A 57,671-nucleotide genomic window follows, 5' to 3' on the forward strand; every position below is an offset into this window, starting at 1 on the left:
ACACGACGAATATCGGGCAAAGTGGAACCTGCCAACTGACTATCCAATGGTGGCGCCGAACTATTCAGTCGCGCGCTCTTCCATGGCTAAGAGCATTGGACTTGGGCGCAAACCTGCGGCACACGCGTCGGCACCAGTGAAGAAAAGTCGGACATCCAAAGTCGGGGCTTAAGGTGGCCGGTTGAATTGCCTCCTCGATGTCGGGTTTGGGGGATTGCGGACTGACGGCTCTTTGAGACGGCTGACTGCACACTCGAGTGCCTGACTTTGCCGACGCTTCGCAGTGTGGCAAGCGTGTTGCGGGGGAGCTGGAGACCCTCATAGCCATTGCGGAGCCCCAATATTGTCGTCAGCGACAACCGGACGGCGTTCACGTCCAATGCCAACCTCGGGTGTGCCGACCGATTGGGGATCGACTGGCATTATAGTGCCCCAGAAAAACAACAGACCGGCAGCTTTTGGCGCTAGATAAGGGCAGCGGGTTGGTCCAAAATTTAGTGTGGGGCGTGTCGCTCCCCCCGGTTTCCTGTATACTTAACGCAACGTATGGAGGCAGAGGTGAGAGATCCAGTGTATTTCGTCGAGGCACATGGCGATAACGCTCAAGCCGTGCAGTTTGCGACAGAGCGAGGAAAAGCAGTTTTTATAGTGCCCAATCGCGACGATCACGATCCGTCGAAGACGGTCACAGTTCATTCTATGGCTGCGCTTGACGCTTACGAATTGGCCAAAGCCTTTCTACGCCATTGGGAAGGTCAGTAATATCAACTGGTGTCGCTCACGTTAGAATTTGACACTGGCCACGGCGAATAACACTGAAGCTCCAGAGCTGTTCAACCACCCCAATTTGGCACTGTCACGCCGTAATTTGACATTGCGCGGGGTTTTGACAATACAATTTGGCACTGGCAGGGGTTCGCATAATCCTTCCATGCTCGATTGTATCGGATTGCAGTCGGATAATACCCAAGAACAGAAGTCGCTCGAGTGTGCTTGGCGCCTTCCAAAAAGCGGACACTGTCAGATCACCAAACGTACTGCCATGTCGGGCTGCGCTCCCGACTCCCGCGCGCCTTCATTGCCGTTCTTGAGAACCAACTCATCCCGAGGGTGGGTGATCAGATAGGCCCTGAGTGTGACCGGATGTCGACAAGATAGTTCCGCGCCGCCGCCTTTAGGTGCGAACCCTAGGTATCAACATCCTGAAAAATCTGGCCATCGGCTTTGTCCGGATTTCCGCCAGTCGCCTGCGACAGGATAGGGGTCCATGAAGGCCCATCATAAGACGGTTGCTGCGCTTCCAAATCTTCAATTCTAGAGTTCAGCTGGGCGTATAGATCGTCGAAGGCCTCGTCATCAGGCATGCCGAAATAATCTTGCGCCCGACGCATATTTTCCTTGAACCCGTTGTATAGGTCTAGCTCGTCGTCGGAGGAATATCTGCTAAATTCGTCGAACACATTGGGGATATCGGCCAACCATTCGTTGCGAAAGGCATCTTTGTAGTCCTCGAACTCCTTGTCAGACAAAATCTGCTGAAGAACTTCGTCGGTAAGCAGCTTTGAATCCAACCACGATATCGAATGATCGATAATGTAGTCGGCGATTTCCTTCCTCACGGGCTCCGGCAAAAGCCCCATCGAGGCAAGCGCCGCCACGAGCAACTTTCCGCCGAACGAGAAATGCCTTCTGGGTTTTTCTGCGATACATGCGAGGATGTCAGGTCGAGCATCAAGCATAAGGCTCAGGAACGACTTTTCGCAGCGCGCACCCAGAAACGCCATGAACGTTTCATCCAGCGGGTATTGTGCAAGCCGGGCGACGAGTGGCGAATATAGGATTGGGGGGATGCGCAATTGCGTGTCACTTTTGGACTTGGGTCGGCACACCACCTCATCCAGCAACCTGTCGAGTTTGGCGCCGTGTGCATAGAGTTCAATCAGTTCTGGTGATCCCCCCACCAGCGATGCGAACGCGTCGGTAACGGTCGGGTGACGGAATATCCAGCGCTCGCCGTCCTCCTCCGAAACTAGCTTGGTGACGCTATCGTTCAGGTGCACCATAGCCTTGGCTATTTGGGCCGCATTGACGCCCATGAGGCGCGTGACCATGTCCAACGCGGACGACGCCGGAATGGGGGAAGGCACCCCGGTTTGGGAGTTCAGGAAAATCAGCGCGATCGCAGCACGGGAGTCGTCGTCAAGCTGCGCCAATATTTCTGTCAGGAACTCGACGGGATGCTCCACCAACTGCGTGAGACGCTGTTGGTTGATGGCCAGGTTCTTCGTGAAAATCGGATCACCTAGTCGACGAGCGGTCTCAGGCAGGAATGCTGGGTTTGCCGCGACATCGGATAGGAAGGGCTTCAGGCGGCGCCTCATGTCGCGAGGCTGGGCGCGGCGAACGTGGTTGTAAAGCATCTGGGCTCTCTCTGCGTTCGAAAGGGCCTCTACGTTGACGACGACCTGGCTTTCCTTGAGCAGCGAGAATGCACTCGTCTTCAGATGAGGCTTGGCTGCTTCCCAGATATAGTTGCGCGAAGTGAAGACGACGCGTGCGCCATTTTCGACTGCGGCACGCAGGGTCCCTAACTCGGCATTCCATCGGCTCATGCGTGAGGCGTCGAAATGGTTGGGGCCAAATGCATCGTCGACCCAAAGAAATTGCTTTTCACCGGGGTGCCACAAATTCAGTTGGTCCGGCGAATTGATCTTGAGCGCTCCGAGACATCCATCGTCGATTGCCGCCAGCGCCAGGATTGCTGCAATCGTCGACTTCCCTGACGCCGGATCGCCAAGCAGGATAACAAAACGGTGCTCGTGGAGAGCCGTTACAGCGGCTCGGTATGCGTCTGTTCCTACAAAGCAGCTGAGGTCTGATCCCATGGAGTCCAGGATAGCCTTCGCTTGCTTGTACCCATGGCCAGTGATGATGTGGGCCAGGTCACCAATCCCGTATACCCGGGGAACCAGCATTCGGAGCCTGGCGCTCTCGGTGAGTTGCTGGACGATCCAAGTTCCGCCGAAAGTTCGGCACTTTTTGACCCCGACTTTTTCGAACGCCTTTCGGATTTGCGCATCGACCTCTCCGGACACGCCGGCGTTCGTGAGGACGATGTAGTCATCGGCCAGACCTTGTGCGGCCAGTTTCTTGGCTTTCGGCAGCTCGTCTTTCAGATCGGAAAGCGTGAGATTGGCGCCTGGCTTGCTCAAGAATTTGCACTGAATTGTCGAACGTCCGCTTCCGTCCGTTGCATCCCAGCGTCCCAAGAAAGCTGCGTCCCGGCCTCCATCATTCGACCCCAGGAACGTTTGCACGGGACGCTTGAGAACCTCGGCTGTCACGGCAGCCGCCAAGTCCTGAAAGGCTTTCCAGCCAAGTTTGCTGAGGTCGTAGTCCAATGATATGCCCTCCGCCGGCATCGTGGCAAAAGAGCACGCGGCAGTCGAATCCGAGCCCAATTATTGGCTTGTACGAGATCTGATGGAATAGGCAAACTGCGGGCCAGCAATCTCTGCCTCTGCGATGGTGGCAAGAAACCCCCGCTCCGGCACCATTCGCGTGCCCTGCATCAACTTGCACGAGGTGATCCTGCCACCTATGAAGGTAAAGCTTTCAATCCGTGGGTGTTCCGTTGGCAAAAACGACTGCAATTAAGATCTTCCTCAGTCACGCAGCGGCAGACCTGAAATTGGTGGAGGCCTTCGAGACGCTGCTCACCAAGGCATTAAACATCACGTCGGAGAGCATCTTTTGTTCAAGCCTAGAGGGTCAAGGGGCGACAAAAGGGAAGAGTTTCGTTGACCAGATCAAGGACGAGGCGATCGCAGCAGACGCCGTGGTCGCTCTAATTACGCCGGCCTACATGGAAAGTGCCTTCTGTTTGGCCGAACTCGGTGCCGCCTGGGTGCTGAACACCAATCGGTTCCCAATCGTTGTGCCACCTAACACATTCGAGGTTATGCAAGCCACGCTGCTCGGCGTCGTTGGGGTGAAGCTCGACAACGACGTCGCGATGTCGCAGTTGTTTGAAGACATAACGATTGCGCTGAAACTCCCACCGGCGAGGGCCGGCGTGATCGCCCGCGCGATGCGCAGTTTCACTGGCGAGTGGCCCGCCTTGCAGGGCAGTATTGGGGTCGCCAAGCGCGTGGATGCCGCCATCCACAACCAGACTCTTGCCGAGCTGAAGTCCGCCCGTGATGCCTGGGAGGCATCCGAACAGGATCTCGAGCATGCTAAGGCTCAGATTAGCGCGTTGAAAAAGACGAAGGACCCAGCAGAAGTTGCCAAGGTCAGCAAAGCTTTTAGCGAAACTGACTGGGAAATGGACCTGGACGCGGCGATCGCGGAGGTGGCCGACGTCGCAGGCGAAGTGGGTGGCAACCGAGTACTACGCCTTATGATACTCGACATTCTCAATAAGCCTTCCGCGCCGGATCTCAATGACGACTACATCTCGAGGGCGGTTGAGATCGGTGTCTACGATACCGAGGACAAAGATTGGATCCGTTCATCGGACGAGATGAAGAGCCTGCAGAAGGGCATGCGAAAAGTTGATGCAGTTTTCGAGGAGCACGCTGAGGCTGCCGCTGAACTGAAAAGACGTGGCAAGCGGGCCAATCCGAACGATATCCGCTTCTGGGAGGAGCACGTCGGCCTGTGATTGCATGAGAGATAACCAAATTGCATGTCATCCGCAGGCGGTTGAAGCCTCACGAGCCAGCGCTCCGGTACTTCCTCGACCTTGACTTGCTATATGCGAACCGGCGGCGGTCGCATCTCCATTGCCCCACTAAATGCCTGTCCTCTGTGGATGGCCCCCGCATTGCAAGAGATAATTCGACGTTCTGGCGCGTTGGTCGGGTGCAGTCTTCTGTCCCGCCTGTTGATGCAGCCGTTGGAGGCTGCTGGCCCTGATGGGGTCGGCGAACACGGTCCCAATCTGCTTTGCAATAGTAGGCTCAGACTAGCCCTATGCGGGACGTGTTGGTCAGAGAGAGCTTTTGGCGCGGGCAGGGGCGCCACTAGTTGCGCCCAGCACCGCTCCTCCCAGGGATGTGGTCGCCCTTGCCTTCGATCTCGTCGACGCCCTGAGCTCTCTTGATGCCCTCCTGGTAGTCCGTCACACCGGCTCCGGTTTTGGCCGGGCGATCATTTCTTCGGTCCGGAGCGTTCTGGACGCGGACGCGAACCTTCTCACAACATGGCTCGCCTTCCGATCCCGAGTCGCCGTTCCGCCCAACAGGGGCCGGGGCCGCCATTGCCAAATTGGATACTCGCTAGGGCCAAATTGAATTGTGTAGGACAACTAGACCTGAAGACGACAGGAGCCCCGCAAAGGCATCAGACTTGTCGGAGCATTGGCGGACGCTCCGGCGAGGAAGACGCCGCCTTTCCTCTCTTTCTAGCTAGTCTATCGGTCATTTGAGAGTCGCGGCGCTCAAAATTCAGGCGGCGTCACGCCACAAGCTCAACGAACTCTTGCTGAAGAATGTCACGTTCCTCATAGCGGTTTCGCATTCCCACACCTTCAACACTTGCCATCCTGCCTCGTCGAGTGCGACCGGTTTTCTTCGTCCCGCTCGACGTTGCGTCCGATGTGAGCCCCAATAATGATCGATGGTTTTTGCCTGCCGCGCCCCGCGTTTGCAATTATGCCGTGCCAAAAACAACCATTGACGAAAACAGACGAACGCCGTCACGGCAACAGGAGATCGGGTGTGCCGGGTAGTTCCTTCTGGTATAGCCAGTATCTGGAGCCGAGGCCGGGTATGAGCCTGCAAAAGCCCTCTGGGAAACAGTGTCCCTCGAACGGGCCGTCCGCGTGACCGCGCTACACAATACGCTAGTTTCCCCCGCTGTCGATCTCGTCTTCATTTTCCGGCCCGGCCTCAACGGACGCGTCGCCACCTACGCCTGCAAACCGTCGCTCTGCCAACCACTGCATGCGCTTTGTCTGTGTCAACAGTACACGTCTCAGCCCAGCATGTTTCAACTCGCGTTCTGAAATTACCTGGGCCAGCTTGGAAACGATTAGGGCACGTCGCGCTAGCCTCGTATCGGGATGTTCGCGTAGAACCCGCACCTCGGCGGAGACAATTGATCCCCGGCGCGACTCTGGTTCCTGAATCTCCAGGTCGGAGGGCGGAGGATCTTTCTCATTAAGGATAGCTTTGAACCTACTCGCGTTCCTTAGGCGGGTGAAAACGGCCAGTTCTAAGGCGTTTAGGTACTCTTTAGCCAGCTTGGCTGACTCTTCATTGCCACCAATCCCCTCAAATTGAGGAAGCGGCCATACCTCAATTTCGGAGACTTCGAACGGGTCTAACACGGACATTGCCACGGCGTCTGTACGCTGGTTAGTAAGGTGTCGACGAACCCGTCCGCTCAACCGTTCCTTTGTCTGGCCGACATAGATGGGTTCGCCATCGTAGTCATAGAACGCATAGACCCCCCACTTGAACCCTCCGACGTTCCGGTCGATTTTGTTCAAGTCGGGATACTGAATCTCTCGGAAAAATTTTTCAATCCCCTTGCGCAGCTCGTCCGTTTCCATTGGCGGCTTGCGAATAGCATCACCAACATCTTCTATTTTTTTTGTGTTTTTTGCCACGGTCAGCCCCTCCGAATCGGAGTCATCCCCGACTCGATTTGGCTTACACCACCTCAAGTTACCGTGGTCTTACGCCACGTTACCACGATAGAGCCGAGCGCGCGACGACCACCACAGGCTTATTGAGCGTCCCCAGCGATGGGATTCCGCCTGGGGGGTAGTTCCTACTGCGTCCGTTTCGGATACCTGGTTGCGATATTGCTATCGATCAGCCGCTGGTTCTAACGCGAAGGGCACCCGGTGGGGCCCTTTTGCGCTTGGAACTGCTCATGCCGGCGTAGCCAGCGGCACGAGCTTCCATTTTCTTTCCCGCCGTGGTCTTAGTCGATCAACAATGAATGTGGGGGGCCAATCATGGCGGCTGTCGTAGACGCAACGCTGCTCTTTGACGAGCGGGTCAAGTGCTATTCCCTGATGACGTCGGTTAGCACAATAGACTACTTGAAGCTGGTGCAGGCTGCCTATGCCCAGCGTGGCGGCCTGCAGCACCAGCGTGATGCTCTGAAGACCACGACAGCCCGCCGCATCCGTGCCCGCATGGTGTCGGACGTACAGAAGGGTGCGATCCTGCCACCAGTGGTGATTGGCGTGGTCGTCGACGATAACACACTCAACAACATTCCGAAAATGAAGCCATCAGAGGTGGTGGACTTGATCAGCGGTGCCCTGGTTGGCACCATTTCGATCATCGACGGGATGCAGCGAACGACCGCGTTGCTAGCAGCATTGGACGGAGACAAGAAGGTCGCGGACTTTCCGATCCGTATCGAGTGCTGGATAGCCAAAAGCACCGACAGCCTAATCTACCGCATGCTGGTGCTCAACACGGGGCAAGTGCCTTGGAACCTGAGTCGGCAGCTCCAGGTGGTCTTCGCCCCGCTGATCGTAGAGATGAAGAACCGCGTCAAATTTGAACGCATCCTCGACCCCGAGAAATCGGAGCGGCGCGCGAAGGCCGGTGAATATTCCCCGGACAGCCTGGTGGAACTGTACATCGCGTTTGGTCTCCGAAAAACGGACGTGGACACACAAGAAACCTTGGCCGATGAATTCTCCCGGCTGGACGTGACCGACGCCATCGCAGAAGACCGCTACAACCAGTTCTTCTATCCGGTGCTCCAGACGATGGTGGACCTTGATCAAGCCTTCTCGCGCCTCGACAACCAGATCGACGACGCCAAGGAGGATGCTCCGGCCCCGAATAGTTTGAAGGTGCTGAAGAAAGGCCGCAGCGTCTTCGATAGCCGCCCGGCGCGCATCGGCTACATCGTGTCGGCAGCGATCGCCATCCTGGGTCGTGTCGGTATGGAGAAGGACCCGGCCACCAGCCAGAAGCTGTTGACCGACCTGCAAGCGCAGGTGAAAGCGCTCTCCGATCGTTTAGCCCAATTGGACGTGAATCAGCTTACCGAATTCCTCAAACTGGACGTCCTCTCCGAGCGTCTTTACGGCCAGAAGCGCTCAGCGGTGGGACGGTATGAGCGCGCGTTCTTCGATTCTGCATTCAAAGTGCTCATCGAGGAGGGCTTCGAGGTGCCGAGCCTGGAGCCTGCGTGGCGAGTTTAAGCCATGGCCAATCGGAACCGCAAGAAGATGAGCGCAGCGACGTTCAAGAAGCTGGTTGACCACGCGGCTGCCTATGGGACCGATATCGCCAACGCGGACAAGGTCCGCTGGATCAAGCGACTCCGCGATGAAGACGCCGAGCTTATGTCGAAGGCCGACGTGATCGATCGACGCAAGATCACTCGGCAGATGCGGGCGGTCCTGTTCGAGCATGAGGATCGGCGCTTCGTCGCGTTCTTCGGCTTCGCTTCCGTCGACGACATGCCCAATGGTCTGCCCGAGGGGCTAACCGAGATTGAACTCACCCCCGGCACCTTCGGCATCTCGGTCACCGAGACCGAGGTCATGCCCCGCGCCACGGCCGCCGAGATCCGGGAGTTGATCGAGTCGGAATTCGAGGGTGTGGAGAACTACGAAGGCCATGAACTGCAGGCGATCCGAGACCTCTTCCCCCGCATCCTCATCGTTGAGGCGAGCGTCGATTTCACCTATACCTCCGACATCGACCGCGTGCTCGGCGCGATGGTTGCTGCAACCTACATCGACGGCCCGATCGCACTGAGCGAAGCCACGCTCAACGCCGCGTCTGAACTGTTTTCGTCGGGGTCCGAATACATCCCCTATCAGAATGTACTGCAAGGCGTTCTTTCCATCTATTGGGGCGGTTTCTTCGTCGACCTGTACCGTTGCGTGGAACAGCTCTATGCGGTGCCGCGGCTGCTCGACCTGACCAAGGATTGGTCCAGCAGCCGCTCGATCGCCGAGCTCGCCGACCTACTCGATAAGAGACTGGCCTGGCGTCCGCGCGAGGAGGAAGCGCTGATCAGGGTGATTGGCGGTTGTCCGTTGGCTACTGCGAAGAAGCTCATTTCTGCATTTGGAGGGAAGCTGGAGGAGACGAGCATTCCTGCAGACATCGCCGCCCGCCACGTCTACAACATGAGAAATGGCCTGGTGCACTTTCGTGGGGACACCAAGATCGCCCAGCCCACCGACGACCAATGGGATCAGATCATCCTCGCCATGATCGGGCTGGTGTCGGAGACCTATGCGGCATTCGGCAAGCAATACCATGTCGCAACGGCGATAGCGGCGCCGGCAATGCCGGTCCCCGCTGCACCGGCAGCGGAGCCAGCGTGAAATCCGCCGCCCGGCAAGGTAGAATTCGACATTAGCAAGCAAGAGACGACAGATGGGCGCTGCGTCGATGTGGCGCAAGGCGAGTGGTGGGACAGCAGGGGGACGGACATTCTGCCGAAGTCCGTCGTCACGTGTTTCTTGAGCAGAACCCAGACCTCGGCATTGTTGTTATCGAGGGCGACACCCCGGACTCGGACGGCCCGGTCGCCTACCATTAGTCTAGGAACTCGCGCAGCTTGGCTGCCAGCGCTGGCCGATCGGCGACCTTCGTTTCACACTCCCAGATCGTAACCACCCGCCAGCCCGCGCGAACTAAGGCAACGATGTTGCCGGCATCGCGATGGACATTTCGGGCAATCTTCGCCTTCCAGTAATCGCCGTTGGCCTTCGGCTGCCTGGCGCCCCGCTTGCAGTTGTGGCCATGCCAGAAGCATCCGTTGACGAAGATCACCTTTCTCCGGCCGGCGAACACCAAATCCGGCTTGCCCGGCAGGTCCTTGCCATGCAGACGGTATCGGTAGCCCATGCCATGGATGAGCCGACGCACGACCATCTCGGGCGTCGTGTCCTTTGACTTGACCGCCCGCATGATGTCGCTGCGAAAGGGATCACTCTTCGGGAGCATCCTCGTCCGGCTCAGCGATACCGAGCAACCCGGCGTGATACTTTCTCAAGCGTTCGAAGTGGGCGTTCATCGCCCGGGCGACCTGTGTCGAATTCTTGACGGCGACGAAATGCCCAACGATCTGGGCGTAGTGGTCTGCCTGCCGCGGTAGACGTTGCGTGGGATCCTTCTTCGAGACGATCTCGGCATCGGACATAACCTGCACCCTCTGTAAGGGCGTGGGAACCGGGATACCATCGTCCAGGAAGGCGGGCTGTGTGCCGTTCATCAACTGCGACTTCGGGTTGAAATGGTGGAAAAGCCTGGCCTCGAGAAGCCCTATCTGCAGCCTATCGGGTTCGGGGTAGGTCCAAACGTAAGCAATCTCCCAGACGTCTATCTGCCGGTTGGCAATTATGTCGGAGCGAGCCGATGTAAGGTGACGAGCGACGCGCGACCGTATGCCCGCCTTGGACTGCCCAACATAGATTGGAACCCCGTCGAGGTCGCATAGGACGTAGACCCCAATTTGGGCGGTGAGGCCTCGGACGGCCCGTTTCCTGAAGTCGAAATCCGTAGCCACCCGGCACTACCCCCTACGTATCGGCGTCATCTCCGATTCGAGCTGGACTATACCTCCGCGCGTGACGGTAGTCTTCCGTCGGGTTTCGCCTCCCACTACCTCGATCTCGAAGTCCACAAAGTTGACCTCGTCATCCCTACCGCGAAAGCAGGTGTGGAACGCCTGCAACAGCGTCACGTCCTCTAGCTGCTGGGCGATCGCAATCGTCACCGCGCCGCCTGGTATGATGCCCGGGAACGAATATAAGCACGCAGGCGGTACGCGGAACGGGCCGACATCGGTCAGCCGTGGCTCCATCTCGCCCATGATCTTGGGACACGGCCGGCCGACCGTGCCGCAGACCATGTCCCAGATAATCACGCCGTCAACGCGCTGATCCCGAGAGATCATCTCCGCGCTGAGACGGGTGTGGATGCCGGACCACGCGTTGCGCCGGGGGTCGCCGGCGGCATTGGTCATCATGCTCCAGATGACGAACTCGTCGGCATCGAGGGGGCGTTGAAAGATCGTAGTATTCTGGCCGTCCATGGCCCCCGTCAGGCCTATTACGGCGTTCCTCCCACCCGGCATCTGCACCCAGTAGTCGTTGCGCTCGGAGGCCTCACTCAATTCCCAGCCCGAAATCAGCTTCTGATCCTCGAGGTGGTTGAGGATGTGTTGTACGAACTCGCGCTTCGGCCGAACGTCAGCGATGAATTGACCACGGATGCGTTCAATCGCGCCCCTGAACAGGCCGGAGTTGTAGAATTCCTTATCATCCAGTCCGTGGTCGCCCAGCTCATGGGCATGGGTTTTCAACACTTCAGCGAACTTCTCGATCTGGCCGCGCAGGCCAGCGTTCTGTTCGCACGGAATGACACTCATGCAGCGGCGGCGTCCTTGGCCCTCAGGCGCTGCAGCAAGGGTTCGATCAAATGCTGGGCTAAGTGCCTCACCACCGGCACGGCTACGCCGTCGCCGGTCAAGTGGTAGGCCTCGTTGTAGTTCTTGGGTAAGATGTAATGGTCGTCGAGCCCCATTAAACGGGCAGTCTCGCGGGACGAAATCAGGCGCGAGCGGACGCGATCGCCATCGACGACAACGATGACCTGGCGGGATGAACCACCGGCTGGCGTGCGGAGGCACCCGGCAAGATCGTCAAACCGGATCTCAGCGCGTTGATGCTTGACGCCCTCTTCCACGCGCGTGCGCCTATAGACCGCTCCGACCATACGACGGCCGGCGCGCTTTGCGGCATCTAGCTTGGCTTTATTGACGGACGACATCTGCCCCAGCAGCTTCGCTGTCTCGATCGAGGTATGCCACTGCACGCTCTCCGGCTTGTCTTCAACCAGGTCGGCGAACACGGTGGTGCGGTGGGGCGGCGTGGGCATATTCCACCAGAGCCACTTGGACTTGGCCGAGTCGTTTACTCGATCGTAGGCCGCTTGCAGGCCCCGCGTATGGAAGGGCTCGATTGGACCTGGCGAGACCATCGTGTCGTCGACTTCGACGTTGTCGCGCACGCCCACAATGAACAAGCGAGGGCGCGAATGGGGAACGAACAGCGCCGCGTCGATCACTAGCGCGCCGTAGCGATAGCCGTTATCGGCGAAGGTTTGGCAGATGGCTTCGAAGTCCATACCGCCATGGGACGTTAAAGTGCCGGTCACATTTTCAAGAGCCACGACGCGGGGCGCACGGTTCTCGCTGATCAGCAGCTTGACGATGTCCCAGAAGGGATAGAACGTTCCCGAGCGCTCACCGCGCAGTCCGGCACCGCCACCAGCCAGCGACAAATCCTGGCAAGGAAACGATGCCCATGCAAGGTCGGCGACACCGGGCAGCTCAGTAGTCTCGACCTTGCGGATGTCGCCAATCTTCAGAACGCCCGGCACCCCCCAATTGTCTTGATAGGTCAGACCCTTCTTGAAGTCGAAGTCGTTGGAGAACGCGCACTTCCATCCCCCGCCCAAGCCTGCTCGCGCCATCCCGCCACCGGCGAAAAACTCATAAAAGCTGGGCTTGTCCTTCATTGCGGTCCCCAAAATACGCTAGCTGCAACATCAGCGTGAACACGACAGTTTACCATTTGTTCTAATCCTAACATGTTTCGCTCGAGATTCTCTAGACAGGCGACTGAACTATGCTGTCGTCGAGGGGACCATTGTCCGGTGCTTGGTGAGAGTGCACCATATTCTAACCTCAGGCGTCGGGTGGCCTCACACACGGCGCAAGTCCTATGAGAACAATGGTTTGTCATGGCAGGTCTCAAGGCGCGCACGGGCTCGGCTTTCTCTTAATAGTGAATCATAGGGGCTTGAAAATCGGAAGCAATGCCGATTGCGAGGCATCGCATTTAAACCGAAATCTTTTCAGTGTTTCCAATCCAAACTTTTTTGATGATTTCCAGGGGCGAAATAGACAGCGGCGGCGAGGCTTTCACCTCGCCGCCGCCGATTTATCACTTGTCTTAGGGTGCGAGCCCCGGATGTCGACGCTGGATGGCTATGGCCCCAAGAATGGAAGAACTTCCGCGGTTAGTGGAAATTGTATGTCCCCCGTCACACACAGATCAAGTCGGCATACCTACGAGCACCCAGTCGTGGTTCCGCAATCTTCACAAACCATGCAGTGCCCGCTGACCTTCATGCGCATCGAGTTGCAGTTGCTGCACTGGTCCCCGGTGTAGCCCTTCATCTGGGCTTCGGCGCGGAGCTGGTGTTTGTCGGTCGAGGGCGGCGGGGAGGGGATGGGGTTGAGTTCGGCGGCGTTGAGGACCACGGCTGAGGGCTCGATCTTGAGGGCCGTGGCGCTGCGAAGAGCTGTGACGGTCGAGATTGACGAGCCGGCAGACGCTTCGGCGGTGGGGACCAGCATCAGCGACGCGTTCTGGGTGCGGCCGCGGGTCATGCCGCGGGAGACGAACTTGTCGGCGGGAACCGGCGCGGGAGCGGCCTGCGGCGCCGAGCGGGTGCCATGCTCTTCGGACACGCCGCCCGACAGCGAAGTCGGGGAGGCGGGGTTCACATGGGCCAGGTCGTCGCGGTCGAGATAGGACACGGCCAGCTCGCGGAACACATAGTCCATGATCGAGGTCGCGTTCTTGATCCGGTCATTGCCCATGACCATGCCGGCGGGCTCGAAACGGGTGAAGGTGAAGGCCTCCACATATTCGTCCAGCGGCACGCCATATTGCAGGCCCAGCGAGATGGCGATGGCAAAATTGTTCATCATGGCGCGGAAGGCAGCGCCTTCCTTGTGCATGTCGATGAAGATTTCGCCGAGACGGCCATCGTCATATTCGCCAGTGCGCAGATAGACCTTGTGGCCGCCGACGACGGCTTTCTGGGTATAGCCCTTGCGGCGATCCGGCATTTTTTCGCGGCTACGCACCTGCTCGATGATGCGCTCGACGATGCGTTCGGCCACCTGGGGCACGCGGGCGGCGGGGGACTGCATCAGCAGCTCTTCCATCGCGTCTTCCTCGTCCTCATCCTCGACGGCGAGCACGGAAGAATTGAGCGGCTGGCTGAGCTTGGAGCCGTCGCGATAGAGCGCATTGGCCTTGAGCGCCAGCTTCCAGCTGGTCATGTAGCTTTCCTTGGCGTCCTCGACCGTCGCATCATTGGGCATGTTGATGGTCTTGGAGATGGCGCCGGAGATGAACGGCTGGGCAGCCGCCATCATCAGGATGTGGCTGTCGACCGAGAGCGAACGCTTGCCGATCTTGCCGCAGGGGGTGGCGCAATCGAACACCGCCTGGTGCTCGGCCTTGAGGTGCGGAGCACCCTCGAGGGTCATGGCGCCGCAGACGTGGATATTGGCGAGCTCGATGTCCTTCTTGGAGAAGCCGAGGAACGGCAGCAGCTCGAACGAGAAGTCGTTCATCTGCTCCTGGGTGACGCCCAGGCTCTCGAGGAAGTCGACGCCCAGCGTCCACTGGTTGAAGATGAACTTGAGATCGAAGGCGCTTTCGGTCGCGGCGTTCAGTGCGGCGATCTTGTCGTCGGTAAAACCCTTGGTGCGCAGGGTGGCCGGATTGACGCCGGGCGCCTGGTTCAGATTGCCGTGGCCGACCGCATAGGCCTCCATCTCGGCGATCTGGGACTCGGAGTAACCGAGAGTGCGCAGGGCCGGCGGCACGGCGCGGTTGATGATCTTGAAGTAACCGCCACCGGCGAGCTTCTTGAACTTGACCAGTGCGAAATCGGGCTCGATGCCGGTGGTGTCGCAATCCATGACGAGGCCAATGGTGCCGGTCGGGGCGATCACCGAAACCTGGGCATTGCGGTAGCCGTGCTGTTCGCCGAGAGCGAGCGCATTGTCCCAAGCCAGCTTGGCGCGTTCGGACAGCGCCGCATCGGTCAGCGAGGCGTGATCGAGCGGCACGGGATTGATGGAGAGGCCTTCATAGCCACCGGCATTGCCGTGGGCGGCATTGCGATGATTGCGGATGACGCGCAGCATGTGCTTGGCGTTGCGCTTGTAGTCCTTGAACGGGCCCAGCTCCTTGGCCATTTCGGCCGACGTGGCGTAGCTCACGCCGGTCATGATGGCGGTGACGGCGCCGGCGATGGCGCGGCCTTCCACGGAGTCATAGGGGATGCCCGAGGTCATCAGCAGACCGCCGATATTGGCGTAGCCGATGCCCAGCGTGCGGTATTCGAACGAGCGTTCGGCGATCGACTTGGACGGGAACTGCGCCATCATCACCGAGATTTCGAGGACCACGGTCCAGAGACGCACGGTGTGCTCATAGGCGGCGGTGTCGAAGGTCGAATCCGCATTGCGGTAGGGCAGCAGATTGACCGAGGCCAGATTGCAGGCGGTATCGTCGAGGAACATGTATTCCGAGCAGGGGTTCGATGCATTGATCGGACCGGCTTCGGGGGAGGTGTGCCACTCGTTGATGGTGGTGTGATACTGAATCCCGGGATCGGCCGAGGCCCAGGCGGCGTAACCGATCTGTTCCCACAGGTCGCGGGCCTTCAGCGTCTTGGTGACCTTGCCATCCTTGCGGGCGGTCAGGTTCCAGTCGCCATCGGTTTCGACGGATTTGAGGAAATCATCGGTGACGCGGACGGAATTGTTGGAGTTCTGGCCGGAGACGGTCAGGTAGGCTTCGCTATCCCAATCGGTGTCGTAGATGGGGAAATCGAGGTCGGTATAGCCCTGCTTGGCGAACTGGATGACGCGGTAGATGTAATTCTCCGGCACCAGCGCCTTTTTGGCGGCGCGCACTTCGCGCTTGAGGGCAGGGTTCTTCTGCACGTCAAAGCAATCGTCCCCCGAACCTTCGCAGTTCACGGCGGCCTTCATGATCAGCTTGAGGTGCTTGGAGACGACCTTGGAGCCGGTGACGAGCGCGGCGACCTTCTGCTCTTCCTTGACCTTCCAGTTGATGTATTCCTCGATATCGGGGTGATCGATATCGATCACCACCATCTTGGCGGCGCGACGCGTGGTGCCGCCCGACTTGATGGCGCCGGCAGCGCGATCGCCGATCTTGAGGAAGCTCATCAGGCCCGACGAACGGCCGCCGCCCGAGAGCTTCTCGCCGCCGCCGCGCAGTTTGGAAAAGTTGGTGCCGGTGCCCGAACCGTATTTGAACAGGCGGGCTTCGCGGACCCACAGGTCCATGATGCCGTTGTCGTTGACCAGATCGTCGTTGACCGACTGGATGAAGCAGGCATGCGGCTGGGGATGCTCGTAGGAGCTCTTGGAGGCGACCAGCTTGTGGGTGAAGGGGTCGACATAGAAATGGCCCTGGCCGGGGCCGTCGATGCCATAGGCCCAGTGCAGGCCGGTATTGAACCATTGCGGGCTGTTGGGCGCCACGCGCTGGCTGGCGAGCATGAAGCAGAGTTCGTCGAAGAACGCCTTGGCGTCGTCCTCGCTATCGAAATAGCCGCCCTTCCAGCCCCAATAGGTCCAGGTTCCGGCCAGGCGATCAAACACCTGGCGCGAGTCCATCTCCGAACCATAACGTTCGGCTTCCGGCAGTTTGGCGAGCGCAGCTTCGTCGGGGACGGAGCGCCACAGCCAGGAGGGGACGGAATTCTCCTCCACCTTCTTGAGCGCCTTGGCGACGCCGGCTTTGCGGAAATACTTCTGGGCGATGATATCGGCCGCCACCTGGCTCCACTGAGCCGGCACGGCGATGTTTTCCAGCTTGAAGACCACCGAGCCATCGGGATTGCGGATTTCGCTCGTGGCGGAGCGGAAACCGAGGGCGCTGTAGCGGTCTTGATCAGCGGTCGTAAAGCGGCGTTCGATGCGCATTCGCAAATCTCTTGGGTCAGAATGTGTGGTGGCCGGGTGCGGTCGGGAGGACTCGGGTACTGGCGTTGGATTTACTCTGGGCTAGCTCGGCGGCCAGAGTCGAGGCCAACATTTTCACTTTTTTCCCACAGCCTTCACACCACTTGTTGTGCCAGGGCCCAACATAACCCCAAAATCTAGTATCTCATATGGGATTAGTGGGGATAAGCGACAAGTGTCATCAAAGGTTAATGGCGCCTTAATAAGGGCAATGCAGCTTAGTCGTGAGAGCCAGGAATCAGGCTAAACCCGCTTGCTGCAAGGCTCTTTCGGCGCTGCCGGGCAGGGGGCGAATGTGGCGAGTTCGTGTCAAGCGGACTTTTTTGTGAAAATGAGCGCCATCCGGCTCTTGTGTTTAGCAAACTCTGGCGAAGCGGCATCCGCTCATGCTAGAGCCTGTTCAGCCGACCCCTCCCGGACGTAAGCAGGCCCGCGACATGAAAGACTTCCTCCTCGAAATTTTCCGCTGGTGGCACGGGCAGACCGGGGGCACCCGGCTGTGGATATGGCGCCGCGGCGAGCTGGTCGGCACCGACGAGATGGGCAATAGCTACTATCAAGACCGCAAGGAAAACCGCCGCTACGTCACATATAATGGCGTTGCCGATGCGTCCAAGATCGCGGCCGAATGGCATGGCTGGATCCACTTCCGCACCGATGAAGTGCCGAGCGATGTCAAATATGTGCCGCGCGCTTGGGAAAAGCCGCACGAGCAGAACCTGACCGGAACGGCCGCCGCCTATCGTCCCGATGGCAGCATGCTGAGCAAGGGCGAACGCCCGCGCGTGACCGGCGACTACAAGGCCTGGTCGCCTGAATAAGGACAGTGGCGCCTTGCGCCTGACAGAGTTTCTTCCACCAAAGCTTCGCAAGACGCTGGTGCCGATCGCGGCACTGGCGCTTTCGGTGTTTATGGGTGGGGCTGCTCTGGCCGCTCCAATCGCCAATCCGATCGCGACCTTTGCCGGTCTGGACAAGATCACCGGCCGCATCACCAAATTCGACGTCTATATCGACGAGACAGTGCTGTTCGGCGCGCTCGAAGTGACGCCGCGCGCCTGCTATAGCCGCCCCCCGACGGAAACGCAGCGCGTCTCGGCCTTTCTGGAAGTCGACCAGCGCAGCTTGCAGGGCAACTCCAAGCGCATCTTCACCGGCTGGATGTTTGCCGACAGCCCTGCGCTGAACGCACTCGACCATGCGGTCTATGACGTCTGGTTGATCGAGTGCAAGACCAGTTCGACCGTGCCGCCGCCCGGATCGCGGGCCACGCCGGAAGTCCCTGTCCAATAAATTTTTGTCCCGCCGTCGGATTGCCCGACGCCCGTGCGTCTGTGTCTAAGGCGGCTACTGGCCGCGCGAGGATGAAAGACATCAATGCGGATGTCTCTCGAACGCCAGGACGGCGACATTCCGATCGGCGGACCAGTGAGGACATGATGAGCATCACAACCAATCCGGCATTTCCCTTTGTGCGGGACCGCCTGCATTCGGTGCGCGGCGAGCGTGTGCCGGAGAAAATGCTCTATCCTTCGTTGGACATGATCGCGGCCAAGCTGCTTGCGATACCGGCGGGCAAGCGTATCGACCTTATTGGCATTCGAGCGGACATGGCCCGTGAGCACGATGCGTCCTCGAGCTGTCCGGTGACAACCCAGCGGCACATGAAGGCCATAGCGGCCGAGACGGTGGCCGCTATGCAGGCCGGCAAAGCGAGTTCTGAGGTCGTCCCGTTCTGGCGCGCGCTTGATCCTGAGCGCCCCGGAACGGCGCGCTATGCGGGTGGCGCAGAATTCGTCCGTGCGAGGCTAGCCGAGGATCGCTAACGACGCTCCCAAGCCGTCCAATCACCTTGGCGCTCGAGTGCCTCGGCCAGCATCTCCTCGTAATCCGTGCGCGGAATTTCGATCCCGCCCAGTGACGCCAGATGCTCGGTAATGAACTGGGTATCGAGCAGGGTGAAGCCACCGGCGTTGAGTCGATCCACGAGATGCACCAGCGCCATCTTGCTGGCATTGGTGGCGCGGTGGAACATCGACTCGCCGAAGAAGGCGCCGTCGATGGCAAGGCCATAGAGGCCGCCGACGAGTTCGGTTCCGTCCCAGACTTCGACGGTGTGGGCGATGCCCCGACGGAACAGTTCCCCATAGACGGCGCGGATGGTGGCGTTGATCCAGGTCTCGTCGCGGTCCTCGCCCACCGTCGCGCAGGCCTCGATGATGGCTTCGAAGTCGGTGTCGACACGGACCGTGAAAGGGCTTTTGCGGATCGCCTTGCGCAGGCTGGTGGAGACGATCAGCCCGTCAAGCGGGATAACGCCGCGCTGCTCCGGGCTGACCCAGAACACGTCGGTTGAGTCGGCGCTTTCCGACATAGGAAAGATGCCGGCCTGGTAGGCCCGCACGATCAGTTCGGGAGTGAGCTCGATATCGAAGGGGTCGTTGCGTCTGGCCATGTTGCTAAACCATCGAAAACAAAAAGGAGGCGCAGTGCGCCCCCTCCAAGCTCAGACCTTGTTCTCGGCCAGGTACTTTTCCAGCCAGTGGATGTCGTAATTGCCGGCCAGGATATCCGGTTCGCGGATCAGGCGCTGGAACAGCGGCAGCGTGGTCTTGATGCCGTCGATGACGAATTCGTCGACCGCGCGGCGCAGGCGATGCAGGCATTCGTCGCGGGTGCGGCCATAGACGATCAGCTTGCCGATCAGCGAGTCGTAATAGGGCGGGATCTTGTAGCCCTGATAGACCGCCGAATCGACGCGAACGCCAACGCCACCAGCCGGGTGGTAGAAGGTGATGGTGCCGGGCGAGGGTGCGAAAGTCTGCGGGTCCTCGGCGTTGATGCGCACTTCGATGGCATGGCCATAAAACTGCACCTGCTCCTGCGTCATCGACAGCTTTTCGCCCGAAGCGACGCGGATCTGCTCGTAGACGATATCGATGCCGGTGATGCGCTCGGTGACCGGGTGCTCGACCTGCAGGCGGGTGTTCATTTCGATGAAATAGAACTCGCCGTTCTCATAGAGAAACTCGACGGTGCCGGCCCCCGAATAGCTGAGCTTGCGCATCGCGGCGGCACAGATCTCGCCGATCCGGTCGCGTTCTTCGGGCGCGATGGTCGGCCCGCCAGCTTCTTCCCAGACCTTCTGGTGGCGGCGCTGCAGGGAGCAGTCGCGCACGCCAAGATGCACGGCATTGCCCTGGCCGTCGCCCATGACCTGGACTTCGATGTGGCGCGGCTTGCCGAGGTATTTTTCCATATAGACCGAGTCATTGCCGAATGCCGCCTTGGCCTCGGAGCGCGCAGTCGACCAGGCCACCAGAACTTCGGACTCGTTGAGCGCGACCTTCATGCCGCGGCCACCACCGCCGGCAGTGGCCTTGATCAGCACTGGATAGCCGATTTCCTTGGCGGTCTTGATCGCCTCTTCGTCGGATTCCACGGCGCCGGCGGAACCGGGCACCACGGGAATGCCAAGCTCGACGGCGGTCTTCTTGGCCGTGATCTTGTCGCCCATGATCTCGATGTGATGGGCGGAGGGGCCGATGAAGGTGACGTTGTGCTCGGTCAAAATCTTGGCGAAGCGAGCGTTCTCGCTGAGGAACCCATAGCCCGGATGCACGGCATCGGCGCCGGTGATCTCGCAGGCGGCCATGATCGAGGGGATATTGAGATAGCTGTCCTTGGCCGCGGGCGGGCCGATGCAGACGCTTTCATCGGCCAGGCGCACATGCATGGCATTGGCGTCGGCAGTCGAATGCACGGCCACGGTGGCGATGCCGAGCTCCTTACAGGCACGTAAAATGCGCAGCGCGATTTCGCCGCGATTGGCGATGAGGACCTTCTGGAACATGCCCAACCCCTATTCGATGACGGCGAGCGGTTCGCCATATTCGACGGGCTGGCTGTCCTCGACCAGGATGCGCGTGACGGTCCCGGAGCGATGCGCCGGGATCTGGTTCATAGTCTTCATCGCTTCGATGATGAGCAGGGTCTGGCCCTCGGTGACCCTGGCACCCACTTCGACGAAGGCCGGCTTGCCGGGCTCGGGCGAGCGGTAGGCAGTGCCGACCATCGGGGAGGTCAGGGTGCCTGGATTGGAGGCGAGGTCTTCGGCCGCGACAGGCGCGGCCGGCGCAACTGAGCCAGCGGGGGTCAGCGATTGCGGCGCGGGCGCGTATTGCGGCTGCACCATATATTGCGGGGGATAGGCAGGAGCCTCATTGGCATAGGAGCGGGTAACCCGGACCCGGAAATCCTCCTGCTCGATCTCGATTTCGGCGAGATTTTCCTTGTTGAGCAGTTCGGCGATGGCCCGGATCAGGTCCTGATCCACTTGAGATGCCTTGGTCATTCTTGTCGGTCTCCCGCGCTTGCGCGTCGATCGTTATTTGAGTTTTTCGGAGAGGGCTTGTAGCGCCAGACTATATCCAAGTGCGCCAAAGCCGCAAATGACGCCATAGGCGACGGCCGACACATAGGAATGATGCCGGAACGCCTCGCGCTGATGGATATTGCTGAGGTGAACTTCGGCCACCGGCAGGCCGGCAGCCTTGAGGGCGTCGTGAATGGCGACCGAGGTATGCGAGTAGGCGGCCGGGTTGATGACGATCGCATCGGCCGTCTTGCGGGCGTCCTGAATCCAGGTCACCAACTCGCCCTCGTGATTGGACTGACGAAAATCCACTTTGAGGCCAAGGGATTGGCCGGTGGATTGGCAAAGCTTCTCGATGTCACCCAGGGTCTGGGCGCCATAAATTTCGGGCTCGCGGGTACCGAGCATGTTGAGGTTCGGGCCGTTGAGGACGAGAACGCGCTTTGCCATGATTTTCGCCTTTTGCACCAGCCCTTAAGGCCAGAGCAAGCTCGACTATACGAAATGCACCGAAAAGGCAAAGAACCGGGCTGAAACCATGGTTAGCTCGCGCATTCGGTTTCCCCACAGGCGCGCATATTGGCGATTCGGCCCTTGAGCTCATCCAGCCCGATGGCGCCGGGGATCACCTCATTGCCGATGATATAGGTCGGCGTGCCCGTGATGTTGAGCGCCTTAGCGATGTCGTAGGAGGTTTGGATCGCCTTGGACACCTGTGGGTCGCCCATTTGCAGCTCCAGATTGACCGGGCTGAGGCCCAGATCGGCGGCGGCGGCGAGCGCCGCCTTCTTGTCGACCTGGCCGCGGCTGGTGAACAGCGCCTCGTGGAAGGTCCAGTAATCGGCGTCGGATTCGTTGACGAGGATGGCGACGCGGGCCGCATCGATCGATTCGTTGGAGAGGATCGGAAATTCCTTGAGCACGACGCGCAGGTTCGGATCATCGGCCAGCAGCGAGGCCATATCGGGCAGGGCGTTGCGGCAATAGCCGCAATTGTAGTCGAACAACTCGACCAGCGTCACATCGCCCTTGGGATTGCCCAGCACCACCTGGTCGGGATCGTTGAAGATCGCGTCCTTCATGGTAGCGATGGCCTGGGTGGATTTTTCACGCGCCGCGACCTGCATCTTGCTATCGAGCGCACTGGACAGGCGCTGCAGAATGGTGGGATCGCTCATCAGATAGCTTTCGATCATCGGGTTGAGCACCTTGGGATCGAGGCTGGCTACGGCGTGCGGCGCCTGATTGATTGGCGCGGCGGACGCCAGTTGCGTGTTGTGGGTGGCCAAAATGTCTTCGACGATGCTGCGTACGGCGGCGGTGTCGGTCTGGGGTGTGTTCTGATGCAGGACAGAAAAGCCCAATGCCCCAGCGAGAATGCCCGCAAGGGCTACGAGGGCGAGTGTGACGCGCGGCATGAAGGGCTCCGGATGAGTCGGTATGACCGCAATCTCTAGCAGCCTTGGTGTCACAATAGCAGGCGATGATGAAGAGCGGCTTCGTTCCAGTATCAATTGTAGTTGAGAGCAAAGACCGTTCGCGGTATGCCATGCATACGCAAAAGGAATCTATATCTTGGACGATGTACGCAACTATGGCCTAATGCCGTTCCATGCATTAGAAATTTTGAATCGAGCCAAGGCGCTCGAAGCCGGTGGCCGCGTCGTCTGCCATCTAGAAGTGGGTGAACCCGGCTCGCCGCCCGCGCCGCGCGTCATCGAGGCAGTGGCCAAGGCGCTGCCCCAGGCGCAGGGTTATACCAATGCCAAGGGCCTGATCCAACTCCGCGAGGCGCTGGCGGGATACTACTCGGCTCAGCATGGCGTGATCGTCGATCCCGACACGATCCTGGCGACAATGGGATCGTCGGCCGGCTTCATCATCGCGTTCCATGCTGCCTTCCGGCCCGGCTCGCGGATCGCCATCACGCGGCCCGGCTATCCGGCCTATGTGAACACGCTGGTGGGCCTGGGCTTCGAGATCGCCGAAATCCCGTTGTCGGCGGCGACCGGCTGGCAATTGCGCGGGGCGGATATCGAGGCGGCATACAAGCTGCAGCCTTTTGCCGGCCTGCTGTTCGCAAGCCCGGCCAACCCGACCGGTGCGGCGGTCGACCGGGCGGGCATGCAGGATATCATCGACACCTGCAAGCGGCTGGGTGTGCAACTCATTTCCGACGAAATTTATCACGGGCTGGATTATCGCGGCGCTTCGGTGAGCGCGCTCGAGCTGACCCGCGAAGCCATCGTCATCAACAGTTTTTCCAAATATTACTGCATGACCGGCTGGCGCATCGGCTGGATGGTGATGCCCGAACATCTGCTGCGCCGCGCCGAAATTTTGCAGCAGAACCTGTTCATCTCGGCGCCGACGCTGAGCCAGATCGCCGCCACGGCGGCACTGGGCGAGCGCGACTATTCCGAGGAGCAGAAAGCCCATTACGCGGCCAACCGGACGCTGCTCTCCGACGGGTTGCAGTCCATCGGCTTCGATGTTGGGCACCTGTCAGAAGGGGCGTTCTACGTCTATGCGGGGATTTCGCCATTCTCCAACGACTCGATGTCGTTCTGCCAGACGCTGCTGGAAGACGCTGGCGTCGCCACGGCGCCAGGGATCGATTTCGATCGCGCCGGCGGAAGGAGCTTTGTGCGGTTCTCGTATGCCGGAACGCGGCAGACGATTGAGCTGGCGCTGGAGCGGATGGGGACGTTTTTGAAGTAGGGTTGGTCGCCGCTGGCCCCCAAATCTTCCCCATCCATCGATCCACCACCATCAATCCACCCCCACGCACGGTCCTTCCCGCGGGCTTGACCCGCGGGTCTCTCGCCAATTGTACCGTGTTGATAGTGGCCCGCGGATCAAGTCCGCGGGAAGGACGGTGGGCGGGGATGGGTAAGGGGATGTGCCCACGTCTACTCTGCTGCTGGCGCCCTCCTCGCCTAGCGCGGCTGCTCGCCCAGCACGAACGGGCGCAGGCGATGGCCGTCGAGGTCTTCGACGACGAAGGTGAAGCCGAAATCCATCTGGGTGGGCTCCTGCACCACCTTGGCGAGTGTCTTCCAGGCATCGTAGGTGGCGAGGACGGCCTCCTTACTGTCCTCCGTGAACGAGATTTCGACGCCGCCCGCCGGCTTGGCCTTTGGCTCGATCTCGTCCTTGATCCAGAGGCCGATCTTGACGCCATTTGGGAGCACATACAGCACGAAGGTCGGCGAGTTTGCCACCGGCTCGACGCCGAGCAGCTTGGTATAGAGCTCTGCGCTCTTGGCCGGATTGGCGACGGCGAGCAGCAGGTAATTGAGGGTGCGCATGGTCTGGTCTCCTTGGTTGGTGCAAGCAGAATAGGCCAGGGGACTGTCAGTTTCCGGCAGTGGCGGTCAGGTCGGCGGGATGTTCTGCGCCGCACGCCATTCCTTGAGCATCACGGCACGGCGGCGGGGATAGCGACCGTCCAGAACGTGAATGCTGGTGATGTGATCGACGCGGAAATTGCGAAAATCCTGCCGCAACTCGCACCAGCCGGCGACGATGCGGACACGATCGAAAAAGCCGATCAGGAACGGCCAAATCACGCGCCTGGATGCCGAGCCGTCCAGCGCGCGATAGGTGATGGCCAGTTTCTGCTCATTGCGGATGGCACTGCGAATCTCTGCGGGATCGGCGGGGCCGCTGGTGTCGCGATTGCGGGCGACCAGTAGATTGGTAGCCTCGGCGCGCTCGCGCAGTTCGGGCGGCAGCACGGCGGTGATCTTGCTCAGCGCCTGGCTGGCCGATTGGCTCAATCGCGCATCGCCATGCCCAGCAGCTACCCAGCGCGAGCCGAGCACGATCGCCTCGATCTCCTCGGTGGTGAACATCAGCGGCGGCAGCGTGAAACCGGGATGCAGGATATAGCCCAAGCCCGGTTCACCCCGGACATCGGCACCCTGGGCCTGCAGCGTGACAATGTCGCGATAGAGCGTGCGGATCGAAATGCCCAACTCCGCCGCCAGGTCCGGCCCGGTGACCGGCTGGGTGCGGTTGCGCAACAATTGCAGCAGATCGAGGAGGCGGGCGGTACGGGACATGAGGAACGATAGCAGGCTGTCGCGCCAATAGAAAAGGCGGCCGAAGCCGCCTTTTCAGTTCATTGCTATGGGACGGGCTTAGCCGAGGCCAAGCCGACGCTGCCACCATCCGCCCTTTTTCTTCTTGTCGGGCTCAGCGGTTTCTTCAGCGGCCGTTTCCGGTTTCGCCACCGTAGAGGACACGACGATCCCTTCGGGCGGCAGTTCCTTGCGGGCGCGCTTCGGCTTTTCAGCTTCGACGACCGGGGCTGCGGCTTCGACCACAACGGGTGACGGCGCTTCAACCGGGGCCGGGGCCTCGGCGACTGGTGCGGCCACCGTCTCGGCGGCTACAGCGTCGCTGGCTTCAACCTTGGCCTTGCGGGGAGCTCGCTTGCGCTTGGGCTTTTCGTCGTCGGCGGTAGCAGCTTCTGCCGGTACGGCTTCGACCGGAGCCGCTTCCGCCGGGGCGGACTCGGCCGTCTCTTCAACCTTTTTGCGGCGCGAACGCTTTGGCTTTTCGGCGACTACCGGCTCAGCGGCGACTTCTGGTGCATCTGCGGCGATGGCATCCTGGGCCAGCAGCACCTCGGCAACAGCCTCGGCCTGATCGGGGGCAAGACCGGTTTCGCCAGCCGGCGAGGGGGCCTTCTCGGCGCCATCGAGCTCGTCGCGACGATTGCGACGGCCACCACGACGGCCGCGACGGCGGCGCTTGCGCTCGCCCTCGGCTGCAGTCTCGGCGGCATCGGCGTCGGTAGGACGAGCGGAGCTTTCGTCCTCGTCGCCCTCTTCCTCGGACTCATCGCCCTCAGCTTCGACAGGTGTGGCCTGGACTGACTGCGGCGGACGCTGCTGGGCCGGACGCGGACCACCATTGTCATCACCACGTTCGCCCCCACGACGGCGACGACGACGGCGACGGCGCGACGGCTCGCCACCTTCCTCTTCGCCGGTCTCGGGCGTTGAAGTGACATTGGAAGCAACGGGCTTATCGTCCTGCTCTTCCTCGTCTTCCTCCACGTAGTCGTCATCGGCGCTGTCGTCGATGACAGCGCTGTCGACGCGGACGTGTTCGCTCACACGCTTGACGGTGTGGGAGATGACGCGGTCTTCGCCCTTTTCGATGGCGAACTGGTTGCCGGTCATCTTGCCGTCGGCGGTGATGGTGATGGAGAGCGTGTACTTGTCCTCCAGCGCCGTCAGGGTGTCGCGCTTGAAGTTGAGGATATAGAGCGCGACTTCCATCGGAATGCGCACATTGATCGACTGGCCGGCGCGGCGCAGAACATGATCTTCGACGTGGCGCATGACCATCAGGGCCAGCGACTCAACGGACCGCACCAGACCCGTGCCGTCGCAGATCGGGCACTTGTGGGTCGAGCTTTCGACGACACCAAAGCGGATGCGCTGGCGGCTCATTTCCATCAGGCCGAAATGGCTGATGCGGCCAACCTGGATGCGGGCGCGATCATCCTTGAGCGCGTCCTTGAGGCGGCGTTCCACGGCACGATTGCTGCGGTTCTCCACCATGTCGATGAAGTCGATGACGATCAGGCCGGCAAGGTCACGCAGGCGCAACTGGCGCGCCACTTCGTCGGATGCTTCCAGGTTGGTCTGGAGCGCGGTGTCCTCGATATTGTGCTCCTTGGTGGAGCGGCCCGAGTTCACGTCGATCGAAACCAGGGCTTCGGTCGGGTTGATGACGATATAGCCGCCCGAGGGTAGGGTGACCGTGGGCGAGAACATCGAATCGAGCTGGGTCTCGATGCCATACTTGGAGAACAGCGGCTGATCGTCCTTGTAGAGCTGCACGTTCTTGGCGTGGCTCGGCATGATCATGCGCATGAAGTCTTTGGCTTCGTTATAGGCATCGTCGCCCGCCACGAAGACTTCGTCGATTTCCTTGTTGTAGAGATCGCGAATGGTCCGCTTGATCAGCGAGCCTTCCTCATAGACGAGGCACGGCGCCTGGCTCTTGAGGGTCAGCGAGCGCACGTTTTCCCACAGGCGCATCAGATATTCGAAATCGCGCTTCACTTCGGCCTTGGTGCGCGAGGCACCGGCCGTGCGCAGGATCACGCCCATGCCCTGGGGCACTTCGAGATCACTGGTGATTTCCTTGAGGCGCTTGCGGTCGGCCACGTTGGTGATCTTGCGCGAAATGCCGCCGCCACGGGCGGTATTGGGCATCAGCACCGAATAGCGGCCAGCCAGCGACAGATAGGTGGTCAGAGCCGCGCCCTTATTGCCGCGCTCTTCCTTGACCACCTGCACCAGCATGACCTGGCGGCGCTTGATCACTTCCTGAATCTTGTAGTGACGGCGGTTCTGGCTCTGGCGGCGACGCTCGGGAACTTCCTCGAGAGCGTCCGCGCCACCGATTGATTCGACAGGCTCGGAATTGGCTGGTGCCTGCTCGATATGGCTGGCGCCTTCCATGTCCTGCGTGTCGGTTTCGGCGTCGGGTTCGGTCACGCCGGTCGGCAGCGAGATGTGCTCGTCGTCGTCGTGATTGTCCTCGGCCTCTTCATCGCGCAGCAGGGCTTCGCGGTCGGCAACCGGGATCTGATAGTAGTCCGGATGGATTTCGGAAAAGGCGAGGAAGCCGTGGCGATTGCCACCATATTCGACGAAGGCGGCCTGCAGCGACGGCTCTACGCGCGTAACCTTGGCGAGGTAGATATTGCCGCGCAACTGGCGGCGTTGGGCAGACTCGAAATCGAATTCTTCGAGCCGGTTACCCGCAGTGACGACAATCCGAGTCTCTTCCGGGTGGATGGCATCCACCAGCATTCTCTTGGTAGCCATAGAAATTTGCTCCGCGCGCTCGCGCGCCGACAGCCGGATTCCGGGAGGCCGAAATCCGCGCAGTGGCGCTGTGCGAGGCGAATGGTTTGAGGGGGGTGGCGCGCGAAACCATAACGGCGGGCGCACCGGTATTAAGGGTCAAGGCCGGAAAATGCAGCGTGGCAAAACGGCAATCAGTAATCTCGATCGCGTCGCGTTTTGTCCGCCTGCGGGCCATCTGACCTCTTCCAATTGGGCTGCAATTGCCTCTCACGCAGTGGCAGCCGTCCGGTTCACGAGGAACCGAAATTCTTGTTAGAGACGCAGGATTGCCGCTTCTGAACCGGATGGAGGGTTACTCTTCGACCCCGTCATCCGCCCACTTCCTGCCCCGATAAAACGGCCTTCGCCGCTTAAATTGGTTTGGCAAGAAGCTTGCGCCTCATCCACTAGCGTGTAGGGGTGTTGCAACAGATTGGCAACAGGAAAGTCAAAATCGACTATCCTGTGCGGTATCTACTGCCGGCGAATTGCGGGCTCATTAATTCTTGGCGTAACTGCGCCAACGCCGCAGATTCGCCGAATATCGATGCGACTGCGTCGCGTCTTACAGATAGGGATCGCGCGGCCCGTGTTCAACTTTCCTCGATTGATGGCGCTTGCCGTGATGTTGGCGCTGGTCCTGTCCGGCCCCGTCCGGGCCCAGGACGCCACCGTGCCCACGACCCTCCCCACCGTCATGGATGTGCGCGTATCGGCGACGCCCGAGCGGGCGCGGCTGGTGATCGACCTCGGCACGCAGACCCAATTTTCCCTGACCTCGCTCAGCGGCCCGGACCGGCTGGCGATCGATGTGCGGGCAGGGGCGATCACGCTCACCGCTCCTCAAGGCACGCCATCGGGCACCGGCATCGTGTCGGGCTATGCGGTGCAGCAGATCGGCGCTGATCGGGTGCGCACCACGCTGACGCTGTCCTCACCCTCGCAGGTGCAGCAAGCCTATGTGCTCGATCCGTTCGAGGACCAGCCCGCGCGGCTGGTGGTGGACATCATCCCGGCCACCCCCGAGCAGTTCGCCACAAATGTGAAGAACGACCTGACGGCGGCCTCCGGCGTGGTCGCGCCCAAGGTTGCCGATACCCCGACGCCGGCAGGCGGCTCGGAACTGCCGATTGCCACCAAACCCCTGGTGGTCATCGACCCCGGCCATGGCGGCATCGACAGCGGGGCGGAAACCGCATCGGGCATCAAGGAAAAGGCCATCGTACTGGCCTTTGGCCTGCGGCTGCAGCAATTGCTGGTCGCGTCGGGCCGGTTCGACGTGGCGCTGACCCGTGAGGACGATAGCTACCTCAAGCTCGAGGACCGCGTGGCGCTGGCGCGGACTAACAAGGCCGACCTGTTCGTCTCGATCCATGCCGACAGCTTCCAACAGCCTGAGATTCGCGGCGCCAGCGTCTATGTGCGCGACGAGAACGCCACCGACGTGCTCGACAAGGTGCTGGCCGATGGCGAGAACCGCTCGGACGTGGTCGCTGGCTACACCATGCCGCAAACCGCCCCTGAGGTTGTCGATATCCTGGTCGAACTGATGCGGCGCGAAATGCGGGTGCAGTCGTATACGGCGGCGCAGTCGATCGTGCACCAGTTGGAGCCCAGCGTCGAATTGCGTCGCTTCCCGGTGCGTCAGGCCGATTTCCTGGTACTGCAGGCGCCCGACGTGCCCTCGGTGCTGATCGAGCTTGGCTTTCTGTCCAATGCCGAGGACATGGCCAACCTGTTGGAAAACGGCTGGCAGGATCGCACCGCCGATGCCGTGGCGCGCGGGATTTCGCTCTACTTCGATAGCCTCAAGCCGCAAGAGTGATTGTGGCAATAAAGTCACCGGCAGTGCCAAGGGGTGATGTCCACGGCGCTGTGATCTACTTTTTCGCCACGCTCTGTTATGATTCTAGTGATTTCGACAGGGCGTTTGCGGCCGCTGCCGAGGCGAATTCAGATGCTGCGTCAGCCGCGTATGGGCGCGCAGGAGAGATTGTTTAATGCTTCGAATCGTCGGCTGGCTGTTTGGCTTCGCAACGTTCATGGCCCTGGCCGCCTTGTGCGTCAGCGGCGTTTATCTTGCGACCGTGGCCGCGCAATTGCCCGATTATACCGTGCTCAAGGATTACCAGCCGCCGGTGACGACGCGCGTGCACGCCGCCGATGGCACGCTGCTGGCCGAATATGCTCGTGAGCGCCGGCTATTCCAGCCAATCGAAACTGTGCCGCCACTGCTGATCCATGCCTTCCTCTCGGCCGAGGATAAGGACTTTTATAGCCATGGCGGTATTGCTGTTGATGGCATCATACGGGCCGTGCGCGACAACGTTCTGGCCCGCGTGGACGGCAACGCTGCGGTGCAGGGCGGCGGCTCGACCATCACCCAGCAGGTCGCGAAGAACTTCCTGCTGTCGAGCGAGCAGACCTGGGACCGCAAGATCCAGGAAGCAATCCTTGCTGTTCGCATTGAGTCGACGTTCTCCAAGGACAAAATTCTCGAGCTTTATCTCAATGAGATTTTTCTCGGCCTGAACTCCTATGGTGTGGCCGCGGCAGCGCTAAACTATTTCGACAAGGCGCTGTACCAATTGGACCTGGCCGAGGTGGCCTATATCGCGGCGCTACCTAAGGGGCCGAACAATTACCATCCATTCCGCCGCCCGCAGGCTGCCATCGAGCGCCGCAACTGGGTAATCGACCGCATGGTCGAAAATGGCTATGCCACGGTCGGCGAAGGCGAGGCCGCCAAGAGCGAACCGCTCAACGTGGTGCCGCGCGCTTCTGGCAGCCAGAACTATTCGGCCGAGTATTTCACTGAGGAAGTGCGCCGCGAACTGGCCAAGCTTTATGGCGAGGACCAGCTTTATGGTGGCGGCCTGTCGGTGCGCACCACGCTGGAACCCAAGCTGCAGGAATATGCCCGCCAGGCGCTGCAGGACGGCCTGATTGCCTATGACCACACCAAGGGTTTCCGTGAGCCGGTTGCCAGCATCGAGATCGGCGACGACTGGGGGCTGGATGTCGCCAAGATCAAACCACTGAGCGACGTGCCGGAATGGCAATTGGCTGTCGTGCTCGAAATGAACGGCAACGAGGCCAGGATCGGGCTGCGCCCGGGCGACGATGTCGACGGCAAGAGCCTGTCGGATCGCACCGTGGGCACGCTGAACGGCGGAGACGTCAAATGGGTCTCCAAGTCGCTGTCGCAAATCCTCAAGGTCGGCGACGTGGTCTACGTCTCGCCGATCGATGGCAGGGTTGGCAGCTACACGCTCCAGCAAGTGCCCGAAATCGAGGGCGCGCTGGTCGCAATGGACCCGCGCACCGGGCGTGTGCTGGCCATGGTCGGCGGCTTCTCGTTTGCCGAATCCGAGTTCAATCGCGCGACCCAGGCGCTGCGCCAGCCCGGCTCGTCGTTCAAGCCGATCGTCTATTCGGCGGCACTGGATAACGGCTACACCCCAGCCTCGGTGGTGCTCGATGCCCCGGTGGAAATCCGCAACAGCGACGGCAGTATCTGGCGGCCGGAGAACTATGCGCAGCAATTCTACGGTCCGCAGACCCTGCGTCGCGGCATCGAGTTGAGCCGTAACGTCATGACCGTGCGGCTGGCCAAGGACATCGGCATGCCGCTGGTGGCCAAATACGCCAAGATGTTCGGCGTCTACGACAGCATGCAGCCGGTGCTCGCCATGGCGCTTGGCGCTGGCGAAACCACCGATATGCGCATGACCGCTGCCTATTCGACGATTGCCAATGGCGGCCGCAAGATCGTGCCTACGCTGATCGATCGCATCCAGGATCGCTATGGCGTGACCGTTTACAAACATGACCAGCGCGTCTGCACCGGTTGCACCGCTACCAGTTGGGAGGGGCAGGGCGAGCCCACCATTACCGACACGCGCGAGCAGGTGCTCGACCCGATGACCGCCTACCAGATCACCTCGATGATGGAAGGCGTGGTGCAGCGCGGCACCGGCACCGGCGCGAAGTCGCTGAACCGCCCCGTCGCCGGCAAGACCGGCACCACCAATGACTACAAGGACGCCTGGTTCGTCGGCTTCACGCCCGAATTGGCCGTAGGCGTCTATATCGGCTACGACACGCCGCGTTCGATGGGCAGTTCCATCACCGGCGGCACCTATCCGGTGCGGGTGTTTACCGAATTCGTCGGCAATGCTCTCAAGGGCCAGCCAGCTACGCCCTTCAATGTGCCGCCAGGCATGACGGAGGACTGGATCAATTCCGCCTCGGGCGTGCAGGCGGTGGATGGCGATCATGCCGTGCTGGAGGCGTTCAAGCCTGGTACGGGGCCAAACCTGGCGACCTCGGTGATCGGCGTCGACGGCGGCGGCTACCTGGCGTCGACGAGCCCTGACGGCACCTTCCAGGACGGCGCCTATTCTGACGGGTCTTACCCCGTGAGCAGTCCTGGCCCCCGCAGCAACGGCTACTCGGTCGGCAACAACTATCCCGCCAATGGCGGACGTCCGGTGGACGCGGCCGACATGGTCAATGGCCGCGGCGGCTTCTAGAGCATGGCCGAATTCGTCCGCTATCCCGATCCGCGGCTGACGGCCAAGGCTGTCCCTCGCTCGATCGACGCCGCCTTGCGCGGCACGGCCGAGCGCCTGGTGGCAGCCGCCAGCGAGGTGCAGGCCTATGGCCTGGCGGCGGCCCATATCGGAGAAATCGAGCCGCTGGTTGTCATCAGCGTGGCCGCTGAAACGGCACAGCGGGATTACCAGGTGCTATTCAATCCGGAAATCATCGCTGCGGCCGAAAGCAGCCAAGCAGGTCCCGAAGGCTCGGTGTCGATGCCTGGCATCGAAGCGCCGATCGAGCGGCCGGTCTGGGTCGATGTCGCCTACGACACCGTTGATGGTGAGCGGATCACGACCCGGTTTGAAGGCTTTGTCGCCCGCTGTGCGCTGCACGAAATCGAGCAGATGAACGGCATTTTCTTCCTCAGCCGGCTGTCGCGGCTCAAGCGCGATACCGCGATCCGCAAATTCCAGAAGCTCGGCCGCACTCAATAGGCACGGCCGAGCCGTTTGCCACTATGGGGCCGGCATGGTCGGCGGCGCAAAGACGAGGAACGGGCTCTTTGGCGCCGTGCCGGGCGGCACATATTCTGGCGCCGGATCGCCCGGCTCGCCGAGCGAGACGATATACTGGTGCAGCGAACGCATTTCGGACTCGTCCAGCGCGTGCACGTTGTACCAGGGCATAGGCGGGCGGGCTTCGAACGTCGTCAGAAATTTCACAAAGTCATCTTCGCTGTACTTGGCAGCGATGATGCGCAAATTGGGGGCAAAAGTAGTGCCCCAAGGCCCCTGGTAGCCCACGGGATTGCCTTTAAGCGCCGTGGCTGGATCGATTACACCGCCAGCTTCGCCATAACCGACAGTGTGGCAGTCGTGGCAGCCACCGATCATCGCAATCCGCGCGCCCTTGGCAACCGAGACTTCACTGTCGTCCGCGACAGCAATACTTGCGGTCAGCCCAATAACAGCAACAACAATAGTGCGTAACATTTCCCTCTCCGTCCTCAACTCGGAGACTGCAAAGTGTCCCGCCTGCGACGATCTGGCAATACGCATTCCGATCCACCCAAAGGTTGATACCGCCACTCTCCTCGTCTACATGAGGGCAAGCACGAAGGACCTATTGCTATGCGGATGGAAATCGAAAAGACCGTGGCCGAAATCCAGCAGGTGTTGACCCTGCTGAGGAGGCATCTTTGACTGGGATACAGCCCAGCTACGCCTCGACGCGCTGAACGCGCAGACTGAATCACCTGACTTCTGGAATGATGCCGAGAAGGCCCGCGCCGCCATGCGCGAGCGCGACGAACTCGACATGGCCGTCAAGGCCGTGCGCAGCTTTGAAACCGGCATCGACGACAATATCGAACTGATCGAACTGGGCGAGGCCGACGGCGACGCCGAAATCGTCAAGGCGGCCGAGGAAGCGCTATTCGAACTGCGCGACCAGGCGCGCAGCCAGCAGATCGAAACGCTGCTCTCGGGCGAAGTCGACGCCAATGACTGCTATGTCGAAATCCATTCCGGCGCCGGCGGTACCGAAAGCCAGGACTGGGCCAATATGCTGCTGCGCATGTACACGCGCTGGGCGGAACGCCGGAAGATGAAGGTCGAAGTGCTCGAAATGCATGACGGCGAAGAAGCCGGCATCAAATCGGCCACCATCAAAGTCTCGGGCCACAATGCCTATGGCTGGCTCAAGACCGAGAGCGGCGTGCATCGCCTGGTTCGCATCAGCCCCTACGATTCGGCCGCGCGGCGCCATACCAGCTTTTCCAGTTGCTGGGTCTATCCGGTGGTCGACGATTCCATCGACATCGAAATCCGCGATGCCGACCTCAAGGTCGATACTTATCGCGCGTCCGGCGCCGGTGGGCAGCACGTCAACACGACGGACTCTGCAATCCGCATTACGCACGTGCCCTCGGGCATCATCGTGGCGTGCCAGCAGGAGCGAAGCCAGCACAAGAACCGTGCCACGGCCATGGCCATGCTGAAATCGCGCCTCTACGAGGCGGAATTGCAGAAGCGCGAAGAGGCGGCAAACGCCCAAGCGGCCAGCAAGACCGATATCGGCTGGGGCCACCAGATCCGTTCCTACGTGCTGCAGCCCTACCAGATGGTCAAGGACCTGCGCACCGGCATCGAAAGCAGCCAGCCGGCCGCGGTGCTGGACGGCGATGTCGACCAGTTCATGCAGGCGGCGCTGGCACAGCGCGTTGGCGTGGCGACGGACGTGGTCAGCGAGTAGCTGGCCTGTGCTGGTTGAAGCCACCGACGACCATTTCGCGGCGCTCATCGCGGGCGCCGCGCCACTTGGTTTGCAGGTTCCCGATGGCGGCGTCGAAGCGGTGGAAGTCCTGCAGATGTTGCAGGGCCTGGCCCAGAGCGTGCGGCAGGAAATCAGCCCGGCTAGTTGGCTGATCGTTGCCGATGGCGAAATCGTCGGTCTCTGCTCGATCACCAAGGCCTTCCCAACGCCTGGAACTGTAGAGATTGGCTACGGGCTGGCACAGACGCGTCGCGGGCGTGGGCACGCGGCAGCGGCTGTCGCCGAGCTGTTGGATTGGGCGCGATCCGAGAAGCGCGTCGCCGCGGTTGTCGCCGATACCGCCGTGGACAATCTGCCGTCGCAGCGCGTTCTGGAGAGAAACGGCTTCATTCGCGTGGGCGGACGGATCGACGCCGAAGACGGGCCACTGATCTGCTGGCGACGAGAGGTCGCCTAACTCAGCAAAGCCGATAGGCGCTTGCCGGCCTTGAGGAAATTGGCCGGATCGATTGCAGCGTCATTGCGGCGCACTTCGAAGTGCAGATGCGGGCCCGTCGAGCGGCCGGTGGAGCCGACCTTGGCGATTGGCGTGCCAGTGTGGACCACTTGGCCAACTTCGGACAGAAACGCCGACAGGTGCCCGTACCGTGTCACCAGTCCATTGGCGTGGGTGACTTCCACCGCGTTGCCATAGCCGGACATGGTGCCGACAAAGGTCACCGTGCCGTCGGCGGCGGCGGAGACGATCGAGCCGCTGGGAGCGGCGAAATCGAGGCCAGCATGGAAGGCGCGGCCGCCGCTGAACGGGTCGGTCCGGTTACCGAAGCTCGAACTCTGGCGGTATTGACCGGTGAGGGGCATATGCACCGGGGCTGAGGCAATGCTGTCGCGGGCCGCTTTGTAGCGCACCAGCGCGGACATGACCGCATTGGCATCCTCAATCATAGGGGAATCGGGCTCACCGGCCTGGGGCGGCAGCAGCGGGCCGCCCACGCCTTCATCGTCATCGGGCAATGCTACGTTGATGCCTATGCCCGAGAGCTCCGAGACGATGCCTTGCGTACGCTGGGTAGCGGCGTCGGCGATCGCGGTCATGGCGGTCTGCGTTTCACCCATCATCCGGTCCAGCGCTTGCGCGGTGGCGTCAATATCGGGATTGCCGCTTGGCAGCACTGGGCCGGCGTCGGCCAGATCGCCACTCGGCTTTTCGGCGGGCAGGGTGGCGGTATCGATACCCAGTTCGCCCGCCTTGTCGACCAGCACCTGTACCAGTTGGTGCTGTTCGGTCAGCACTTCCTGCTGCTGCGACAGCTCCTGCAATTGCAGGTTGATGTCGCCGGTCTGGGCAAAACTGCGCGAATGCAGCCGGTCCACCTCGACACGCAACTGCGCCACGCGATCCTCATAGGCCTCGACGACTTGCTCGGTCTGGCCGTTGTAGAGCCGCGAAATATCGGGGGCGAGCAGGAAGGCGGTCGCCGTCAGTGCATTGCCGGTCAGCAAGACCGCGAACATGCCGTAAAACAGAGCAGGGCGGATGCCAGGAGACTTCGGCGGCTTGGCGGGGGCGGCGCCGCGGGCAAAACTGGGCTGATGACGCACGCAACACACTCCGCGAGACCACAACTATGGTCAGCAAAGTATGAGCAAGTGTGGTTAACAAAGCGCCAATTCTAAGCCTTTTTGCCTTTCTTGGTGGCTTTTGGCGCATCCATAGCGTCGAGCGCCTCGAGCATCTTCTGGGCGTGTCCTATGATGCGCGTGGCGCGGATCGTGCGGGCAATACGGCCGTCGGCATCGATGATGAACGAGGTGCGGATCAAGCCCATGAATTCGCGACCATAGAGCTTCTTGAGCTGCCAGAGCCCAAAGGCTTCGATGGCCACACGGTCAGGGTCCGCCGCCAAAGGGACGACAAGCCCATACTTGGCGCGAAACTTGCGATGCGACTCCAGGTCATTGGGCGAAATGCCGACCAGCAGCGCACCGCGCTGAGCAAACTGTGCACTGAGCGCCGAGAATTCCTGGTTCTCGTTCACGCAACCGCCAGAATCGTCTTCGGGATAGAAATACAGTACCAGTCTATGGCCACGATGACCTGAGAGTGTGAAACTAGTCCCGTCGTCCAATGGGAGGCTGAAATCGGGAGCGAAGTCACCTTCCTGTGCGATACTCATGCTATTGTCCCCTCACAAACAGCACCCGCGTGAAATCGGGGTGTCGGTGCCATATTCCAGCCGGTATCATTGGGCAAGAGACCGCGCTGTGCGGTTGATTCTCGGGTTGCCAGGAGATACCGGCCATCGCCCGATCTGGAAGCAAGTGAGCGCGTCAACCACTCCCGCAGCAGCGCAGACTCCACCTTCTGCGCAGCGCAAGCGGCCGCCAGCGCGCCATGCCGCCAAAATACTGGTCTGGGCACTCGGCATTCCAGCCACCATGCTGATCCTGATTTACATAACACTGCTGTTCACCCCGATAAGGCTACCCTTTGGCAGCGATGCCGCGCAAGCCGTCGCCCAATCGGCAATGCCCCCCACCAGCAAGCTGCAACTGGGTGAAATGGCACTGGCGTTGGAAGGTGGCGTGTGGCCGGTGATCCACTTCTCGCCTGTGGTGCTGACCGACACCAAGACCGGCGCCAGGGTGGAAATGGCGGCGCTGGAAATCGGGTTTTCACCGGTGCGCGCGCTGTTCGGCCAGCCCGGCGCTACCGTCACAATCGTTAAGCCACACATCCAGATCGTGCAGGACCTGTTCGGGCCGCGCGTCACCAGTTTCGAGATGGTCGACGATCCCAAGGGCGGGCCGCCGATAGTGCGGGTGATGGAGGGGCAGGACGCGTTCCCCTCCGTCGGCATCTCTTCGACTGGCATCGACCTGCGCGGACAGGGCGGGGGAGCCCCCTCGATGGCCCTGCGCTCCGACAATGACTGGCTGATCTATAACCTCGAGGCCAGCGAGCAGGGCATTAGCGAAATCGTCGCCCAGGCCGCCCAGGGCCGCTTTTCCAAGCTGGTGATCCGCGACGGCACCATCGACATGAACGATGCGGTCTATGGACTTTTCCGGCGCTTCGAAAAGATCAATCTCGAAATCGCGCCGTCGGTCGACGGGCGCAGCACCGGCGGTACTTTCTCCGCCACGCTGGGCGGCAAGACCATGGCCGGCAGCTTGTCGCGCACCGTGGACGATGCCGGTGGCGCGCGCCTTGAGGCCGATATCACCAATATTGATTTTGCCTCCTTCCTGCCCTTCATCGATGATGCGCAGAGCATGGCGGCCATCCGAGGCGCGGGGGCACTCTCCATCGACGTGACGTTCGCGCCCAAGACCGGGAAGCTAGTGGATGGCGCCTTCAAGGTGGACATGACCGGGCTCGACCTGCGTCTGCAGGACAGCTATTTCCCCATCGCCACCTCGATCATGGACATCTCCTGGTCTCCGGCTGAGGGGCAGTTCAAGCTGGCCGATGCGGCCCTGCAGATCGGACAGAGCTCGGCCCGTATTTCAGGCATCTTCGCCATGGGGCTGGACCCCAGTTTCGGGCCGACCATTGGCATGTCGATCACGATGCACGACGTCTTCATCCATCCCAATGACATGGCGGCGCCCACCAAGCCATTCGATACAGTGGAGTTTTCCGGCTGGTCGGCGCCCCTTTATGGCGCCCTCGGCATCGATCGCTTGCTGGCCACCAAGGGAGCAGGCCACGTCGAAAGCACCGGCCGCATCGATATGTTGCAGGCTGGGCTGGGCCTCGACATGACCATTGCGGGCGGAGGCGTCAGCGCCGACGACCTCAAGCGCTTGTGGCCTTATCTGATGGGGGGAGAAAGCCGCGACTGGTTCGTCGCCAACGTCAGCGATGGCTCGGTCGAGGATGCGACCCTGCGGTTCAAGTTTCCGGTTGGAACCATGGCCATGGGCGGCGAGGAAAAGCCGATCCCCAAGGATTCCATGACGATCGACATGGTCGGCAGCGGTGTCATGGTCAAGCCGACCGCTGAGATGGCGCCGATTGCTATCGATGGCGATACCAAGCTGCAGGTGCGCGACAGCGACGTGACCATTTCAGCCGGCGGTGGCGCCGTGGACACCGGAAACGGTATCCTGACCGTGACCAATCCGGCCCTTGTCATGGATAATTCAGACCCTACTCAAGGTATCGCCGAGATTTCGGGCGACTTGAGCGGTTCGATCCCCGCGCTGCTGGCACTGGCGAAAAGCCAGCAGCCGGACGCGGTCGCAAACCTCAAGGTGCCGCTCAATCTTGCCTCGCTCACCGGCTCTGTCGCGGTCGGTCTGGTCGCCACGGTTAAGCTGCCCAATGCCAAGAGCGGTAAGGCGCTGGGTTTCGATTATGTACTCAACGGTGCGGTGAAGGATTTCGCCAGCAGCCAGCCGATTCAGGACCACAAGATCGGCGATGGCCAGCTGTCGTTCAGCGCCTCGCAGGACGGCTATCGCGTCGCGGGCGCGGCCAATATCGACGGTATGGCCGCAGATGTTGAAATCGCCGGCACCCCGGCCACAGCGCCAATCTTCCGCTTGGGATCAACCATTGAAGCCAAGGACCTCGCGGCAATGGGGTTCGATGCTTCTGAGTTCCTGACGGGAAAATTGCGCTTCGTCGCCGAACCCAAGGCCGACGGGTCGATCCAGATGGCAATCGACCTCAAGGATGCCGGGCTGACGATCAAGGACATTGGCATTACCAAAGCCGCCGGGGTGGCAGGGAGCCTCGTCGCGACGATCCGGCAGAAGGACAAGCTCACCGAGCTCAGCAACATCGATTTGGCCTTCGGCACGGTGCATCTGGCTGGCGGACTGAAATTCGATGCCGATAAAGGTTTGCAATCGGCTGAGTTCACTCAGTTCGCCCTCAGTGAGGGCGACAGCGCCCAGCTCAAGCTGGCGCCGATCGATGGCGGTTACGCAATCAATCTGACCGGCGCACAGCTCGACCTCAAGCCGATGCTGAAACGCTTCTTCGGCTTGGGTGAGGGCTCCGGCGGTGTGCAGGCCACGCAGTTCACGCAGACGCTGGCGCTCAATATCAATCTGGATCGCGCCCTGGGCTACTACGCGACCACGGCCTTCAATCTGGCACTCGACATGACTTTGCACGGCACCGACATGCGCCGCGCCAACATGACGGCGCAATTCGGCGACAACAACGCCGTGTCGGTGACCACCAATCCCGCCCCGGACGGACGAACCCTTACCGTAGCCTTCAGCGACGCCGGCACTATCCTGCGACTGCTCGGGGTCTATTCCCAACTTGCCGGTGGCGATGGCAGCCTGGTGCTGACCACCAATACCGAGCAAAAGGCCGAAGTCGGGCAACTCCAGTTGCGCAATTTCTCCATTGTCGACGAGGCCAATGTCGCCGAAATCCTGGGCAATCACGCTGACTCTCGCGAAGTTATCGCCAAGCAGAACCGGCTGGATTTTGACGGCGGCGTCGTCACCTTCGTCCGTCGTTCTGACCGCGTCGAAGTCACCGACGCCATCCTTAGTGGCGCGACCGTCGGCGGCACCATGCGCGGTTTCGTCTATACCGATAAACGCCAATACGACCTGACCGGCACCTACGTGCCGCTGTTCGGGCTCAACAGTGCCTTCCAGAAGATTCCGCTGTTCGGCCCGTTGCTCGGCGGGCGGAACGGCGAAGGCCTGTTTGGCGTAACCTTCGCCGTGAAGGGCCCGCTCGACAAACCCCAGTTCAAGATCAACCCGCTATCGGCACTGGTGCCTGGCGCGTTCCGCGAGCTGTTCGAGTTCAGAGCGAAGGAACAGCCTCGGGTTGAATAGGCGAAGCTGAAAAAGGCGCGAGGATGAACCACCGCGCCTTCTGCATCGGCCAGATTGGTAGATAGACTCGGACTAAACCGGCTTGATCAGCGCGTGGCGCTTCTTACCGATGGAGAGCTTGACCACGCCTTCGGGGAGCAGCGCATTGTCGCCGAGGCTCAGTTTGTCGTCGTCGATCAGGGCGTCGTTGACGCGGACGGCGCCGGACTGGATGTGGCGGCGCGCTTCGCCATTGGATCCCGCAAGACCCGCCAGCACTAGGGCCGCGAGGATGCCGACGCCATTGGACAGTTCCGCATGGCTGAGCGTGGCAGTTGGCAGCGACAGGTCCAGCGATCCGGTTTCGAAAGTCGCCGCCGCGGTCGATGCGGCTTGAATGGCAGCATCTCGGCCATGCACGATTGCCGTGACCTCGGTCGCCAGCACCTTCTTGGCTTCGTTCAGCTCCGAGCCACCCAAGGCGGCCAGCCTGGCGATTTCGGACAGTGGCAACCGAGTAAAGACCTTGAGGAACCGCTCCACGTCGGCATCCTCGGTATTGCGGAAATATTGCCAGAAATCATAGGGGCTGAAGAGGTCGCCATTGAGCCAGACGGCACCACTGGCCGATTTGCCCATCTTCTCGCCGCTGGATTTGGTCAACAGCGGCGTGGTCAGCGCGTAGAGCTGCGGCCCGCCCATGCGATGGCTGAGATCGACGCCATTGATGATATTGCCCCACTGGTCCGAGCCGCCCATCTGCAGCACGGTGCCATAGCGACGGTTGAGCTCGACAAAGTCATAGCCCTGCATGATCATGTAGTTAAACTCGAGGAAGCTTAGCGACTGGTCGCGATCCAGCCGCAGCTTGACCGAGTCGAAGCCCAGCATGCGGTTGACCGAAAAGTGGCGGCCCACGTCGCGCAGGAATTCGACATAGTTGAGCTTGAGCAACCAATCGGCATTGTTGACCATGATGGCTGGGTTGGAGCCGCCATAGTTCAGGATGTTGGCGTAAACGCGCTGGATGCTGTCGATATTTGTCTGGATCTGCTCAACCGTCAGCAGCTTGCGCTGGTCATCACGGAATGAGGGATCCCCCACCATCGAGGTGCCGCCGCCCATCAGGCTGATCGCCTTGTGGCCGGTTTCCTGCAGCCAGTAGAGCATGGTCACGGTGATCAGATTGCCGATGTGGATCGACGTCGCCGTCGCGTCGTAGCCGACATAGCCGGTGATCGGTCCGGCCAATGCCTTGGCGTCGAGCCCCTCGGGGTCGGAAATCTGATGGATGAAGCCGCGTTCGTCGAGCACGCGGAGAAAGTCGGATTTGTATTTGGTCATGGGGTGCGATCCCGAATACGAAAAATGCTCATCGGCTCATCCGCGTGGGATGAGCCGTGGTTTGGGTTCCTGATCGCAGACGAAGCGCTCGATCAGCGCCCGCCGCCGGCGGCGATCTCTGCCCGGCGGCGGTCGAGATATTCAGCCGAGCGGTCGGTGAGATCGTCGATCTTGCCCTCGAAGAAGTGGTTGGCCCCTTCGACGACCTGCTGCTCGATATTGATGCCCTTTTGCAGCTTGAGCTTGTCGACCAGCTTCTGCACCGCCGATGGCGGGGCCACGCGGTCCTTGTCGCCATGGATGATCAGGCCTGAGGACGGACAGGGGGCAAGGAAGGAGAAGTCGTAGAGGTTTTCCGGCGGCGCCACCGAGATGAAGCCCTCGACTTCCGGCCGGCGCATCAAAAGCTGCATGCCGATCCAGGCGCCGAACGAGAAGCCGGCGATCCAGCAGCCGCGGCTTTCGCGATTGATGGTCTGCAGCCAATCGAGCGCGGAAGCGGCGTCGGACAACTCGCCGATGCCGTGATCGAACAGGCCCTGAGACCGGCCAACACCGCGCGAATTGAAGCGCAACACTGCAAAGCCGCGCTCGGCGAACATGTAGAACAGATTGTAGACGATCTGGTTGTTCATCGTCCCGCCGAATTGCGGGTGGGGATGAAGCACGATGGCTATCGGAGCGTTTGGCTCCTTGCCGGGCTGGTAACGGCCTTCCAGACGCCCCTCGGGGCCATTGAAAATCACTTCTGGCATGGGTCTACTTTTCCGGCCATTACGGCTCTGTTGATATGGCTCGCCGACCCTTTGCGGGAAGCGCTGCGGCTTGACTAAGCGCGCCTCGCTGCCTAATACAGGCGTCGAAAAACCAGTTTAGAATTATTCGAAACTCGTGTTTTGGCCGCCATCTGGCGGGGAAGTGCGCCCCTTGTAATGAAAGAGGGCGTCAAATTTCAAGAAGTGTTTGGACTCAAGGGCACAACACCGCCCCAGCCCAGGCATGGAAGCTATGAACGGCGCGCATGCGCCATGGGCCCATGATGACCAGACCGGCGATCTATCTCGATCATAATGCCGCGTCTCCGCTGCTGCCGGAGGCCCGCGACGCGCTGGTCGCTGCGCTGAGCATGGTTGGCAATCCGGCTTCGGTACATGGCCATGGTCGGGCGCTGCGCAACCTGATCGAGACGGCGCGGGGGCAGGTGGCCAAGCTGGCCGGGGCAGAGCGCAAGCAGGTGGTGTTCACCGGCTCGGCGACTGAGGCGATCACGCAGGCGATTGTCGGCGGGTCCAAGACGTTTGCCAGCGATGCGGTGGTGGTCAGCGCGGGTGAACATACGGCGGTTTTGAAGGCCGCCGAGGCGACGGGGTTGCCGGTCCTGACGGTCGGCCTTTTGGCCGATGGGCGCGTGGATATGAACAAGCTTGCTGGATTTCTTGCTGATGCCGATGCGGCAAACCAGACGCTGCTGGTGGCGCTGCATTGGGTGAACAATGAAACCGGCGTCGTTCAGCCGATCGAACGGATCAATGCACTGGTCGGACCGACCCGGCATACACTGTTCATCGACGCAGCACAGGCCTTCGGCAAACTGCCTCTCGAATTCGCCGCCTCGGCACCCGATATGATGGCCATAGGTGGCCACAAGATTGGCGCGCCGGCTGGCGTCGGTGCTCTGCTGGTCAAGTCGCATGCCGATACCGTGCGGCTGATCCCCGGCGGCGGCCAGGAACAAGGCCGACGCGGTGGTACGGAAGCGGCGGCATTGATCGCGGCGTTCGGCGCGGCGGCGGAGAGTTTTGCCGGGCACTATGGCTCGGCCGACGTGAAGACGTTGACGGGCGAACTGGAGGCCGGCCTTAGGGCGCTGGCGCCGGATGTGGTGATCTTCGGCGAGGGCGTCGAGCGGATCGGCAATGTGGTCGATTTCGCGGTGCCGGGGGTCAAGAGCACGGTCGCCATGATGGGGCTGGACCTGGACGGCATTTCGGTGTCATCGGGCTCGGCCTGCTCATCGGGCAAGGTCGGCGCCAGCCATGTGCTGGCGTCGATGGGCGTGCCGACCGACCTGGCTGAGTGTGCGCTGCGCATCAGCCTGGGGTGGAATTCCACCCGTGACGATATTGCCGCGTTCTTGCGCGGCTATGAAACCATCCTCAACCGGCAGCGTGGCCGGCAGGGGAAAGCGGCCTGAGGGCCAAGTATTGACGGCTCGCGGCGCCCTTGAAGCGCCGAGGGGCAATTAGGAGAAGCCAGATGGCTGACTACGATATCCCGACGCTCAAGGAAAACATCGACCGGGAGACCGTCTCTTCGGTCCTGGCGCTCGACGTCGACAAGTACAAATACGGCTTCTCGTCCGATATCGAATCCGACATGGCCCCCAAGGGCCTGAGCGAAGACACCGTGCGCTTCATTTCGGCCAAGAAGAACGAGCCGCAGTGGATGCTCGACTGGCGGCTGGAAGCCTATAACCGCTGGCTGACCATGGAAGAGCCGACCTGGGCCAAGGTTCATTACCCCCAGCTCGATTTCCAGGACATGTATTTCTACGCCGCGCCCAAATCGACGCCGGCGCCCACGAGCCTGGATGAAGTCGATCCGGCGCTGCTGGCCATGTACGACAAGCTGGGCATTCCGCTGAAGGAACGCGAAATCCTGGCCGGTGTCGAACGTCCCAATGTGGCGGTCGACGCCGTGATGGATTCGGTCTCGGTCGTGACCACGTTCCGCGAGGAACTGGCCAAGGTCGGCATCATCTTCTGCTCGATCTCCGAAGCCATCCGCGAGCATGGCGAACTGGTGCAGAAGTACCTGGCATCGGTGGTCCCGGTCTCGGACAACTACTATGCGACGCTGAACAGCGCCGTCTTCACCGACGGCTCATTCGTCTACATCCCCAAGGGCGTGCGCTGCCCGATGGAGCTGTCGACCTATTTCCGCATCAACGAAAAGAAGACCGGCCAGTTCGAGCGCACGCTGATCATCGCCGAAGCCGACAGCTATGTGAGCTATCTCGAGGGTTGCACCGCGCCGATGCGCGATGAAAGTCAGTTGCACGCTGCCGTGGTCGAACTGGTGGCGCTGGAAAATGCCGAGATCAAATACTCGACGGTCCAGAACTGGTATCCGGGCGACAAGGACGGCAAGGGCGGCATCTACAATTTCGTCACCAAGCGCGGCGATTGCCGTGGCGACAATTCCAAGATTTCCTGGACCCAGGTCGAGACCGGGTCGGCCATCACCTGGAAATATCCAAGCTGCATCCTGCGCGGCGATAATTCGCGTGGCGAGTTCTACTCCATCGCCATCTCGAACGGCTACCAGCAGGTCGATAGCGGCACCAAGATGATCCATCTGGGCAAGAATACGTCCAGCCGCATCATCGCCAAGGGCATCGCTGCCGGCTTCTCGGACAACACCTATCGCGGCCAGGTTTCGGCTCACGCCAAGGCTAAGGGCGCGCGCAACTTCACGCAGTGCGACAGCCTGCTGATCGGCGACACCTGCGGGGCCCATACCGTGCCCTATATCGAGAGCCGCAATGCTTCCGCGGTGTTCGAGCATGAGGCGACGACGTCCAAGATCTCGGACGACCAGATGTTCTATTGCCAGCAGCGCGGCCTTTCCGATGAGGAAGCCGTGGCGCTGATCGTCAACGGCTTCGTCCGCGACGTGCTGCAGCATCTGCCCATGGAATTCATGGTGGAGACGCAGAAGCTGATTTCGATCTCGCTGGAAGGCAGCGTCGGCTAATGGCGGAGCAATCCAAGCCCGTGATCTCTCTCGGCGACCTGTCGCTGGATGGGTGGGAGCGTGGCACGCTCTATAAGTCGGCGGATATTTCGTTTGGCAAGCTGCTGGGGCTAAAGGGGCTCGGCATCAGCTACAACGAAGTTCCAGCTGGCAAATCGGGCTGCCCGTTCCACAATCACCATGTCGAGGACGAGCTGTTCGTCATCCTCGAGGGCGAAGCGACCTATCGCTTTGGCGAGCAGTCGTTTGAGGTCAAGGGCGGCGACGTGCTCGGCGCTCCCGCTGGCGGCAAGGACACGGCGCACCAGATCATCAACTCCGGCAGCGTGACTTTGCGCTATCTCGGCGTTTCGACCATGGCCGCGACTGAAGTCTGCGAATACCCCGATTCCGGCAAGTTCCAGGTGACCAGCCGTCGCCCGGACGGCAGCCGCATTCGACATTGTGGCCGCGAGGGCCAGAACCATATCGATTATTGGGACGGCGAGCCCGGCGCTTGAGAGCGCCATTGCCCCGTTCATTCACTGGAGATTTTCTATGACCACCCCAATCCTTGAAATCCGTAACCTGCACGCGCGCATCGAAGACCGCGAAATCCTCAAGGGCGTGAACCTGATCATTCCGCCCGGCCAGGTGCATGCCGTGATGGGCCGCAACGGCTCGGGCAAGTCGACGCTGAGCTATGTCCTGGCCGGCAAGGAAGACTACGAAATCACCGAGGGCGAAGTGCTGCTCGACGGGCAGGACCTGCTGGCCATGGAGCCCGACGAGCGCGCTGCTGCCGGCCTGTTCCTGGCCTTCCAGTACCCTATCGAAATCCCCGGCGTCGCCACCATGACCTTCCTCAAGGCGGCGATGAATGCGCAGCGCAAGAAGCGCGGCGAGCCCGAAATGCTGACGCCCGACTTCATGCGCGCGGTCAAGCAGGCCGGCGTCGATCTCAACGTCGACAATGACATGCTGAAGCGCCCGCTCAATGTGGGTTTTTCGGGCGGCGAGAAGAAGCGCGCCGAAGTGCTGCAGATGGCGCTGTTGCAGCCCAAAATGTGCATCCTCGACGAGACCGATAGCGGGCTCGATATCGATGCGCTCCAGGTCGTCGCCAAGGGCGTCAACGCGCTGCGCTCAGCCAATCGCTCGATGCTGGTGATTACGCACTACCAGCGCCTGCTGAACCATATCGTGCCCGATGTGGTGCATGTGTTCTCGGATGGCCGCATCGTTGAGAGCGGCGACAAGGATCTGGCGCTGCAGCTCGAAGCCAAGGGCTACGCCGACTTCGACAACGCGGCGGCCTGATCCATGAAGCAGACCATGCCAGTCCGCCTGAGCGCGGCAGAAAATACCTTGATCGAACAGCTGACCGGCCTCGGCGCCACGGTGGAAGCCGAGCGCATGACCATGGCCGGCCTGCCGACACGCCGCGTCGAAAGCTATCACTATACCGACCTCAAAATGCTGCTGAAGGCGGTTCCGCCTCTGGCACAGGCGGCCAATGAAGCCAGCGCCCCGGCGCTGCGCGTTGCAGGCGCCCATCAGGTGATGATCGCCAATGGGCGCGTGCAGGAAAGCGGCACGGCCCCGGCCGGTGTCATCATCGGCAAGGCCGACGGCGCGGCGCTGACCAACCGTGATGACGTGTTGGTTCATCTCAATGGGGCGCTGGCGAAAGAAACGCTGACCCTGACGCTGGACGGCACGGTTGACCCTGTGGTGCAGATCGACCGGCGCACCGAAGGCGCTGCGGCACATTCGGCCAGTTCGGCGCGGATTTTCGTGGCGGATAATGCGTCGGCCGTGGTGCTGGAGACCTATGCGGGCTCCGACGCCGCACATGTCGCCAATCACGCGAGCTACGTCACTGTCGGCAAGAACGCGGTGCTGACGCATATCACTGTCGACCTGAGCAGCAAGTCCGCGACGCATTTCGCCACCAATGAATATACGCTGGCCGAGGGCGCCAAGCTGCGCACGCTGACCATTCACGCCGGGGCAGGGCTTGCCCGCTCGCAGGTGTTCGCGCGGTTTGCCGGAGAGGGCGCGCATGCCTACTTCACCGGGCTGAACCTGGTGGATAACGGCCAGCATCTCGATATCACCATCGATATCAACCACGCCGTGCCGAACACCACCTCACAGGAGCTGTACAAGCAGATCGCGCGGGGCCGCTCCAAGGCGGTGTTCCAGGGGCGCATCATGGTGTCGCGCGACGCGCAGAAGACCGATGCCAAGATGATGATGCAGGGTCTGATGCTGTCGGACGAGGCGGAAATCCTGTCGAAGCCGGAACTCGAGATTTATGCCGATGACGTGGTCTGTGGTCATGGCTCGACCTGCGGCGAGCTGGATGAAGACTCGATGTTCTACCTGATGAGCCGCGGCATTCCGAAAGCCGAGGCCGAAACCATGCTGGTGCGCGGGTTCCTCGAGGAACTGGTTGACCCGATCGCGGACGAAGCCCTGGCCGAAGCGCTGCATGGCGTGATCGATGGGTGGCTTCTCGGGAAGTAAGCGGGCGCCTTGCCCGGAAAGTATGTGATGACCTTCGACCTCGAAAAAGTCCGTGCCGATTTCCCGATCCTGGCCGAGCAAATCCACGGCCATCGGCTGGTTTATCTGGATAGCGGCGCGTCGGCGCAGAAGCCGGTGCAGGTGCTGGACCGGATGGATTATGCCTTCCGGCACGAATACGCCAACGTCCACCGCGGCCTGCATACGCTCGCCAACCGGGCGACGGAGGCCTATGAGGGCGGGCGGCATGCCGTCCAGAAGTTCATCAACGCTGCACGGCCCGAGGAAATCATCTTCACCCGATCGGCGACCGAGGCGATCAATCTGGTGTCGTCGTCATTCGTTGGGCCGCGCATTGGCGAGGGCGACGAGATCGTCACCACGATCATGGAGCACCACTCCAATATCGTGCCGTGGCTCTTCCATGGCGAGCGCCAGTGCGCGGTGATCCGCTGGGTCGACGGGACCGACGATGGTAGCCTCGACATGGCCTCGTTCGAGGCAGCGCTGACCGATCGCACCAAGATCGTCGCGGTGACGCATATGTCCAACGTTCTGGGCACGGTCAATCCGATCAAGCGGATTGTTGAGATCGCGCATGCGCGGGGCATTCCTGTGCTGGTCGATGGATCGCAAGGCGCCGTTCATACCAAGGTGGACGTGCAGGACCTCGGCGCCGATTTTTACATCATGACCGGGCACAAGCTCTACGGGCCGACCGGCATCGGCGTGCTCTATGGCAAGTATGACCTGCTGGCGGAAATGCAGCCCTATCAGGGCGGTGGCGAGATGATCGATACAGTGACGCTGGACAGCGTGACCTATAACGAGCCGCCGCATCGCTTCGAGGCGGGCACTCCGCCGATTGTGCAGGCCATCGGGCTGGGTGCGGCGCTGAAATATATGGATGAACGCGGCCGCGAGGCGATCGCGGCGCATGAAGCCGAGGTCGCCGACTACGCCCATGAGCGGCTCAGCCGCATCAACTCGCTGCGCCTGATCGGCACGGCGCCGGGCAAGGGCGGCATTTTCTCGTTTGAAATTAAGGGCGCCCACGCCCATGACGTCTCCACCATTCTCGACCGCTACGGCATTGCCGTGCGGGCGGGAACGCACTGCGCCCAGCCGCTGCTCAAACGTTTCGGTGTCACCTCTACCTGCCGCGCCTCCTTCGCCCTATATAACGGCAAGGACGACGTGGACGCGCTGGTGGACGGCATCGAACGCGCCCAGAAATTTTTCGCGTAAGCGAGGACTAAAATGACCGACGAATTCGAGATCGACGAATCCAAGATCGCCCCTGCACCGGCATTGCCGGAGCCGCCGCGCATCGTGCCGAACCATACCGGCTCGCTGCCCGAGGCAGATGTGGAGCGCATCACCAGCGACCTCATCGGCGCGCTCAAGACCGTCTATGACCCGGAAATCCCGGTCGATATCTATGAGTTGGGGCTGATCTATAAGGTCGACCTGGATGATGATCGGAACTTGGTCATCGACATGACCCTGACCGCGCCCGGCTGCCCGGTGGCCGGCGAAATGCCCGGCTGGGTGGAAAACGCCGCCCGTGCCGTCGAAGGCATCCAGGACGTGACGGTCAACATGGTGTTCGATCCGCCGTGGGATGCCAGCCGCATGAGCGAGGAAGCCCAGGTCGCGCTGAACTGGTGGTAATTCCCACCAGGACGCGCTATATATCGTGAATTGACGATAGACGAGGTTACCCGATGGCTTTCAAGATCATGTCGCTGACCGATGCCGCTGCCGAGCGCATCACCGAGATCATCGAAGATTCGGAAAAGCCCGTGATCGGCCTGCGCGTCGGCATCAAGAATGCCGGTTGCGCGGGCGTGTCATACACCATGGACTACGTCGCCGAGCCGGTGAAGGGCGACGACCACGTCACCGACAAGGGCGTGGACGTCTGGGTTGACCCCAAGGCCACCATGTACCTGCTTGGCACGGTGATGGACTTCGAGGTCGCCAAGATGAGCTCGACTTTCACGTTCAAGAACCCCAACCAGACCGGCGCCTGCGGCTGTGGCGAGAGCGTGACGCTCAAGCCCGCCGATCTCAAGGCTATCGCCGAGGCGCGCGCCACCGCCTGATTGCGTCGGGCGCGCATTTGGCCTAGGAGGCAGGAGCAATTTCGGCTCCAGCCTTAGAGTAGTCCAATGACCGCATTGCCCGCGGCCCTTACCCTTATTCCGCCCGGCCACCCCCTGGTGGGGCGCGTCTCGCCCCCCGGCTCCAAATCCATCACCAATCGCGCGCTGCTGCTGGCAGCGCTGGCCAGTGGCACCAGCCGGCTGACCGGCGCTCTCAAGAGCAAGGACACGGTGCTGATGGCCGCCGCCCTGCGGCAGATGGGCGTGAGCATCGAGGAACCAGACGCGACGAGTTTCGTCGTCACCGGTAACGGCAAGCTGACGCAGCCGGATGGGCCGCTGTTCCTCGGCAATGCGGGCACGGCGACGCGCTTCCTGACCGCAGCGGTGGCGACAGTGGACGGCACCGTCATCGTCGATGGCGACGCGCATATGCAGTTACGCCCGATTGCGCCGCTGGTGACCGCGCTGCGCTCGCTGGGCATCGATGCGACGGCCGAGACTGGCTGTCCGCCGATCACCATTCACGGCAAAGGCAGTTTCGGGCAGGGGCGCGTCGAGATCGATAGCGGCCTGTCCAGCCAGTATGTCTCGGCCCTGCTAATGGCGGCGCCGATGGGCGAGGGGCCAATCGAAGTAGCACTCACCGGCACAGAGATCGGCGCGCGCGGCTATGTCGACCTGACGCTGGCGGCGATGCGAGCGTTTGGCGCCAATGTCGAGCAGATCGATGCCGGCACTTGGCGCGTCCTACCGACCGGATATTTGGCGGCCGACTTCGTCATTGAGCCCGATGCTTCGGCCGCGACCTATCTGTGGGGCGCTGCGGCACTCACTGGCGGCGATATCGACCTCGGCGTGGCTCCCGATGCCTTCACACAGCCGGACGCGCTGGCTCAGGCGGTGATCGCGCAGTTTCCAAACTTACCGGCTGTGATCGACGGCTCGCAGATGCAGGACGCGGTGCCGACCATCGCTGTTCTGGCGGCATTCAATAATACGCCGGTGCGCTTCGTCGGCATCGCCAATCTGCGGGTCAAGGAATGCGATCGGATCTCGGCGCTGTCGACCGAGCTTAATCGTATTCGAGCGGGTCTGGCGCGCGAAGAGGGGGACGATCTGGTGGTCAATAGCGATCCGGCCCTGGCGGGGCAGACGCTGCCGGCACGGATCGAGACCTATGCCGATCACCGCATCGCCATGAGCTTTGCGCTGGCAGGGCTCAGGATCGGCGGGATCACCATCCTCGACCCGGCCTGTGTCGGCAAGACCTATCCCGACTACTGGGAGATGCTGGCGGGTTTGGGCGTGGGTATGATGGCGGGGGAATAAGGCGGACAACCGCCGCCGCGAAATGCTTGATCTATCCCAATCACCGTCCTTCCCGCGGACTTGATCCGCGGGCCATTGGCCGCTTATGCCATCCTGACAGAGGCCCCGGATCAAGTCCGAGGGAAGAACAGTGAGGGGTAAACACGGATGCGCCCAATAAGCTTCATCGGCTCTGCAGGTGCTTCCGCGAACGCCTAAGCCGCGCGGATATTGGCCAGGTCGATCTCGCTGACGACGCGGTTGCGGCCGGCATGTTTGGCGGCGTAGAGGCAGCGGTCGGTGCGTTCGATCAGGGAGTTGGCCGTGTCCGAAGGATGGAACACCGCCACGCCGAACGAGGCGGTGATGCGCCCCAGCTTTTCGTTGGTCGAGCGCTTCATCAACTCCTTGGCGGCGATGGCCTTGCGGATGTTCTCCGCCACGATCATCGCGCCTTCCAGGTCCGTCGAGGGGAGGATGGCGACGAATTCCTCGCCACCATAACGCGCGGCCAAGTCCTTGCTCTTGATGTTGGACTTGAGCGTCATCGCCACGAGGCGCAGGACCTGGTCACCGGTCTGATGGCCATAGGTGTCGTTGAAATTCTTGAAATAATCGATGTCGAGCAGCAGCAGGCAGAGCGGGTTCCCATTGGTGCTGGCATCGGCCATGGCGGCGGCGAGGCCTTCGTCAAAGCTCTTGCGGTTGGCGATTTTGGTCAACGGATCGAGCAGGGATTCGCGCCGGACATCGTCGAGGTCCCGTTGCAGCGAGGCGATATCGTCGCGCGAGGCTTCGAGCTGCATTTCCAGCGCACGGTTGGTGTCCTGCATGCGGCGGGTTTCGGCGAGCAGGCGGTCAGCCAGGGTCTTCATGGCCGGACCGGTGATCTCGCGGTCGAGGTCGCCGCTGGCGGCCTGCAGCGAGCCTGAATAGGCGTTGGCCGTGGTCATCGCGGAATCGATGGCGTCATGCACCGCTTCGATGCGCGCGTGCATGCGTTCCGAGACGTTGGAAATGCGGTCGTTGACGTCCGATTTCAGGAATTCGTTGTAGAGCGTTTCCGCCAGATCGAGCGTCGGCGACTGGCCGGCGCGGAAGATGGCGTTGATGCGATCATTCAACGTCGGATTGACGCCGGTGGCATAAGTATAAAGCAGCTCGTAAAACTGCGGATAGGGCGGAATACTGCTGCGCTTGAGCAGGTCGAAAGCGGAATTGGCATAGCCAAGCGCGCGTTTGAATTCCTGTTCCGACACAGTTTCCCCCGCGCCTCAGGCGCTCACAGCAACGGCCTTCGCCGCAAGCATCGCATGTTTCAGTACCGCGTCGAAGGTCAGGATGACAACTATACTCATCATCCTTTCAACTGACTTAGCCTAAAAGGGCTGGTTTAATCCGCTTTTACACCAGTGGGCCGGAGCAGAAACGCCGGAACAGGACCATCGTTGCCGAAAGGTGAGCTGGAATCCACACCCGAATCGTCCAACTGACCAGCGGCTGGCTGGGGCGGACGCGTGCGCGAGGGCCGTGCCGGCGGTTTGGTCGCCGCAAGCTGGCGCGCCGTCAGGGGCGAAGGCGCCGCAGCGGCAGGCGTCGCAGCAGGTGCAGAATCGCGCGGTGCTTCCTGCACGGGGCGGGTTCTTGGCGCACGAGCGGGCCGCTCACGCGGTGCTGCTGCTGGCGCGGCTTCGGCTGCTGCTTCCACGGCTGGGGCCGCTGCCTCGGGGCGCGTGCGGGCGCCGCCACGGCGGGAGCGCGGGACGCGCGGCTTGGCCTCGGTCGCGCCGTCTTCTGTCGTCTCGGACACTTTTGGAGCCTTACCGGTATCGAGCCAGGCAATGTCACGCTGGATCAGCTTGACGATGGCGTCGAGATGCTTGCCGTCGGCTGGGGCCACAAGCGTGTAGGCGACACCCGAGCGGCCGGCGCGGCCGGTGCGGCCGATACGGTGGACATAGTCCTCGGCATGCACGGGCACGTCGAAGTTGAACACATGGCTGACGGCGGGAATATCGAGCCCGCGTGCGGCCACGTCGCTGGCGACCAGCAGGGTCAGGCGGTTGTTCTTGAACGCATCGAGCGTTTCGGTGCGGCTCTTCTGGTCCATATCGCCATGCAGGCCCGCGGCGGAGAAGCCGTGGCGCTCCAGCGAGCGGGCAAGGGTGGCCACGTCGCGCTTGCGATTGCAGAAGATGATGGCATTGGTCAGGCCATCGGCGGCGCGGATCAGGTCGCGCAACGACGCGCGCTTCTCCTCCGGATTGGACGAAACCTTGACCAGTTTCTGGTCGATCGTATCGGCGGTCGAAGCAGCGCGGGAAACCTGCACATGCACGGGGTCTTTGAGGAACTTCTTGGTCAGCCGCTCGATCTGCGCATCCATGGTGGCCGAGAACAGCATGGTCTGGCGGCGGGGCGGCAAGCGATTGACGATCTTTTCGATGTCGTCGATGAAGCCCATGTCGAGCATGCGGTCGGCCTCGTCGATGACGAGGATTTCAACGCCATTCAGCATGATCTTGCCGCGATCGATCTGGTCGAGCAGCCGGCCCGGCGTGGCGATCAGCACGTCGACACCACGGTCGAGCTTCTTGTTCTGGTCTTCAAACGATACGCCGCCGATGATCAGCGCCATCGTAAGACGGTGGTTCTTGCCGTATTTCTCAAAATTCTCGCTGACCTGTGCGGCGAGTTCGCGCGTCGGCTCTAGAATGAGCGTGCGCGGCATGCGGGCACGAGCGCGGCCGTTCTCCAGCAGCGTCAGCATGGGCAAAACGAAGGATGCCGTCTTGCCGGTGCCGGTCTGGGCAATGCCGATGACGTCCTTCTTCTGCAGGACATGCGGGATCGCCTGAGCCTGGATTTCGGTGGGCGTCGTGTAACCAGCGGAAGTAACCGCTTCGGTTACTTTGGCGGACAGGCCAAGCGAGGAAAAATCGTCGGTCAAATTCAGTCGATCCACTAATGGCGTTACCCGGTGCCTGATCCGCTCGATACATTCGAAACGGGGCCGGGAGATAGGCGCACAGCAGCTGCGGAAGCAGCGGCGGCGTCAGGAAGGCGGACGAACAAGAAACGCGAGGCATCCGCTCTCTAACTTGGCCAACCGGACGGGTGTGCAGAACCTGCAAATCGACGGCAAGGCCCTGAGGCATCTTCAGCCAAGGCGGACACTGTCCAAAGGTCTGGACAACAGTTATGCCGTCAAGCCGGAAAATGCTCCAGCGGCGCGGACCATAGCGCAAAGGCCTTGTCTGTCAACGGTCTTCAAGGATTTGAAGCAATTGCGGTTAAGGCCTAAACGTCCAGATCGTGCACAAAGGCGGCGTTCTCCTGGATGAAGTCGAAGCGTGCTTCGGGCTTGGTGCCCATCAGGCGATCCACACTATAGGCGGTGCCCTCGGCGTCGCTGGTGATCTTGACCTGCAGCAGCGTGCGCGTCTTGGGCGACATTGTGGTTTCCCGCAGATGCGCAAACGGCATTTCGCCCAGGCCCTTGAAGCGGGTGATGTCGACCTTGCTCTTGCCGGTGAACTCGGTTTCCATCAGCTCGTCCTTGTGCGCGTCGTCGCGCGCGTAGAGGGTCTTGGGGCCCTGGCTGATGCGGTAGAGCGGCGGCAGGGCCAGGAACAGATGCCCGCCATCGATCAGCTTGGGCATTTCCTGGAAGAAGAACGTCATCAGCAGCGCGGCGATATGGGCGCCGTCGACATCGGCGTCGGTCATGATGATGATCTTGTCGTAGCGCAGATCGTCCTCGCGATAACGATCGCGTGTACCGCAGCCGAGCGCCTGGATCAGGTCGGAAATGAGCTGGCTGGCGGCCATCTTCTCGCGGCTGGCGCCGGCGACGTTGAGGATTTTGCCGCGCAAGGGCAGCACAGCCTGGCTGGCGCGGCTGCGGGCCTGCTTGGCGCTGCCACCGGCCGAGTCACCTTCGACGATGAACAGTTCTGCGCCTTGGGCTGCGCCCTGAGTGCAATCGGCCAGCTTGCCGGGCAGCCGCAGCTTGCGGGTGGCGCTGGCGCGATCGATTTCCTTGTCCTTCTTGCGGCGCAGGCGCTCCTCGGCGCGCTCGATCGCCCAATCCATCAGCTTGCCGGCCTGGTTGGGGGAGGCGGCGAGCCAGTGGTCGAACGCGTCACGCAGGGCCGTATCGACGATGCGGGTGGCCTCGCCGGACGCAAGCTTGTCCTTGGTCTGGCCGACAAATTCGGGTTCGCGCACGAAGACGGAGAGCATGGCGCTGCAATGGGCGAACACGTCTTCGGCCGTCAGGATCGCGGCGGCCTTGTTCTTGGTCAGCTCGGCATAGCTCTTGAGACCGCGCAGGATCGCGGTGCGCAGGCCGGTTTCGTGGGTGCCGCCATCGGGAGTTGGGACGGTGTTGCAATAGGAGGACACGCCGCCATCGCCCAGGGTCCAGGCGATGGCCCATTCGGTGGCGCCATGGGTGCCGGGCTTGCCGCTTTGACCGGAGAAAATGTCGTCGACGATGCGGGTCTCGCCCTCGATGCGGGCGGTCATGAAATCGCGCAGGCCATCGGGATAGTGGAAGGTGGCGCGGGCAGGGCACTCGTCTGTGGCAAGGGCCTCGTCGCAGGACCAGCGCAGCTCGACGCCGCCGAACAGGTAGGCCTTGGCGCGGGTCATCTTGAACAGGCGCAGGGCCGAGAATTTCGCGGTATCGCCGAAGATTTGCGGATCGGGATGGAAGCGTGTCGTGGTGCCGCGGCGGTTGTTCACGCGGCCCATCGGCTGGATGTCGCCGACCGGTTTGCCGCGCGAGAAGGCCAGCCGGTAAAGCTGCTGCTCGCGGGCGACTTCGACGATCATGTCATCGGAGAGGGCGTTGACGACCGAAATGCCGACGCCGTGTAGGCCGCCAGAGGTCTCATAGGCCTTGGAATCGAACTTGCCGCCGGCATGGAGCACGGTGTGGACGATTTCGAGCGTCGAGCGACCGGGGTATTTCGGGTGGTTCTCGACGGGGATGCCGCGGCCGTTGTCGACGACGGTGATGTAGCCGTCTTCGCCGAGGTGGACTTCGATGCGGCTGGCATGGCCGGCAATGGCCTCGTCCATGGAATTGTCGATGACTTCGGCAAACAGGTGATGCAGCGCGTTAACGTCGGTGCCGCCGATATACATGCCGGGGCGGCGACGAACGGGCTCGAGGCCTTCGAGGACTTCGATATCGGCAGCCGAATAGCTGCCCGTGGTCGGCCCGGTGCGGGGCACTTCGGGCTTGGCCTTAGGGGCAGGGGGAGGGACTGCGGAACCGAAAAGGTCGTTGGCTTGCGACATTGATCATCCATGCTGGCGGGCGAATCAGCCCGATTGTCTTCTACCATATTCGCGCGAAACGGCGCCCCCGCCACGCCATCGCCGTCAACCTGAACAGTGGATGAACGGATAATTTCGCTGTGGTTCAACCGGCGCGTGCGATCTTAGCCGGCTGATGCGCACATCGTGCGTGCTGGGGGCCACGGGAGTTAGTCGAAATGACCATGATGCCAGCCAAGTTCAAGTCCGTCATCCGCGCCGCGATCGTCGTCCTCGCCTTGGGCGGCAGCGCTATCGGGACAATACCCGCGCAGGCGCAGCAGGGCCTGGCGTTCAGTTTCAACCTCAACGTTCCCGGCGGGCAAAGGGCCACGACCTTCGGTGGCGGCAACGGCTTTGGCCCACGTCGTCACGATAGCATCGGCCAGCGCTGCATGACCAATCGCGAAATCCGGCGCGGCATCGAGGCCAATGGCTACGAGCGGGTCGAAATCCGGAGCGATCTGTCGCGGGATCGTGTTGAAGTGGCTGGACAGAACGGCAACTGGCTCTATTCGATGCGCGTTGATAAATGCAGTGGTGAAGTTGACCGGGTCCAGCGCATCCGCCGGGTGCAAGGCGGCGGTTTTGGCCTGCAGTTCAATTTCGGCAACTGAGCCACCACGGTGCGAG

At 61.3% G+C, this 57,671-nt stretch carries 46 protein-coding genes and 1 pseudogene; 24 read left to right on the plus strand and 23 right to left on the minus strand.

All coding sequences use genetic code 11. From position 1 onward, the window contains the following. On the plus strand, positions 1-172 hold a 172-nt coding region (locus tag JWP26_RS09395; RefSeq protein ID WP_299726417.1), incomplete at its 5' end, for a MucR family transcriptional regulator. 1,015 nt (positions 173-1,187) lie between these two features. On the opposite strand, the gene JWP26_RS09400 is transcribed toward JWP26_RS09395, so the two are convergent. Next, on the minus strand, positions 1,188-3,401 hold the full coding sequence (locus JWP26_RS09400) for a hypothetical protein (RefSeq protein WP_299726236.1): 2,214 nt from the start codon (positions 3,399-3,401) through the stop codon (positions 1,188-1,190). 233 nt (positions 3,402-3,634) lie between these two features. On the opposite strand from JWP26_RS09400, the gene JWP26_RS09405 reads away from it, so the two are divergent. Next, positions 3,635-4,666, plus strand: coding sequence for a toll/interleukin-1 receptor domain-containing protein (locus JWP26_RS09405; protein WP_299726239.1), 1,032 nt, complete (start codon positions 3,635-3,637; stop codon positions 4,664-4,666). Between the two features lie 1,182 nt (positions 4,667-5,848). On the opposite strand, the gene JWP26_RS09410 is transcribed toward JWP26_RS09405, so the two are convergent. Beyond that, entirely contained in the window at positions 5,849-6,616 is a 768-nt protein-coding gene (locus tag JWP26_RS09410) for a GIY-YIG nuclease family protein (protein WP_299726242.1), read from the minus strand. A gap of 354 nt (positions 6,617-6,970) precedes the next feature. Here JWP26_RS09410 and JWP26_RS09415 point away from each other — a divergent pair, with 354 nt between their 5' ends. Together JWP26_RS09415 and JWP26_RS09420 are read left to right on the plus strand one after the other, a co-directional pair. Continuing rightward, on the plus strand, positions 6,971-8,182 hold the full coding sequence (locus tag JWP26_RS09415; protein WP_299726245.1) for a hypothetical protein: 1,212 nt from the start codon (positions 6,971-6,973) through the stop codon (positions 8,180-8,182). Between the two features lie 3 nt (positions 8,183-8,185). Next, positions 8,186-9,322, plus strand: a complete 1,137-nt coding sequence (locus JWP26_RS09420; protein WP_299726248.1) for a hypothetical protein — start codon at positions 8,186-8,188, stop codon at positions 9,320-9,322. A 214-nt stretch (positions 9,323-9,536) separates the two neighbouring features. Here JWP26_RS09420 and JWP26_RS09425 read toward each other — a convergent pair whose 3' ends face one another. From JWP26_RS09425 to JWP26_RS09445, 5 genes are all read right to left on the minus strand, one after another. Next, entirely contained in the window at positions 9,537-9,947 is a 411-nt protein-coding gene (locus JWP26_RS09425) for a very short patch repair endonuclease (protein ID WP_299726251.1), read from the minus strand. Next, entirely contained in the window at positions 9,931-10,509 is a 579-nt protein-coding gene (locus JWP26_RS09430) for a GIY-YIG nuclease family protein (RefSeq protein ID WP_299726254.1), read from the minus strand. Before JWP26_RS09430 ends, JWP26_RS09425 begins: the two co-directional genes overlap by 17 nt. Before the next feature lie 6 nt (positions 10,510-10,515). Beyond that, positions 10,516-11,373, minus strand: a complete 858-nt coding sequence (locus JWP26_RS09435) for a hypothetical protein (protein ID WP_299726257.1) — start codon at positions 11,371-11,373, stop codon at positions 10,516-10,518. Then, positions 11,370-12,524 carry a DNA cytosine methyltransferase gene (locus tag JWP26_RS09440; RefSeq protein WP_299726260.1) on the minus strand — a complete coding sequence of 385 codons (1,155 nt, stop codon included), beginning with the start codon at positions 12,522-12,524 and terminating at the stop codon, positions 11,370-11,372. The genes JWP26_RS09435 and JWP26_RS09440 overlap by 4 nt, the downstream gene beginning before the upstream one ends. 553 nt (positions 12,525-13,077) lie before the next feature. Further along, on the minus strand, positions 13,078-16,773 hold the full coding sequence (locus JWP26_RS09445) for a vitamin B12-dependent ribonucleotide reductase (RefSeq protein WP_299726262.1): 3,696 nt from the start codon (positions 16,771-16,773) through the stop codon (positions 13,078-13,080). A 476-nt stretch (positions 16,774-17,249) separates the two neighbouring features. On the opposite strand from JWP26_RS09445, the gene JWP26_RS09450 reads away from it, so the two are divergent. The 3 genes from JWP26_RS09450 to JWP26_RS09460 all read left to right on the plus strand — a co-directional run bounded on the left by JWP26_RS09450 (position 17,250) and on the right by JWP26_RS09460 (position 18,638). Then, positions 17,250-17,633, plus strand: a complete 384-nt coding sequence (locus JWP26_RS09450) for an NADH:ubiquinone oxidoreductase subunit NDUFA12 (protein ID WP_299726265.1) — start codon at positions 17,250-17,252, stop codon at positions 17,631-17,633. A gap of 13 nt (positions 17,634-17,646) precedes the next feature. Beyond that, a complete protein-coding gene (locus tag JWP26_RS09455) occupies positions 17,647-18,105 on the plus strand; it encodes a DUF2155 domain-containing protein (RefSeq protein ID WP_367184101.1) in 459 nt (152 codons plus the stop codon). A 146-nt stretch (positions 18,106-18,251) separates the two neighbouring features. Then, positions 18,252-18,638 (plus strand): hypothetical protein, encoded by a 387-nt coding sequence (locus JWP26_RS09460; RefSeq protein WP_299726268.1) that lies wholly within the window; start codon positions 18,252-18,254, stop codon positions 18,636-18,638. Here JWP26_RS09460 and aat read toward each other — a convergent pair. The 5 genes from aat to JWP26_RS09485 form a co-directional block, all read right to left on the minus strand. Continuing rightward, positions 18,635-19,267 carry a leucyl/phenylalanyl-tRNA--protein transferase gene (aat, locus tag JWP26_RS09465; protein ID WP_299726271.1) on the minus strand — a complete coding sequence of 211 codons (633 nt, stop codon included), beginning with the start codon at positions 19,265-19,267 and terminating at the stop codon, positions 18,635-18,637. The genes JWP26_RS09460 and aat overlap by 4 nt on opposite strands. 51 nt (positions 19,268-19,318) lie before the next feature. Continuing rightward, the gene (gene accC / locus JWP26_RS09470; RefSeq protein WP_299726274.1) at positions 19,319-20,665 is read right to left on the minus strand and encodes an acetyl-CoA carboxylase biotin carboxylase subunit; all 1,347 of its coding nucleotides are present in this window, start codon (positions 20,663-20,665) and stop codon (positions 19,319-19,321) included. 9 nt (positions 20,666-20,674) lie between these two features. Continuing rightward, positions 20,675-21,166 (minus strand): acetyl-CoA carboxylase biotin carboxyl carrier protein, encoded by a 492-nt coding sequence (gene accB, locus JWP26_RS09475; protein ID WP_299726277.1) that lies wholly within the window; start codon positions 21,164-21,166, stop codon positions 20,675-20,677. Between the two features lie 33 nt (positions 21,167-21,199). Continuing rightward, positions 21,200-21,637, minus strand: coding sequence for a type II 3-dehydroquinate dehydratase (gene aroQ / locus JWP26_RS09480; protein WP_299726280.1), 438 nt, complete (start codon positions 21,635-21,637; stop codon positions 21,200-21,202). A gap of 92 nt (positions 21,638-21,729) precedes the next feature. Next, positions 21,730-22,605 (minus strand): DsbA family protein, encoded by an 876-nt coding sequence (locus tag JWP26_RS09485; protein WP_299726282.1) that lies wholly within the window; start codon positions 22,603-22,605, stop codon positions 21,730-21,732. Positions 22,606-22,762: 157 nt separating this feature from the next. On the opposite strand from JWP26_RS09485, the gene JWP26_RS09490 reads away from it, so the two are divergent. After that, complete coding sequence (locus tag JWP26_RS09490; protein WP_299726285.1) at positions 22,763-23,908, plus strand: aminotransferase class I/II-fold pyridoxal phosphate-dependent enzyme; 1,146 nt, start codon at positions 22,763-22,765, stop codon at positions 23,906-23,908. A gap of 218 nt (positions 23,909-24,126) precedes the next feature. Here JWP26_RS09490 and JWP26_RS09495 read toward each other — a convergent pair whose 3' ends face one another. From JWP26_RS09495 to JWP26_RS09505, 3 genes are all read right to left on the minus strand, one after another. Then, positions 24,127-24,498 carry a VOC family protein gene (locus JWP26_RS09495; RefSeq protein WP_299726288.1) on the minus strand — a complete coding sequence of 124 codons (372 nt, stop codon included), beginning with the start codon at positions 24,496-24,498 and terminating at the stop codon, positions 24,127-24,129. 66 nt (positions 24,499-24,564) lie between these two features. Further along, entirely contained in the window at positions 24,565-25,254 is a 690-nt protein-coding gene (locus JWP26_RS09500; protein ID WP_299726291.1) for a YafY family protein, read from the minus strand. A 78-nt stretch (positions 25,255-25,332) separates the two neighbouring features. Next, entirely contained in the window at positions 25,333-28,044 is a 2,712-nt protein-coding gene (locus JWP26_RS09505) for a ribonuclease E/G (protein WP_299726294.1), read from the minus strand. A gap of 610 nt (positions 28,045-28,654) precedes the next feature. Between JWP26_RS09505 and JWP26_RS09510 the strand changes: the two genes are divergently transcribed. The 3 genes and pseudogenes from JWP26_RS09510 to JWP26_RS09520 all read left to right on the plus strand — a co-directional run bounded on the left by JWP26_RS09510 (position 28,655) and on the right by JWP26_RS09520 (position 33,104). Then, on the plus strand, positions 28,655-29,890 hold the full coding sequence (locus JWP26_RS09510; protein ID WP_299726297.1) for an N-acetylmuramoyl-L-alanine amidase: 1,236 nt from the start codon (positions 28,655-28,657) through the stop codon (positions 29,888-29,890). Between the two features lie 175 nt (positions 29,891-30,065). Then, positions 30,066-32,411, plus strand: a pseudogene (locus tag JWP26_RS09515) (penicillin-binding protein 1A); the annotation flags it as partial. Between the two features lie 192 nt (positions 32,412-32,603). Next, a complete protein-coding gene (locus tag JWP26_RS09520; protein ID WP_299726300.1) occupies positions 32,604-33,104 on the plus strand; it encodes a peptide deformylase in 501 nt (166 codons plus the stop codon). 21 nt (positions 33,105-33,125) lie between these two features. On the opposite strand, the gene JWP26_RS09525 is transcribed toward JWP26_RS09520, so the two are convergent. Further along, on the minus strand, positions 33,126-33,602 hold the full coding sequence (locus JWP26_RS09525) for a c-type cytochrome (RefSeq protein ID WP_299726303.1): 477 nt from the start codon (positions 33,600-33,602) through the stop codon (positions 33,126-33,128). A gap of 138 nt (positions 33,603-33,740) precedes the next feature. Between JWP26_RS09525 and prfB the strand changes: the two genes are divergently transcribed. After that, positions 33,741-34,863, plus strand: a protein-coding gene (prfB, locus tag JWP26_RS09530) for a peptide chain release factor 2 (RefSeq protein ID WP_299726306.1) whose coding sequence is annotated in 2 segments (ribosomal slippage) — positions 33,741-33,809 and positions 33,811-34,863 — 1,122 coding nt in all. Because the reading frame shifts where the segments join, the coding sequence is not laid out codon by codon here. 7 nt (positions 34,864-34,870) lie between these two features. Beyond that, the gene (locus JWP26_RS09535; protein ID WP_299726309.1) at positions 34,871-35,341 is read left to right on the plus strand and encodes a GNAT family N-acetyltransferase; all 471 of its coding nucleotides are present in this window, start codon (positions 34,871-34,873) and stop codon (positions 35,339-35,341) included. Here the strand turns inward: JWP26_RS09535 and JWP26_RS09540 are convergent. Beyond that, positions 35,338-36,486 (minus strand): M23 family metallopeptidase, encoded by a 1,149-nt coding sequence (locus tag JWP26_RS09540; protein WP_299726312.1) that lies wholly within the window; start codon positions 36,484-36,486, stop codon positions 35,338-35,340. The two genes, JWP26_RS09535 and JWP26_RS09540, sit on opposite strands and share 4 nt — an antisense overlap. 71 nt (positions 36,487-36,557) lie before the next feature. Beyond that, a complete protein-coding gene (locus JWP26_RS09545) occupies positions 36,558-37,061 on the minus strand; it encodes a peroxiredoxin (RefSeq protein WP_299726315.1) in 504 nt (167 codons plus the stop codon). Positions 37,062-37,206: 145 nt separating this feature from the next. Between JWP26_RS09545 and JWP26_RS09550 the strand changes: the two genes are divergently transcribed. Then, positions 37,207-40,701 carry an AsmA-like C-terminal region-containing protein gene (locus tag JWP26_RS09550; protein ID WP_299726318.1) on the plus strand — a complete coding sequence of 1,165 codons (3,495 nt, stop codon included), beginning with the start codon at positions 37,207-37,209 and terminating at the stop codon, positions 40,699-40,701. A gap of 72 nt (positions 40,702-40,773) precedes the next feature. Here JWP26_RS09550 and tyrS read toward each other — a convergent pair whose 3' ends face one another. Continuing rightward, positions 40,774-42,024, minus strand: coding sequence for a tyrosine--tRNA ligase (gene tyrS / locus JWP26_RS09555; protein WP_299726321.1), 1,251 nt, complete (start codon positions 42,022-42,024; stop codon positions 40,774-40,776). Positions 42,025-42,116: 92 nt separating this feature from the next. Further along, complete coding sequence (locus JWP26_RS09560) at positions 42,117-42,779, minus strand: alpha/beta hydrolase (protein WP_299726325.1); 663 nt, start codon at positions 42,777-42,779, stop codon at positions 42,117-42,119. 281 nt (positions 42,780-43,060) lie between these two features. Here JWP26_RS09560 and JWP26_RS09565 point away from each other — a divergent pair, with 281 nt between their 5' ends. The 9 genes from JWP26_RS09565 to JWP26_RS09605 all read left to right on the plus strand — a co-directional run bounded on the left by JWP26_RS09565 (position 43,061) and on the right by JWP26_RS09605 (position 51,731). Next, positions 43,061-44,218 carry an aminotransferase class V-fold PLP-dependent enzyme gene (locus tag JWP26_RS09565; protein ID WP_299726328.1) on the plus strand — a complete coding sequence of 386 codons (1,158 nt, stop codon included), beginning with the start codon at positions 43,061-43,063 and terminating at the stop codon, positions 44,216-44,218. Between the two features lie 77 nt (positions 44,219-44,295). After that, positions 44,296-45,780: a Fe-S cluster assembly protein SufB gene (gene sufB / locus JWP26_RS09570; RefSeq protein WP_299726424.1), complete on the plus strand. Its 1,485-nt coding sequence runs from the start codon at positions 44,296-44,298 to the stop codon at positions 45,778-45,780. After that, a complete protein-coding gene (locus JWP26_RS09575; protein WP_299726331.1) occupies positions 45,780-46,280 on the plus strand; it encodes a cupin domain-containing protein in 501 nt (166 codons plus the stop codon). Before sufB ends, JWP26_RS09575 begins: the two co-directional genes overlap by 1 nt. Before the next feature lie 37 nt (positions 46,281-46,317). Then, positions 46,318-47,079: a Fe-S cluster assembly ATPase SufC gene (sufC, locus tag JWP26_RS09580; RefSeq protein ID WP_299726334.1), complete on the plus strand. Its 762-nt coding sequence runs from the start codon at positions 46,318-46,320 to the stop codon at positions 47,077-47,079. A gap of 3 nt (positions 47,080-47,082) precedes the next feature. Then, entirely contained in the window at positions 47,083-48,291 is a 1,209-nt protein-coding gene (gene sufD / locus JWP26_RS09585; RefSeq protein ID WP_299726337.1) for a Fe-S cluster assembly protein SufD, read from the plus strand. A 27-nt stretch (positions 48,292-48,318) separates the two neighbouring features. Continuing rightward, positions 48,319-49,539, plus strand: a complete 1,221-nt coding sequence (locus JWP26_RS09590) for a cysteine desulfurase (protein WP_299726340.1) — start codon at positions 48,319-48,321, stop codon at positions 49,537-49,539. A gap of 12 nt (positions 49,540-49,551) precedes the next feature. Next, positions 49,552-49,965 (plus strand): SUF system Fe-S cluster assembly protein, encoded by a 414-nt coding sequence (locus JWP26_RS09595; protein WP_299726343.1) that lies wholly within the window; start codon positions 49,552-49,554, stop codon positions 49,963-49,965. A 53-nt stretch (positions 49,966-50,018) separates the two neighbouring features. Beyond that, on the plus strand, positions 50,019-50,399 hold the full coding sequence (locus tag JWP26_RS09600) for an iron-sulfur cluster assembly accessory protein (protein WP_299726346.1): 381 nt from the start codon (positions 50,019-50,021) through the stop codon (positions 50,397-50,399). Positions 50,400-50,465: 66 nt separating this feature from the next. Then, positions 50,466-51,731 carry a 3-phosphoshikimate 1-carboxyvinyltransferase gene (locus tag JWP26_RS09605; protein WP_299726349.1) on the plus strand — a complete coding sequence of 422 codons (1,266 nt, stop codon included), beginning with the start codon at positions 50,466-50,468 and terminating at the stop codon, positions 51,729-51,731. Positions 51,732-51,925: 194 nt separating this feature from the next. On the opposite strand, the gene JWP26_RS09610 is transcribed toward JWP26_RS09605, so the two are convergent. The 3 genes from JWP26_RS09610 to parE all read right to left on the minus strand — a co-directional run bounded on the left by JWP26_RS09610 (position 51,926) and on the right by parE (position 57,020). Then, positions 51,926-52,969: a GGDEF domain-containing protein gene (locus tag JWP26_RS09610; protein ID WP_299726352.1), complete on the minus strand. Its 1,044-nt coding sequence runs from the start codon at positions 52,967-52,969 to the stop codon at positions 51,926-51,928. 134 nt (positions 52,970-53,103) lie between these two features. Continuing rightward, positions 53,104-54,660 carry a DEAD/DEAH box helicase gene (locus tag JWP26_RS09615; RefSeq protein WP_299726355.1) on the minus strand — a complete coding sequence of 519 codons (1,557 nt, stop codon included), beginning with the start codon at positions 54,658-54,660 and terminating at the stop codon, positions 53,104-53,106. Positions 54,661-55,010: 350 nt separating this feature from the next. Continuing rightward, entirely contained in the window at positions 55,011-57,020 is a 2,010-nt protein-coding gene (gene parE / locus JWP26_RS09620; protein WP_299726358.1) for a DNA topoisomerase IV subunit B, read from the minus strand. Between the two features lie 197 nt (positions 57,021-57,217). On the opposite strand from parE, the gene JWP26_RS09625 reads away from it, so the two are divergent. Beyond that, positions 57,218-57,655: a hypothetical protein gene (locus JWP26_RS09625; protein ID WP_299726361.1), complete on the plus strand. Its 438-nt coding sequence runs from the start codon at positions 57,218-57,220 to the stop codon at positions 57,653-57,655. Positions 57,656-57,671 lie beyond the last annotated feature (16 nt).

Source organism: Devosia sp. (assembly GCF_028290435.1).
GTDB lineage: Bacteria > Pseudomonadota > Alphaproteobacteria > Rhizobiales > Devosiaceae > Devosia.

What these genes read in the sequence shown, in the direction of transcription:
- JWP26_RS09625 (WP_299726361.1), top strand. Translation starts at nt 57,218, where the DNA reads ATGACCATGATGCCAGCCAAGTTCAAGTCCGTCATCCGCGCCGCGATC.
- tyrS (WP_299726321.1), bottom strand. Translation starts at nt 42,024, where the DNA reads ATGACCAAATACAAATCCGACTTTCTCCGCGTGCTCGACGAACGCGGC.
- JWP26_RS09445 (WP_299726262.1), bottom strand. Translation starts at nt 16,773, where the DNA reads ATGCGCATCGAACGCCGCTTTACGACCGCTGATCAAGACCGCTACAGC.
- JWP26_RS09500 (WP_299726291.1), bottom strand. Translation starts at nt 25,254, where the DNA reads ATGTCCCGTACCGCCCGCCTCCTCGATCTGCTGCAATTGTTGCGCAAC.
- JWP26_RS09590 (WP_299726340.1), top strand. Translation starts at nt 48,319, where the DNA reads ATGACCTTCGACCTCGAAAAAGTCCGTGCCGATTTCCCGATCCTGGCC.
- parE (WP_299726358.1), bottom strand. Translation starts at nt 57,020, where the DNA reads ATGTCGCAAGCCAACGACCTTTTCGGTTCCGCAGTCCCTCCCCCTGCC.
- JWP26_RS09525 (WP_299726303.1), bottom strand. Translation starts at nt 33,602, where the DNA reads ATGTTACGCACTATTGTTGTTGCTGTTATTGGGCTGACCGCAAGTATT.
- JWP26_RS09575 (WP_299726331.1), top strand. Translation starts at nt 45,780, where the DNA reads ATGGCGGAGCAATCCAAGCCCGTGATCTCTCTCGGCGACCTGTCGCTG.
- JWP26_RS09600 (WP_299726346.1), top strand. Translation starts at nt 50,019, where the DNA reads ATGGCTTTCAAGATCATGTCGCTGACCGATGCCGCTGCCGAGCGCATC.
- JWP26_RS09495 (WP_299726288.1), bottom strand. Translation starts at nt 24,498, where the DNA reads ATGCGCACCCTCAATTACCTGCTGCTCGCCGTCGCCAATCCGGCCAAG.
- sufC (WP_299726334.1), top strand. Translation starts at nt 46,318, where the DNA reads ATGACCACCCCAATCCTTGAAATCCGTAACCTGCACGCGCGCATCGAA.
- JWP26_RS09605 (WP_299726349.1), top strand. Translation starts at nt 50,466, where the DNA reads ATGACCGCATTGCCCGCGGCCCTTACCCTTATTCCGCCCGGCCACCCC.
- JWP26_RS09560 (WP_299726325.1), bottom strand. Translation starts at nt 42,779, where the DNA reads ATGCCAGAAGTGATTTTCAATGGCCCCGAGGGGCGTCTGGAAGGCCGT.
- JWP26_RS09415 (WP_299726245.1), top strand. Translation starts at nt 6,971, where the DNA reads ATGGCGGCTGTCGTAGACGCAACGCTGCTCTTTGACGAGCGGGTCAAG.
- accB (WP_299726277.1), bottom strand. Translation starts at nt 21,166, where the DNA reads ATGACCAAGGCATCTCAAGTGGATCAGGACCTGATCCGGGCCATCGCC.
- accC (WP_299726274.1), bottom strand. Translation starts at nt 20,665, where the DNA reads ATGTTCCAGAAGGTCCTCATCGCCAATCGCGGCGAAATCGCGCTGCGC.
- JWP26_RS09565 (WP_299726328.1), top strand. Translation starts at nt 43,061, where the DNA reads ATGATGACCAGACCGGCGATCTATCTCGATCATAATGCCGCGTCTCCG.
- JWP26_RS09440 (WP_299726260.1), bottom strand. Translation starts at nt 12,524, where the DNA reads ATGAAGGACAAGCCCAGCTTTTATGAGTTTTTCGCCGGTGGCGGGATG.
- JWP26_RS09420 (WP_299726248.1), top strand. Translation starts at nt 8,186, where the DNA reads ATGGCCAATCGGAACCGCAAGAAGATGAGCGCAGCGACGTTCAAGAAG.
- JWP26_RS09450 (WP_299726265.1), top strand. Translation starts at nt 17,250, where the DNA reads ATGAAAGACTTCCTCCTCGAAATTTTCCGCTGGTGGCACGGGCAGACC.
- aat (WP_299726271.1), bottom strand. Translation starts at nt 19,267, where the DNA reads ATGGCCAGACGCAACGACCCCTTCGATATCGAGCTCACTCCCGAACTG.
- JWP26_RS09460 (WP_299726268.1), top strand. Translation starts at nt 18,252, where the DNA reads ATGAGCATCACAACCAATCCGGCATTTCCCTTTGTGCGGGACCGCCTG.
- aroQ (WP_299726280.1), bottom strand. Translation starts at nt 21,637, where the DNA reads ATGGCAAAGCGCGTTCTCGTCCTCAACGGCCCGAACCTCAACATGCTC.
- JWP26_RS09520 (WP_299726300.1), top strand. Translation starts at nt 32,604, where the DNA reads ATGGCCGAATTCGTCCGCTATCCCGATCCGCGGCTGACGGCCAAGGCT.
- JWP26_RS09595 (WP_299726343.1), top strand. Translation starts at nt 49,552, where the DNA reads ATGACCGACGAATTCGAGATCGACGAATCCAAGATCGCCCCTGCACCG.
- sufD (WP_299726337.1), top strand. Translation starts at nt 47,083, where the DNA reads ATGAAGCAGACCATGCCAGTCCGCCTGAGCGCGGCAGAAAATACCTTG.
- JWP26_RS09425 (WP_299726251.1), bottom strand. Translation starts at nt 9,947, where the DNA reads ATGCTCCCGAAGAGTGATCCCTTTCGCAGCGACATCATGCGGGCGGTC.
- JWP26_RS09545 (WP_299726315.1), bottom strand. Translation starts at nt 37,061, where the DNA reads ATGAGTATCGCACAGGAAGGTGACTTCGCTCCCGATTTCAGCCTCCCA.
- JWP26_RS09485 (WP_299726282.1), bottom strand. Translation starts at nt 22,605, where the DNA reads ATGCCGCGCGTCACACTCGCCCTCGTAGCCCTTGCGGGCATTCTCGCT.
- JWP26_RS09505 (WP_299726294.1), bottom strand. Translation starts at nt 28,044, where the DNA reads ATGGCTACCAAGAGAATGCTGGTGGATGCCATCCACCCGGAAGAGACT.
- JWP26_RS09435 (WP_299726257.1), bottom strand. Translation starts at nt 11,373, where the DNA reads ATGAGTGTCATTCCGTGCGAACAGAACGCTGGCCTGCGCGGCCAGATC.